The organism is Bradyrhizobium sp. HKCCYLRH3099 (genome assembly GCF_051167855.1).
Lineage (GTDB): Bacteria > Pseudomonadota > Alphaproteobacteria > Rhizobiales > Xanthobacteraceae > Bradyrhizobium.
Genome location: NZ_JBNPTW010000001.1, coordinates 224675 through 280988, shown reverse-complemented (window position 1 = coordinate 280988; position 56314 = coordinate 224675). Strand labels below are relative to the sequence as shown.

The 56314-nt window shown below is 65.6% G+C and carries 54 protein-coding genes (2 of these 54 cut by a window edge); 28 read left to right on the top strand and 26 right to left on the bottom strand.

The genetic code is table 11. The annotated features are described in order from the left end of the window. From ACQR1Y_RS01330 to ACQR1Y_RS01255, 16 genes are all read right to left on the bottom strand, one after another. Positions 1-405, bottom strand: the 5' portion of a protein-coding gene (locus tag ACQR1Y_RS01330; protein ID WP_434878186.1) for a c-type cytochrome. 30 nt of this gene lie to the left of the window's left edge; the window shows 405 of its 435 coding nt (coding positions 1-405); its start codon is at positions 403-405; its stop codon lies off the left edge, out of view. Further along, positions 402-836, bottom strand: a complete 435-nt coding sequence (locus ACQR1Y_RS01325) for a c-type cytochrome (protein ID WP_434878187.1) — start codon at positions 834-836, stop codon at positions 402-404. Before ACQR1Y_RS01325 ends, ACQR1Y_RS01330 begins: the two co-directional genes overlap by 4 nt. Then, positions 833-1378, bottom strand: a complete 546-nt coding sequence (locus ACQR1Y_RS01320; protein ID WP_434878188.1) for a methylamine dehydrogenase light chain — start codon at positions 1376-1378, stop codon at positions 833-835. Before ACQR1Y_RS01320 ends, ACQR1Y_RS01325 begins: the two co-directional genes overlap by 4 nt. 24 nt (positions 1379-1402) lie before the next feature. Next, the gene (gene mauD, locus ACQR1Y_RS01315) at positions 1403-1999 is read right to left on the bottom strand and encodes a methylamine dehydrogenase accessory protein MauD (RefSeq protein WP_434878189.1); all 597 of its coding nucleotides are present in this window, start codon (positions 1997-1999) and stop codon (positions 1403-1405) included. A 7-nt stretch (positions 2000-2006) separates the two neighbouring features. Further along, positions 2007-2555, bottom strand: coding sequence for a MauE/DoxX family redox-associated membrane protein (locus ACQR1Y_RS01310; protein ID WP_434878190.1), 549 nt, complete (start codon positions 2553-2555; stop codon positions 2007-2009). Beyond that, positions 2552-3691: an amine dehydrogenase large subunit gene (locus ACQR1Y_RS01305; protein WP_434878191.1), complete on the bottom strand. Its 1140-nt coding sequence runs from the start codon at positions 3689-3691 to the stop codon at positions 2552-2554. Before ACQR1Y_RS01305 ends, ACQR1Y_RS01310 begins: the two co-directional genes overlap by 4 nt. Before the next feature lie 130 nt (positions 3692-3821). Continuing rightward, on the bottom strand, positions 3822-6134 hold the full coding sequence (locus ACQR1Y_RS01300; protein WP_434878192.1) for a N,N-dimethylformamidase beta subunit family domain-containing protein: 2313 nt from the start codon (positions 6132-6134) through the stop codon (positions 3822-3824). A 10-nt stretch (positions 6135-6144) separates the two neighbouring features. Further along, positions 6145-7680 carry a branched-chain amino acid ABC transporter permease gene (locus ACQR1Y_RS01295; protein WP_434878193.1) on the bottom strand — a complete coding sequence of 512 codons (1536 nt, stop codon included), beginning with the start codon at positions 7678-7680 and terminating at the stop codon, positions 6145-6147. Then, positions 7677-8600, bottom strand: a complete 924-nt coding sequence (locus tag ACQR1Y_RS01290; protein WP_434878194.1) for a branched-chain amino acid ABC transporter permease — start codon at positions 8598-8600, stop codon at positions 7677-7679. Before ACQR1Y_RS01290 ends, ACQR1Y_RS01295 begins: the two co-directional genes overlap by 4 nt. Continuing rightward, complete coding sequence (locus ACQR1Y_RS01285; RefSeq protein WP_434878195.1) at positions 8600-9301, bottom strand: ABC transporter ATP-binding protein; 702 nt, start codon at positions 9299-9301, stop codon at positions 8600-8602. Before ACQR1Y_RS01285 ends, ACQR1Y_RS01290 begins: the two co-directional genes overlap by 1 nt. After that, positions 9298-9948 (bottom strand): ABC transporter ATP-binding protein, encoded by a 651-nt coding sequence (locus tag ACQR1Y_RS01280; protein WP_315726134.1) that lies wholly within the window; start codon positions 9946-9948, stop codon positions 9298-9300. Before ACQR1Y_RS01280 ends, ACQR1Y_RS01285 begins: the two co-directional genes overlap by 4 nt. Positions 9949-10048: 100 nt before the next feature. After that, the gene (locus ACQR1Y_RS01275; protein WP_434878196.1) at positions 10049-11269 is read right to left on the bottom strand and encodes an ABC transporter substrate-binding protein; all 1221 of its coding nucleotides are present in this window, start codon (positions 11267-11269) and stop codon (positions 10049-10051) included. Positions 11270-11415: 146 nt separating this feature from the next. After that, complete coding sequence (locus ACQR1Y_RS01270) at positions 11416-12378, bottom strand: response regulator transcription factor (RefSeq protein WP_434878197.1); 963 nt, start codon at positions 12376-12378, stop codon at positions 11416-11418. Positions 12379-12933: 555 nt separating this feature from the next. Continuing rightward, positions 12934-14013: a YeeE/YedE family protein gene (locus ACQR1Y_RS01265; RefSeq protein WP_434878198.1), complete on the bottom strand. Its 1080-nt coding sequence runs from the start codon at positions 14011-14013 to the stop codon at positions 12934-12936. Positions 14014-14152: 139 nt separating this feature from the next. Continuing rightward, positions 14153-14503 carry an ArsR/SmtB family transcription factor gene (locus ACQR1Y_RS01260; protein ID WP_008960790.1) on the bottom strand — a complete coding sequence of 117 codons (351 nt, stop codon included), beginning with the start codon at positions 14501-14503 and terminating at the stop codon, positions 14153-14155. A 24-nt stretch (positions 14504-14527) separates the two neighbouring features. Next, entirely contained in the window at positions 14528-14917 is a 390-nt protein-coding gene (locus ACQR1Y_RS01255; protein ID WP_434878199.1) for a thioredoxin, read from the bottom strand. A gap of 120 nt (positions 14918-15037) precedes the next feature. On the opposite strand from ACQR1Y_RS01255, the gene ACQR1Y_RS01250 reads away from it, so the two are divergent. Beyond that, positions 15038-15772, top strand: a complete 735-nt coding sequence (locus ACQR1Y_RS01250; RefSeq protein ID WP_434878200.1) for a cytochrome c biogenesis CcdA family protein — start codon at positions 15038-15040, stop codon at positions 15770-15772. Here the strand turns inward: ACQR1Y_RS01250 and ACQR1Y_RS01245 are convergent, their stop codons facing one another. Continuing rightward, entirely contained in the window at positions 15773-16489 is a 717-nt protein-coding gene (locus ACQR1Y_RS01245) for a hypothetical protein (protein ID WP_434878201.1), read from the bottom strand. A gap of 120 nt (positions 16490-16609) precedes the next feature. Here ACQR1Y_RS01245 and ACQR1Y_RS01240 point away from each other — a divergent pair, with 120 nt between their 5' ends. From ACQR1Y_RS01240 to ACQR1Y_RS01165, 16 genes are all read left to right on the top strand, one after another. Then, positions 16610-17158: a SoxW family protein gene (locus ACQR1Y_RS01240; protein ID WP_434878244.1), complete on the top strand. Its 549-nt coding sequence runs from the start codon at positions 16610-16612 to the stop codon at positions 17156-17158. 125 nt (positions 17159-17283) lie between these two features. Further along, positions 17284-17727 carry a sulfur oxidation c-type cytochrome SoxX gene (gene soxX, locus ACQR1Y_RS01235; protein ID WP_434878202.1) on the top strand — a complete coding sequence of 148 codons (444 nt, stop codon included), beginning with the start codon at positions 17284-17286 and terminating at the stop codon, positions 17725-17727. A 20-nt stretch (positions 17728-17747) separates the two neighbouring features. Next, positions 17748-18200, top strand: coding sequence for a thiosulfate oxidation carrier protein SoxY (gene soxY / locus ACQR1Y_RS01230; RefSeq protein WP_434878203.1), 453 nt, complete (start codon positions 17748-17750; stop codon positions 18198-18200). 17 nt (positions 18201-18217) lie between these two features. Then, positions 18218-18544 (top strand): thiosulfate oxidation carrier complex protein SoxZ, encoded by a 327-nt coding sequence (gene soxZ / locus ACQR1Y_RS01225; protein WP_434878204.1) that lies wholly within the window; start codon positions 18218-18220, stop codon positions 18542-18544. A 33-nt stretch (positions 18545-18577) separates the two neighbouring features. Continuing rightward, the gene (gene soxA, locus ACQR1Y_RS01220) at positions 18578-19402 is read left to right on the top strand and encodes a sulfur oxidation c-type cytochrome SoxA (protein WP_434878205.1); all 825 of its coding nucleotides are present in this window, start codon (positions 18578-18580) and stop codon (positions 19400-19402) included. A 21-nt stretch (positions 19403-19423) separates the two neighbouring features. After that, positions 19424-21103, top strand: a complete 1680-nt coding sequence (gene soxB, locus ACQR1Y_RS01215; RefSeq protein WP_434878206.1) for a thiosulfohydrolase SoxB — start codon at positions 19424-19426, stop codon at positions 21101-21103. Positions 21104-21108: 5 nt separating this feature from the next. Further along, positions 21109-22392 carry a sulfite dehydrogenase gene (gene soxC, locus ACQR1Y_RS01210; protein ID WP_434878207.1) on the top strand — a complete coding sequence of 428 codons (1284 nt, stop codon included), beginning with the start codon at positions 21109-21111 and terminating at the stop codon, positions 22390-22392. After that, the gene (locus ACQR1Y_RS01205) at positions 22331-23134 is read left to right on the top strand and encodes a c-type cytochrome (RefSeq protein WP_434878208.1); all 804 of its coding nucleotides are present in this window, start codon (positions 22331-22333) and stop codon (positions 23132-23134) included. Before soxC ends, ACQR1Y_RS01205 begins: the two co-directional genes overlap by 62 nt. A gap of 26 nt (positions 23135-23160) precedes the next feature. Then, positions 23161-23595, top strand: coding sequence for a hypothetical protein (locus tag ACQR1Y_RS01200; RefSeq protein WP_434878245.1), 435 nt, complete (start codon positions 23161-23163; stop codon positions 23593-23595). A gap of 11 nt (positions 23596-23606) precedes the next feature. Continuing rightward, positions 23607-24509 carry an alpha/beta hydrolase gene (locus ACQR1Y_RS01195; protein WP_434878209.1) on the top strand — a complete coding sequence of 301 codons (903 nt, stop codon included), beginning with the start codon at positions 23607-23609 and terminating at the stop codon, positions 24507-24509. Between the two features lie 9 nt (positions 24510-24518). Beyond that, complete coding sequence (locus ACQR1Y_RS01190) at positions 24519-24959, top strand: DsrE family protein (protein WP_434878210.1); 441 nt, start codon at positions 24519-24521, stop codon at positions 24957-24959. 66 nt (positions 24960-25025) lie between these two features. After that, positions 25026-26126 (top strand): YeeE/YedE family protein, encoded by a 1101-nt coding sequence (locus ACQR1Y_RS01185; RefSeq protein WP_434878211.1) that lies wholly within the window; start codon positions 25026-25028, stop codon positions 26124-26126. Between the two features lie 87 nt (positions 26127-26213). Continuing rightward, positions 26214-26750 carry a YeeE/YedE thiosulfate transporter family protein gene (locus ACQR1Y_RS01180; RefSeq protein ID WP_434878246.1) on the top strand — a complete coding sequence of 179 codons (537 nt, stop codon included), beginning with the start codon at positions 26214-26216 and terminating at the stop codon, positions 26748-26750. 14 nt (positions 26751-26764) lie between these two features. Then, positions 26765-27322: a YeeE/YedE thiosulfate transporter family protein gene (locus tag ACQR1Y_RS01175; RefSeq protein ID WP_434878212.1), complete on the top strand. Its 558-nt coding sequence runs from the start codon at positions 26765-26767 to the stop codon at positions 27320-27322. 48 nt (positions 27323-27370) lie between these two features. Continuing rightward, the gene (locus ACQR1Y_RS01170) at positions 27371-27712 is read left to right on the top strand and encodes a rhodanese-like domain-containing protein (RefSeq protein ID WP_434878213.1); all 342 of its coding nucleotides are present in this window, start codon (positions 27371-27373) and stop codon (positions 27710-27712) included. 232 nt (positions 27713-27944) lie between these two features. Beyond that, positions 27945-29912: a methyl-accepting chemotaxis protein gene (locus ACQR1Y_RS01165; protein WP_434878214.1), complete on the top strand. Its 1968-nt coding sequence runs from the start codon at positions 27945-27947 to the stop codon at positions 29910-29912. Positions 29913-29927: 15 nt separating this feature from the next. Here the strand turns inward: ACQR1Y_RS01165 and ACQR1Y_RS01160 are convergent, their stop codons facing one another. From ACQR1Y_RS01160 to ACQR1Y_RS01120, 9 genes are all read right to left on the bottom strand, one after another. Then, entirely contained in the window at positions 29928-30572 is a 645-nt protein-coding gene (locus ACQR1Y_RS01160; RefSeq protein WP_434878247.1) for a DsbA family protein, read from the bottom strand. Beyond that, positions 30572-32674, bottom strand: a complete 2103-nt coding sequence (locus ACQR1Y_RS01155; RefSeq protein WP_434878215.1) for a protein-disulfide reductase DsbD family protein — start codon at positions 32672-32674, stop codon at positions 30572-30574. The genes ACQR1Y_RS01160 and ACQR1Y_RS01155 overlap by 1 nt, the downstream gene beginning before the upstream one ends. 166 nt (positions 32675-32840) lie before the next feature. Continuing rightward, the gene (locus ACQR1Y_RS01150; protein ID WP_434878216.1) at positions 32841-33218 is read right to left on the bottom strand and encodes a hypothetical protein; all 378 of its coding nucleotides are present in this window, start codon (positions 33216-33218) and stop codon (positions 32841-32843) included. A gap of 109 nt (positions 33219-33327) precedes the next feature. After that, the gene (locus ACQR1Y_RS01145; RefSeq protein WP_434878217.1) at positions 33328-34215 is read right to left on the bottom strand and encodes an MBL fold metallo-hydrolase; all 888 of its coding nucleotides are present in this window, start codon (positions 34213-34215) and stop codon (positions 33328-33330) included. A 69-nt stretch (positions 34216-34284) separates the two neighbouring features. Then, positions 34285-34488 carry a YgaP family membrane protein gene (locus ACQR1Y_RS01140; RefSeq protein ID WP_434878218.1) on the bottom strand — a complete coding sequence of 68 codons (204 nt, stop codon included), beginning with the start codon at positions 34486-34488 and terminating at the stop codon, positions 34285-34287. 90 nt (positions 34489-34578) lie between these two features. Continuing rightward, a complete protein-coding gene (locus tag ACQR1Y_RS01135; RefSeq protein WP_434878219.1) occupies positions 34579-35247 on the bottom strand; it encodes a Crp/Fnr family transcriptional regulator in 669 nt (222 codons plus the stop codon). Positions 35248-36427: 1180 nt separating this feature from the next. Next, positions 36428-37117: a DUF4399 domain-containing protein gene (locus tag ACQR1Y_RS01130; RefSeq protein ID WP_434862237.1), complete on the bottom strand. Its 690-nt coding sequence runs from the start codon at positions 37115-37117 to the stop codon at positions 36428-36430. Between the two features lie 173 nt (positions 37118-37290). Next, a complete protein-coding gene (locus ACQR1Y_RS01125; protein WP_434878220.1) occupies positions 37291-38757 on the bottom strand; it encodes an SUMF1/EgtB/PvdO family nonheme iron enzyme in 1467 nt (488 codons plus the stop codon). A gap of 34 nt (positions 38758-38791) precedes the next feature. Then, positions 38792-43666 carry a helicase gene (locus ACQR1Y_RS01120; RefSeq protein WP_434878221.1) on the bottom strand — a complete coding sequence of 1625 codons (4875 nt, stop codon included), beginning with the start codon at positions 43664-43666 and terminating at the stop codon, positions 38792-38794. Positions 43667-44658: 992 nt separating this feature from the next. Here ACQR1Y_RS01120 and ACQR1Y_RS01115 point away from each other — a divergent pair. The 11 genes from ACQR1Y_RS01115 to ACQR1Y_RS01065 form a co-directional block, all read left to right on the top strand. Continuing rightward, positions 44659-46374: a hypothetical protein gene (locus ACQR1Y_RS01115; RefSeq protein WP_434878222.1), complete on the top strand. Its 1716-nt coding sequence runs from the start codon at positions 44659-44661 to the stop codon at positions 46372-46374. 134 nt (positions 46375-46508) lie between these two features. Beyond that, on the top strand, positions 46509-48809 hold the full coding sequence (gene gspD / locus ACQR1Y_RS01110) for a type II secretion system secretin GspD (RefSeq protein ID WP_434878223.1): 2301 nt from the start codon (positions 46509-46511) through the stop codon (positions 48807-48809). Positions 48810-48973: 164 nt separating this feature from the next. Continuing rightward, the gene (locus ACQR1Y_RS01105; RefSeq protein WP_434878224.1) at positions 48974-49372 is read left to right on the top strand and encodes a tetratricopeptide repeat protein; all 399 of its coding nucleotides are present in this window, start codon (positions 48974-48976) and stop codon (positions 49370-49372) included. Positions 49373-49455: 83 nt separating this feature from the next. Next, positions 49456-51132 (top strand): GspE/PulE family protein, encoded by a 1677-nt coding sequence (locus ACQR1Y_RS01100; RefSeq protein ID WP_434878225.1) that lies wholly within the window; start codon positions 49456-49458, stop codon positions 51130-51132. A 4-nt stretch (positions 51133-51136) separates the two neighbouring features. Continuing rightward, a complete protein-coding gene (locus ACQR1Y_RS01095) occupies positions 51137-52351 on the top strand; it encodes a type II secretion system F family protein (RefSeq protein WP_434878226.1) in 1215 nt (404 codons plus the stop codon). 13 nt (positions 52352-52364) lie between these two features. After that, the gene (gene gspG / locus ACQR1Y_RS01090; RefSeq protein WP_434878227.1) at positions 52365-52841 is read left to right on the top strand and encodes a type II secretion system major pseudopilin GspG; all 477 of its coding nucleotides are present in this window, start codon (positions 52365-52367) and stop codon (positions 52839-52841) included. A gap of 2 nt (positions 52842-52843) precedes the next feature. After that, positions 52844-53317 (top strand): pilus assembly FimT family protein, encoded by a 474-nt coding sequence (locus tag ACQR1Y_RS01085; RefSeq protein WP_434878228.1) that lies wholly within the window; start codon positions 52844-52846, stop codon positions 53315-53317. Beyond that, positions 53295-53684 (top strand): PulJ/GspJ family protein, encoded by a 390-nt coding sequence (locus tag ACQR1Y_RS01080; RefSeq protein WP_434862227.1) that lies wholly within the window; start codon positions 53295-53297, stop codon positions 53682-53684. Before ACQR1Y_RS01085 ends, ACQR1Y_RS01080 begins: the two co-directional genes overlap by 23 nt. Beyond that, positions 53684-54382, top strand: coding sequence for a PulJ/GspJ family protein (locus tag ACQR1Y_RS01075; RefSeq protein ID WP_434878229.1), 699 nt, complete (start codon positions 53684-53686; stop codon positions 54380-54382). The genes ACQR1Y_RS01080 and ACQR1Y_RS01075 overlap by 1 nt, the downstream gene beginning before the upstream one ends. Continuing rightward, a complete protein-coding gene (locus tag ACQR1Y_RS01070) occupies positions 54379-55323 on the top strand; it encodes a general secretion pathway protein GspK (protein ID WP_434878230.1) in 945 nt (314 codons plus the stop codon). Before ACQR1Y_RS01075 ends, ACQR1Y_RS01070 begins: the two co-directional genes overlap by 4 nt. Next, on the top strand, positions 55323-56314 hold the 5' portion of the coding sequence (locus ACQR1Y_RS01065) for a PilN domain-containing protein (RefSeq protein WP_434878231.1). It continues 94 nt past the right edge of the window; only the first 992 of its 1086 coding nucleotides appear in the window; the start codon lies at positions 55323-55325; its stop codon lies beyond the right edge, outside the window. The genes ACQR1Y_RS01070 and ACQR1Y_RS01065 overlap by 1 nt, the downstream gene beginning before the upstream one ends.

Sequence of the window (56314 nt, the reverse complement as noted above, 5' to 3'; positions counted from 1 at the left end):
GAGCTCGACAGTGAGAGCCTGTCTGAGCGCCGTGATGTCGTCCACCGGCCTGGCTCGCAGGCGACGGACTTCTTCCGCCGTGAACGGCTTGCCGCGATCGCGCGTGGGCGTGCCCCAGACGCGAAGGACGTAGTTCAGGAGATCCGCGGTCTCGCCATCAGGAAGGGCAGCATTCACAACGCCGGGTACGTTCGCAAGATAGAGGCGGCCCTGTTCACTGCCGGCGAAATGTCCGACGATGCCGGGAAAGGGCGGGATGCGTCCGACGGACGACCCTTCGCCATCGAGACCGTGGCAACCGGAGCAGTGCAGTCGATAGAGATATTCAGTGCTCTCTGCTGCCCGTACGCGTTCGATGGCGCCGATCGTGGTTGCTGCGATCAGGACAAGGGTCAGACATCTCATGGCATCAGACCGGAACGGATCTGCTTGATTTCGTCATTGCCGACCGGATGGTTGCGGGTGCGAGCGACGTCGGCGGATTTGAGCTGGACCTTGGCACGATTCAAGCGGAACACGTAATTGACCACGGCGGCGGTCGCTTCGTCGTTCAAACCCGGTTGGGACGGCATCGCGCTGGTGATGGTCTCACCCCCTTCGAGCGGAAGCGTACCGGAAAGCCCGTTGATTACGACCATTGCGGGATAGTCAGGCCGCTTGGTCGCCGCGTTGGAGAGCACAGGCGAGACCAATGGCGGGGCCAGCCCGGGCGAGCCGACGCCGCCGACTTGATGGCAGGCCTGACAGGTCTGGGCGTAGATCTTGGCGCCGTCGGCAGCGAGCGCGACGCCGGGCCATGTCAATGCGGCGCAAGCGGCGAAGATTGCGGATTTCATTTCTTGTCAGCCACGCCGACCAGCACCGAGACCGTGCAGTGATACATGCTCTGGGTGTTGGCCATGCACCAGTTGATGTCGTTGTGAACGCCCATGCGGTAGCCTGGGCGCTCGCCGACATTGCCGTTGCAGAGGCAGCGACCGCATGTGGTCTTGCCGCAGCAATCATTGTAGGAGACGAGATAGTCCTTGCCATCTGTCGGATTGTGGCAGGTGCCGACCCAGGTGACCTTCGACGGCTCGGCGCCGGGCGGGCAGGACGAGACGCTGCCGCCGCAGCACGAACACAGGAAGCCATCGAGCGCGCAATAGCGCCAGTAGTCGCAATTGGCTTCGTTCGAATTCGGCTTCGATGCGCCTTCTGCATGAGCCTGCCCCGATCGGTCGAAGGGGAGCACCGGCAGCAAGGCACCGCCCACTAGCAGTTTGCCAATTCCGCTCAGCGCCGACCGTCGGCCGATGCTCTGCGCCGAGCGCCGGAAGGCTCGTTCCGCGGCCCGGTCGAAGGCCGCCATCAGCCTGTCGATGATGATGTCCGACATCAGCTTCTCCGCATGGGGCCGTGGCTAGTGGGCGGGGTGGGGCGCATCGAGATAGGACTGGATCGAAGCGACGCCGAGATCGCGGGCATTGAACAGGCTCTCGAGCTGCTCGCGGTTGTTGATCAATCCCTTGGCGCGCACCAGCCCGTTGCCGTCGATCAGTGCGGCGTAGGGCAGCCGGCTGACGCGGAACGCCATGCCGAGCTCGCGGGAGAGCACGAAGGGAAACCTTTCCAGCCGCCGCTGCGCGACGAAGGTTCGGTGCGCGGCCACGTCGCCGTCGCCGGCGAGGACCAGGTCCAGCCACGAGCTTTCGGCTGCCGCGACGGAGGAGAGGATCGGCAGCAGTTTCTTGCAGACCGGGCAGGTCGGCGACAGGAAGAATACCAGCTGCGAACGGGGACCAGCGGCACCGACCGCGACGGCGCGACCGTCGAGCGCAGTGAGGTCGAAGCGCTGCACCTTTTCGCCAACCGCGGGGCCGGAGTCGGTCATGAGGGCCCCCATCGGAGAGATCCGTTCGTACAGAATGCCGACCTGGCGCGCCAGCGCGAACACCGCGATGGCCAGTCCGAGCACCAGGATACAGAGCAGGATGAATGCGACGACGAGACCGTCCATGGTCACCTCAGTTGAACGAGCCGGAGTCGAGCCGGCGAATGACCGCCCATGTTCCGATGGTTTTTTCGGCCGTTGCGAGTAGCAGCAGCAGTACGAACACGGCCATTGGCCCGATCAGCATGTCGGACCAGCCCATTGGACGTGGCGACGTCTGCAGCATGATGGCGGCACTGACCGCGACCAGCACCGCATTTCTGGCAACGAGCGTCCAGCTGACGAACTGGCCCTCGCCGCCGCAGCCGCATTCGATCTCGCTGCGACCTGCAATCAGGACTGCAGCCATGGCGAAGGCGTAGAGGCAGAGCAGCAGGGAGGCGAGGATGGCTCCGATCTGGCTTGCGGCAGGATACATCAGGCACCCAATCGCCGCGATTTCCGCCGCCAGCAGCAACGGCGCGGCGAGGGGAGCCAACGCCTCAGGCAGCAGACGATAGTCGCGCAGGTTCGCCACGAAGAGAGCGTAGCCTTGAACCTTCTCCAGCACCGCGCGTGCCAGCACGACGATGATGAAGCCGCTTGCCACCAGATGCAGAAGGGGATCGAGCTGCCAATTCATCGGGGAGCCTCGACCAAAGCGGCGGTCTCGCCGAGCTTGATGTCCGCGGAGCGCGAGACCTTTCCAGTCGCGTCGATCGTGAGGCGCTCGATCTTCTGGTCGACCGGATTGATCGCGAACAGCACTGTCGGATCAACGGCCGACAATGTCAGCGATGTCAGGTTGGGAGCGGGCGAGCGCGCCAGAAGACGCTTGTTGCCGATGTCATAGGACCAGATCTCCGCGCTCGGATTCTTGTGTGCTCCGTCCTTGTCGTCCGAATGCATCAAGATGTAAGCAATCCGCGCTTTGGCGTCGACCGCAAAAGGCTGATAGCCGCCCGGCGCCCAGCCGGTCGCATCGGGCGGAATGACATCGAGCGTCTCGATGGCTGTAGCGCGCTCGCCCTCCAGCGAGACACGCAGCAGCTTGCCCTTGAAGCTCAGGAAAATGTAGCTGTCCTGGTCGTGCTCGGCGTGGATGAAAAGGGGATCGGCGCTGGCATCGAACAGCTTGCTGCTTGCCTTCCGGTCCGCATTGCGCAGATTTGCCGTGATCGTGTAGGTGCCCACCGTTCCGTCACCGCACAGGGTCGAAAAGCGCAGCGGCGTGGACAGTGCTGGATAAATTCCGAAACATCCCGGAGCCGGAGCCTCGAGCTGACGCTTGCTGTCGGGATCGACGATGCTGACGGAGGTGGCCGGGGTGGCGTTCTGAATGAACAGCAATTTGCCGTCGCTGGAGCGTTGGAACAGGCTGCGGTAGCCGAGCGCCTGGGCACGTCGCGTGAGGATCGGAATTTCGTCGATCACCTTCAGCGTCTGGTCGTCGAACACCTGGATGACGTCGGTTCGTTTGCCGCGGGTGAGCCGCTCGTAGAAGGTCGTCGCCACATAGACGCGGTGCTTGTCGGGCGCTGCGACCATCATGCCGGCGAAGCCGGCCTCCAGCATGCCCTTGAGGCTGAGGTCGGCGGCATCGAGCACGTAGACGCGACCATCGACCATGTGGGGAAGCGCGGGGTCGGCCACGTAGACGCGGTTCATGGTCGCCGGAATCGTGCTGCTCGACGTTGCCTCCGGCTTGAACTCGGCCGCGGCGCCCGGGCGAAGCATCAGCGCGAGTGCGAGCAGGGGTATGAACGAAGACGACCTCATCTCAATCTCTCCGCCGCCAGCCCTGTACGCCCAGCCCATCGCCTTTGCAGCGGCCAAGGCCGCGACCTGCTCCGGGAGCAAAGCATACGACGCGACGCTGCGGTTCGGTAATGATGCAGATGCATCACGATCAGCGCCAGAGCTTTTCTTCGCCGACGAATTCGCTGCCGGGCAGGGGGCCCGGACGCAGGAAGGCCGTCAGCACGTTGCGCATGACGGTCGCGACGTTGTTGTCGCCCCCGCTGACCGGCAGCGCCTGGCTCCAGGCGATGGAGCCGATCGATAGGCAGGCGCCGTGGGCTGCTGTCGTGAAATAGGTCATGTCGGCCCGGACCAGGGGATCCTGGGTGCCGCCGCGGCCGGGGAACGCATAGGTGATCTCCTCGGACACCAGCGGGTAATTGTCGGAATGCCCGTGCGACGAGGCGACCAGCAGTGTGTGCGGTGGCGTGCCCAGCGCCAGATCATAGCGGTCGATTTCGATTCCCGCCGCCCCGCCGAGCCCCAGCCCGAAATTGCCGATCTCTTCCCGGTCGCCGATGCCTTCGAACATCCAGGCTATCAGGCGGTGAAAGGAATCCGGCATGCGCTCGAACGGCTGGCTTTCGTCCATGCCCTCGGAGGTGAAGCCGACACCGACCAGCTTTTGCGGAGCCCGGCCGCGGGAGCGCCACAGCCCCGACCGCTCGCCGGTGCTGACGAGATAGGCTTCTCCAGGATCGGCCTGCCAAGCCCGCGAGCCGTTGTCGAGCTTGCGCACTTCCATGCAATGCGGCTCGTCCTCGCGCAAGCCCGACACCCAGTAGTAGCCGTTGCCGCCGGCATAGATCAGCCGGCCGCCCGCGCGCAGATAATCCTCGGTGCCGTCCATCATCCGCTCGGAATAATATTCGGGATGGGTGCAGTTGATGACGGCGCGATAGGGGCGCAGCGCGGCGGCCCCTTCTGCATGCAGATCGTGGTCGGTGAGGATCTCGAAATCGTAGCCGGCCTGTTGCAGCCACCACAAGAGCGACAGATCGGCCGGCAGGCCCCAGGTGACACCGGTTGCTGCGTTGCGATGCCGCGGCCGCATGTTGATGATCGGTCGTCGCCAGGACGAATAGCAGCACCCCGAACCGTCGGAATGGTGATCGTAGGTCGACAATCCGAATTCCTGGAGCTTGTAGAAGTCGATATCGGCCTCGCTGAAGATCGGCGTGTGGGCGGTGATCGCCTGGGCGATCGGCGCATCGAAGCCGAGGCGCTCGTTGGCATAGGCGAGATAGGTGAATGTCGACATCAGGACCGCCAGCGGCGCGCGCGGCGTCGCCGCCCGGACGAAGAACGGAATATGGTCTTCACTTTCGCCGGCCCGCAGTCGCAGCGCGTAGACGCCACTCTTGAGATCATTCGGAATCCGCAGCGTCACGGTCGGCGACCAGCGGCAGTCGGTCAGCGCATCATCGCGGAAAGCGATGCCACCGTATTGTCTGGGGTCGAGGCGAAAGCTGTCCTCTCGTCCAGCCCAGTTCCACCCCGTCATGCCGCGCACCGGCCGGTTGACGCCGAGCGCATCAAGACCATGTGGTCCAACATCGGTGATGACATCGCCGATGCCCCTGTCGGTGTACCCGGCGCTGGTGTCCCAATGAGCGATGATCGCGTCGGCGGGCGGCAGCTCGCCTTGCGCCAGGGCGGCGATCGCCTCCGGTGGCAAGGCCTTGTTGAGGATCCCGGGGCGGTCAATCTTGCCAGAATAGAGCATCCCAACGAAGCGGCCGCGGCGATCGTTCTCCTCGCTCGCGCCCGCCCATAGAAACGGGACCGACTCGTCAGGCGCCTGGGGCATCACGCGGAAGGTCTCGGCGACGCGGGAATCGTAGTCGATCGGCACCACGAGGCCGAGCAGGGAGTTGTAGCGGTTGACGGCGCCGATCTGGTAGAGCCGGGCCTCCCGAGTGGCGGCATTGAACGTCGCCGCCACGAAGTACCAGGCACGGGGACGCAGCGGCACCTCTGCGGCCACATGGTCGATCACTTCGCCATTGCCGACCCAGAACTCGAGCCGGCCCTCGGTGTTGATGCCGATGCCGTACCCCTTGCCGGACATGATGTCCCACTTCGACAGGATGGCCTGGCGGCTGCCGCCCGGCCGAGTCGGAAACACGAAGCCATAGACGGTGAAATCACCAGCAGGAACGAGGCGCCGAGAGACGTCCTCGACGACGGCGTGGGCGCCGATCTGGGTGAACTGGCGCTGTACGTTCAGGGTGGCCGGAATATCGCAATCGACCTCCTCTTCGAGGAAGCCGGGGCCGTCCGGGTGTTCGTCGCCGTGAACGAGACGAACCAGGCGGGCGTCAACGGTGTCGGTCCCTTCGGCCGAGATCATGAAGGACAGGGTCTCGCCCTGCTTGACTGTCCAGGGGTCGCAATAGCCGTAGAGCTTCTTCTCTGCCATGGCGTCGGTCTCAGCTCGCAAGCAGGTCGTTGATGCGGAGCAGGAACACCGCGTGATAGGCCTCGTCGAGGGTCGGATAGAGCTTGTCGTCGACGAGGCGGGGCGGATGGCCGGCGCGCCCGGACAAGGCCATCACGCGATAGCTGCAGGAACGCAGCGGGCCGACCCTGAGGATGGCGTATTTGTCCGGCATCTCCTCGCGGCGGAAATAGTTCAGCAGACGATCGAGCGCGTCGGAGTGCTGGCCGAGCGGTTTGGCGCGGTGTTCCGCGATCAGGTCCGGCGTGATCGACGACTTCAGCGCATCGCGCAGGCGCTTGTCGAACAGGCGCCGGTAGATCAACTGCTTGTCGGCAATCTCGGTGGCTTCCTCGGGCATGACCTCGCCCCCTTTCTCCGTCCGCGCGGCGCGCCGCTCGCTCTTCTTGCGATTCCTGAAGGCCTGGAATTGGGCCTTGATGCCGGTCAGTCCCTCGCGCGCCGTCAGCGCGACGATGATCATGACGGCGGTGACGATGATAATGCGCAGGGGCCCGAGGCCGATCAGGCCCTTGTCGATCAGCACCACGATCGCGGTGCCGAGCACGGCGCCCTCGGAGCGGCCGAGGCCGCCGATCACGATCATCGCGAACAGCAGCAGGAGCTGATCGAGCGAGAACACCGCCAGCGAGATCGAGCGGTAAAACATCGCATAGAAGGCACCGATGGCGCCAAGCGCGCTCGAGGCGAGCACGAAGACGAGCCAGCGCGCGCGGCGGTAGTCGATACCGACGGCCTCGGCGAAGGCTTCGTCCTCGCGCGCGGTCTGCAGCAGCAGGCCAAGCCGCTCGGTGTTGACAAGGCGAAACACCAGGAGCGCACAGAGCAGAAGGACGAACGCGCCGGCGAAGCCCAGGAGTAATCCGGGTCGCTGCAGATGCCAGGCAGAGGGAATGAAGGAGTCGACCCCGTTGATGCTGCTGTTCGACGGTGCAAGGGCTTTGATCTGCGAAATCGAGACCCGGCAGATCTCGGCGATCCCGAGCGTCAGCAGCGCGTAATAGAGGCCGTCGAGCCGCGTCGAGGGTAGGGCGAGCAGCAGCCCGAAGATCAAGCCCACGGCAGCTCCGATCGGCATCATCAACGGCCAGGGCAGGCCGAGATAGACGTTGGCCGCGGCGGCGGCATAGGCGCTCAGGCCGACGACCGCCATGGTCGCGAGCGAGAAGATGCCGGCCGCCCCCACGATCAACGTCCAGATCACGTTGATGGCGGCGAAGATGCAGAAGATCGCAGCGATGTTGACGAACTGATCGGATAGGAAAGGAACGGCGATCAGCAGGCCGCCGAGCCCCAACGTCCACCACAGCGGCCGTTTGTCGACGAGCCGCCGCTCGCGGCGCAGCGATCTCGGATTGTAGCGTCCGCGCCAAGCCAGCCAGTGCCGCCGGCTGAACGGCGGCCGCCAGCGATGCCATAGCTGGTCGCCATCCGGCTTCAGCGTGACCTCGTCCGGCCTGCGGCCGACCTTGACGTACGAGGCTGCAGGTTTGTCCGTCTTCATCATTCCCGCGTCTCGTCCAGCAGGCCGCCGAGACCCCGGGGGCGAATGAGAAGAACCAGAACGATGAAGGCGAACTGCACCACCAGAACGTAGCGCTGGCCGAGAAAGGGAATGATCCCGGTGATGGCCTCGAGAAAGCCGACCAGGATCGCGCCGAGCACGGCGCCGGGGACCGAGCCGAGACCGCCGAGGAGGGCAATGGTCAGCCCCTTGATCAGCGGCGTCGTGCCGGCACTCGGGTTCACGAAGATGCTCTGCGACAGCAGCACGGCGGCAAGGCCCGCGAGCGATCCGGTCAACATCATGACCGGAAGCGCCGTCCAGCGGGTGGATATGCCGCACAAGGCCGCGCCCTCGGAGTTCTGCATCACGGCACGAATTTCCAGGCCCCTGCGGCTGATCCGCAGCCACAACAGCACCAGGGCGAGGAGCACGATCGTCGTCACGATGGTGATGGCCTGATCCAGGCGCATCGACGTGCCGAGCAGGTTGAAGCGGCCGACGCCGAAGATGCGCGGCAGCGCCTTCTGCTGCGGCCCGAACGCGAACAACAAGGCCTGAACGGCCGCAAGATTGATGGCCAGCGTGACGATGAGGCTGCGAACCGCGAAGTTCGGCTTGTCGTGAATCGGCAGGAAGGCCACGAGATAGACGAAGATGCCGAACAGCGCGCCTGCGATCATCCCCGCCATCACGGTGAGGACCGCAAGCAGAACCATTCCGTCAACGCCCGTGCTCCAGCTTCGAATGGCCGGTGCGATCGCGTCGGCCGCGAAATAGGCGGCGTAGCCGGCCACTGCGAAGGTCGCGCCATAGGCCATGTTGACCATGCCGATGCTCGACCAGACCAGCGAGATGCCGATCGCCATCAGCGCATAGATTGCGGCGAGATAGAGCGCATAAATGACGAGGGTGGCGTCCATCACGCGAGCCCCACATGTCCGACCTCGCCGCGCAGGCGGCCGGCGTGCATTCCCATCATGCGGCTCACGGCGCCGGAGAGCAGCGCGACGTTCTGCTCGGTGATGACCATGGCCTTGCCCTCGAGCGGGATGTTCACGAGCGCCTCGATCACCCGCTTGGAGACCTTCGGTGCAAGGCCGAGGGTCGGCTCGTCGATCAGGTAGAGCTTGGCGTCGGACATCAGCGCACGTCCGATCGAGACCATCCGGCGTTCGCCGCCGGAGAGCTTGCCGACCAGGGCACCTTGCAACTCATCCAATTGTGGAAACAACTGATAGACGCGTTGCCGGCGGCGGGCGCGATCTCGCCAGGCCGTCTTGGCGTGAGCCCCGCAATCCAGATGCTCCCGCACCGTCAGCCCCGGAAAGATCGCATCGCCCTGCGGCGTCATCGCAATGCCGAGCCTGACGATCCCTGGCGTAAAGCGGCCCTCACCGAGCGAGCGGGTGCCACCGATCTCCTTGCCGTCGAACAGGATCGATCCGCGCTGCCAGCCGACGAGTTGCATGATGGCGCGGAACAGCGTGGTCTTGCCATGGCCATTCAGGCCGACGATCGCGAGCCGCTCGCCCGGCGCAATCGCGAAATCGATGTCGTGAAGCACGCGCAGCGGCCCGTAGCCGGCGGACAGGCCGCGAACGGTGAGGAGCGCACTGCTCATGCGGCGCCTCCGAAATACGCCGCCTGGACCCGATCGTCGCGAAAGACGTCTTCGGGCGCGCCCTCCGCGATCATGGCGCCAAGATCCAGCACGTAGACCCGGTCGGCGATGGCTCCGAGCAATTCGAGCCGATGCTCGATGAGGATGATGGCGAGATGATATTCGTCGGCGAACTTGCGCAGCAGCAGATCGAGCTCGGCGATCTCGGTGTTGATCAGCCCGGAGGCCGGCTCGTCCATCAACAACACACGTGGCCGGCGCATCATGAGGCAGGCCAGCAGGAGCTTGCGCCGATCGAACGTATCGAGCGAGCCGGCCGGCCGGTCCCAGCTGGCTTCCAGCCGCACGAGGCGCGCGGCCCATTCGGCGTCATGCGCCGACATCATCGGCGCATAGGCCTTGCGAGCGGCGCGCAAGGTCTGGCCGATGGTCAGTGCATTGGGAACGACGGGGCTCTGATAGGTGCGGGCGACGCCGAGCCGGGCCCGGCGAAAGATGTCGAGGCGATCGAGCCGCAGCTCGTCGAGAAAGACCGATCCGTGTTGCGGATGGTAGCGCCCGGACAGGACCTCGAACAGGGATGTCTTGCCCGCGCCGTTCGGGCCGATCAGGCCGAGCACCTCGCCGCGCTTTACGTGGAGGGACACGTCGCTCAAGATCCGCCGGCCTCCCAGCGACAGCATGACGCCCTCGCATCCGAAGCACGCGCCAGCTGGCAGCATGGTCGGTGATCCGCGTGCGTTGCGTTCAGAACCAGGGAGCAGGCTTGATCTTGACCTCCGCCAGTTCGGCCGGCGCGATGATCTTATGCTGACCGTCCTGCACCTGCAGCAGCAGATGGCTGATACCCGCCTTCACATCCTCTGTCTGCCAGGGATGACAGGGCGGCGCCTGTTCAGCGTTGTCGAACGTATAGGTGCCGCAGACGCCCTCGTAACGGAGCTTGCGGATCGCCGAGCCGACCGTGTCGAAATTCGACGGATCGGTCTTCTCCCACACGGTCGCGAGCAATTTGACGGTGTCGTAGCCGCTGCCCGTATAGACGATGCCCATATTGTCGCCGTAGCGCTTGATGTACTTGCTGCGGAAATCCTTGCCCTTGCCGTCGGCATGGGTGCCGATCACGGTCCCCCAGATCATGCCTTCGGCGCTGCCGGCGGCGAGCTTGAGAAACTCCGGCTGGCTCGGGCCGTATTGCAGATAGACCAGCGAGCCCTTCACCGGATCGGCCGCGAACTGCTGGGCGAAGGCTGCGAGCTCCGCCGCGACCCAATGGTCGATGAACATGACGCCCGCATCGGAATCGTGCAGCGCACGTAGGACCGGCGACCAGTCCTGAACCGGGAACTGGATGTCGGTGACGGGACCCAGCACCCATTCGCCGCCGGATTCGGCGATGGCTTTTTGCACCGACTTGGAGATCACCTGGGTGTAGGAGATCTGCTCCTGCACGATATGGATCTTGTTGTTCTTCGGCTTCCATCCAGCGGCCGTGAGCTGTTTCAGATAGCGCACGAAGCCGTAGCCGTACCAGGTCTCGGCGGGATCGATCTGGAAGATATTCTTGTATTTAGCGGGATTTGACTTCACGAGCTCGAGCGAGGCGATCGAGGTGTTGCCGTGCAGATAGGGGGTCCCAGACGCCGCGGCGGCATCCATCGCTGGCTGCGGAATGAGCACGAAGGCGGAGGCGATGGCGTGGACGCGCTTGCCCGTCAGGGTCTGCATCGCCGACACCGTGCCTTCCGGTGTCATGATGTCGATGTCGGTGACTTCCGCGCGCAGCTTGCGCCCGGCGACACCGCCGGCTGCATTGATCTCATCGATCGCCAGCGTGACCCCGTTGAGCCAGTCCTTTTGGTCGCCGACCCCGACGGGGGATGATTGGGCGGTAGGCACCCCGATCAAAATATCATCCGCGGCCGCGGCACGGCCGGCCAGCGATCCGGTCAGAGCGGATGCTGCCATTCCTCCAAGCAGTGTTCTGCGTGCGATCTGCATGTGCGGTGTCCTGTCCTGACCTGCGTTCGATCATCAGCGATCGTCACGGTACGGCGACGGAAGGGACCCCGGTATGATGCAGATGCATTAGGGCAGGGCGAATGGCTCGCGGTTCAGCCGGCGGCCGCGGAATGGATCAGTTTGAGCAGCGCGGCCTTGTTGCGGGCGCCGAGCTTGGTCAGCACCGCCTGGGTATGATTGCGCACCGTTGCCGGCGAGATGCCGAGATGTCGGGCGATTTCCTTATGCGTCAGGCCATCGGCGATATGGGCGACGATCTGCCGCTCGCGCAATGTGAGATTGTCACAAGGGTCCTTGCCGAGCAGGCGGACATAATAGAGGTGCGGGTCCGCCAGCTGAGATGCGAGCTGGATTTCGAAGCGGACTTTCTCGATCGACACGATCTGCCGCGACGAATGCCGCGGCGGCCGGGCCGGCAGACGGTCTCCCTTCCAGCCAGGCCAGACATCGCGCAGGGCGCGAAGCGTTTCCGGTGAAGCGGCCAGCACACGGCCGCTCTCATTGACCAGAAGATGCTTCCCGTCTGGCCCACCCAGCGCCTTGCGCTCGACGGCCAATTCCACATGGTCCAGTGCCGCGCGCAAAAATCTGAGTTCGTCCTCGGCGAGTGGCCGTGCTGAGCGGCCGCTCCGGTAGCAGGACATAAACAGCATCACGGGCAGTCGCTTGTTGTCGACCACGATGGTCGAAAACTTGTCGATGTTGTACCGGTCGGACAGCGCCACCATTCCTGGGGTATGCCGCGTCCCCTGGCGGCTGTAGGTCGGGTATGCGCAACCGGTCTCGATGAAGTCACGGGCAAGCAGATCTTCGTGCTTGATGTCGGACCAGAATTTCACGAAGTCGGGCGGCAGGTTGCGCGAGACCGAGCCGCAGATCTCGATGGCGTCGTAACTGAGGTCGGCCCAGCCCCCCCAATTGGCGTCGCACGCCGTTGTGGCACCGAGGCTGTCGATGCTCCAATGCAGGAGATCGACGGGATCAAGCACCTGACTGCGCTCGTACAGCTCGAGAACGAACGCGCTGAATGTCCTAAGATCGGCTCGAGCTTCCATATCGGGGTCTCAGACCGGACGGGTGATCTCGCGAGGATCATGCAAATGCCATGCAAATTGAACCAGCCTTTTTGCGGGCTGCCAAGGCCTCTGATGCGGGCCGGCGCTAAAAACCGATGCTGCATGAGCTAACACTAGGCAGTGTGATGTCAGAGCAGCTCAAGAGCACACCGGATGAACCGTTACGCCCAGGAAATCGCCAGATCTATCTCGCGCAGCTTTCAAGCTGGACTTATTTGCTTTGGGAAAGACCGGTCATGGCCCAATGACCGTCGGCATCGGGGCTGCCGCTCGGCCTCGTGGCCTTAAGCTGCTCTGCACTTACTGGCGCTACTCTACGGCCGGATGAAGATCGAAGCCGACGTGTCGGCAGTGACGGCAAACATGGCAGGCCCTGCTTCAAAGCCCGCGCGGCCGCCTCGTGTCCACGGCGAAAGGCAGTCATCTTCGAAAGCCCTGAGGCTCTGGGCGCTCGATCAGCGCGCAAAGACTCTCTTCCCGGACGGTTGAGGGCGAATTGGTCCACGGCGCATAACAAATACCGGTTGTCACCAATTAGATCCGCAGCAGGCTGCGCAGCGCCGGTCGCCATTCGCCGGTCATCGTGTATTCTAGGCCAAGCCGCGCGCCGCAGCTGATCGCGAGCATCGTCAGTGGTGCGGACAGCGCCAACGTCGAGAATGCGGAGAGGCCCTGGCCGATGGTGCAGCCCATCGACATGATGCCGCCGGTGCCCATCAGGAGCGCGCCGGTCATGTGGCGCTTCAGCTCGCGGGCGTCGTCGCAGGCTTCCCAGCGGAAGACGCGCGAGAACATGGCCGCCACGAACGATCCCAGAATGACGCCGGCGACCGAGCCGATCGCGAAGTCGGCGTGGCTGCCCGAGAGCGTGGCGATGTAGAGCACGGTGTTGCCGAGCGGAGCGACGAAAGTGAGCGAGGCCACCCGCTCGGGGTCGAAATCATCATGGCCGAGCCAGCCGGTTGCAAACCAGCCGAAGGCGACCGCGCCGCCAACGGCGAGGCCCGACAACAGCAGGCGGGGCGACCTGACCAGCTGGCCATCAGCCAGCGCCCAGGCCGCGAGCGCCACGGCAGCGACCGAGACAATGACAGGCCGCGCGTATGAGCCGATGGCCGCGGATAGCAGCGTGTCCATGCCCTGGTTCATCGTCTCCGGCAGATGCACCGACAGCGGCTCGATCAAACCGACGCGCACGAATCCGGTGAGACCACGCATCGCCGCCAGCGCCGAGACGCCGAGCACGAGAAAGACGACGATCGCGCGCAGATCACCGCCGCCGATGCGCACCAGAGTCCCGAAGCCGCAGGTGCCGACCAGCGCCATGCCGATCCCGAACAGCAAACCGCCGAGAATGGCACCGCCGAGCGGAATCGAGGCGGTCAGATAGATCGAACGGGAGAGATCGACGAGGCCGAAGCTGGCAAGCAGCTGGGTCGCAACCAGTGCCGAGGCCGCTGCCAGGGCGAAGGATTTGAGCCGCCGCGTATCGGCGCCGAAGAATGCGTCCTCGAGCATCGCGAGGGTACAAAAACGACCCGCACGGCCGGCGACTCCGAGCACGGCGCCCGCCAGCAGCCCGCATAGGAACGTCATTGCTGACGGACTGAGCATTCCTCCCGATGTCCTTGTTCGCGTCCGGGCGATTGTGCGCCAGGATTGTTGGCAAAGCCAGAACTCTTCCGCAGTCCGATACCAGCGCTTGCGGCCGCCTGCTTCTGATGCGGCCGACGATCTCGCAGCGCAGAGACGGTCAGCGGCGGCGCTTGCGGACCGGCTCGCAGAAGACGTCATAGATCGCGGTCAGGATCTTGCGCACGTCCTCGCTGGCGAGACTGTAATAGATCGTCTTGCCGTCGCGCCGCGTTGTCACCAGCCGGTCGAGCCTGAGACGGGCGAGCTGCTGCGAGACGGTCGACTGCCGCTCGCCGAGAAACTGCTCGAGCTCGGTGACGGATTTTTCGCCCTCGGAGAGAATGCACAGCAGCAGCAGCCGGGACTCGTGGGACAGCGCCTTCAGCATCTCGCTGGCCTCGCGCGCCTTCTCGATCATCTGCTCGAGCTCGGCGGAGGTTTCGATGTCCTTCAACTTCGGCAGCGGCATGAATTTGGGATCCTCGATTGTCGGTCAGGAGCGGGGCGGCGTCCCGCTTGTAGCATTCATCAGGCGGCCGAGCAGCCCAAAGAAGAATGCCTCGCCCGGATAGCCGCGGATCCGGCCGATCTCGCGGCCGTGGTCGAGCACCACGAAGGTCGGCGTGAAGGCGCCGGGGTCGATGCCGGCGAGATCCGCCGGCAGCGGCCGGGTGAGGTCGACCCGCCGCAGCGGAAGGGCGCGGCCTTCGTCGGTCTTGGCATAGATCGGCGCAATCTCGGCATTGAACCGGGCGCACCAGCCGCAGCCGGGGCGCTCGAACATCACGAGCTCGGAGGCGAGGAGCGGGGCCGACAGGCACAGCAAAGCGACCGCGGCAGATGCCAGCGTTGCGAGCCTGCGAATGGTGATTTGACCCGACATGCCGCCATCCTCTCTGGACTTGCCCGCCAATCTATCATTAAATTCGAATATGTACCAGTGTGTGAATTCCGAAGCCTGCCATGCAGATGGGGCCGCAGCACTGGTCGCGGGGGAGGTGAGATGGATCTCGACGTCACGCTCGGCGCTGCGCTTGCCGCCGGCCTCCTGTCGTTCCTGTCACCCTGCATTCTGCCGCTCGTCCCGCCGTTCCTGTGCTACATGGCCGGCGTCTCGGCGGCCGATACGATCACCGAGAGCGGCATGGTCCAGCGGCGGCGGACGGTGCTGACGGCGCTGTGCTTCGTCGCCGGCTTCTCGCTGGTGTTCATCGGCCTGGGGGCGACAGCCTCCGTCTTCGGGCGCTTCATCGCCGGCCATCTCAGCCAGCTCGGCATCGTCGCCGGGCTCGTCATCATTGCGATGGGGTTGCATTTTCTCGGGGTGCTCAGGATTCCCTTGCTGTACCGCAGCGCGACGATCGACGTCGGCCGCAAGCCGGCCGGCCTGCTCGGCGCGTTCGTCATGGGGCTGGCCTTCGCCTTCGGCTGGACGCCGTGCGCTGGGCCGGTGCTCGCCGCCGTGCTGATGATGGCCGGCGCGGAGGCGACCGTGGGGAAGGGCGCGCTGCTGCTCGCGGCCTATTCGGTCGGCACGGGAATCCCGTTCCTGATCGCGGCCGCCTTCACCGGACAGTTCATGACGATGCTGAAGGGGATCAAGCCGCATCTGCCCTTGGTCGAGAAGACGATGGGCGGATTTCTCGTCCTTACCGGCGCAGCCTTTCTCGCCGGCGTCATCCCGCGGATGTCGGAATGGATCTTCGAGCGCTTTCCATCGCTCGCCACCATCGGCTGATCAGCCATAGCGGAAGTCGAGCAGGTTGACGAAGGACTGCAGCTCGATCTCGTAGCGATGCACGAGACCGGCATCGCCCTCGCGCGCGGCGCGCCCGATCTCCTGGGCACTCAAGCTGGCGCCGTCGATCAGGCGGCGGAATTCGGCCTGGCTTGCAACGTCCGGCGTGGCGAGGCCGTTGCAGCGCTGCAACTGCGCGCGCAGGGCGGCGCCGGCCTCGACGACCTCGCCAGGTCCTGCCTTGGTCGTGGAGAACCGTGCCGCGGCGTCGCGCAAGATATTCATGACGGGAACGAGCTCGAACACGCAGTCGCTGAGCTCGATGACGCCCGCATCGCGCCTCAGGGCGTGGATCGACTGGCGCAGCGCGGCGATGTCCGCCGCGGCGCGGGCGCCATCACCTGAGGCCAGCGCCGCGTCAGCCTTGCTCAGGCGATCGCTTCCGCCCGTGATCAGCTCCGAAAGCGACGGGTTGGAATCGGGGGCCGCCGCGCGCGCGGTCAGTCCGCCGAGCTTTGCCCAGGCCCGACGGGCATCGTCGAGCTCGATCTGCGCAAGGCCGATGTTGCCGGTCCGCGCATAGCTCGCAGCCGCGCGCAGGCTGGCCATCGCCGCCGGCATCATCGCCGCGATGTCCGCTTTCTCGGCGGCCTGCAGATCGACGCTTGGGGCGAGACACGACAGCGCGAGGGACAGGATGATGGCGCGGCGCAGCATCGAATGTCCTTTTCACATTCTATTATTCGAATATGGTGTATCGAACTTCGAGAGATTTGGCAAAGCGCGGGCAGGCTCATGACTTCGAACCCGATGATGTCGCGGCGCGAACTGGTTGCCATGGTACCTGCCGCTGCTGTCCTCGGTGCCATGCCGACGCTGGCGCGCGCCGATGCCGTGCTCGGCGACGACGGGCTCTATCATCAGTCGTGGTTCCTCAACAGCTTCCTCGATCTCCGCGAAGATCTCGACAGCGCTGCATCGGAAGGCAAGCGGCTCGCGATCATGTGGGAGCTGCGCGGCTGTCCGTATTGCCGCGAGACGCATCTGGTGAATTTCGCTGATCCCCTCATCACCGACTACATCCGCGCGAATTTCGAGGTGCTGCAGCTCAATCTGCTCGGCTCACGCAAGGTCACCGACTTCGACGGCAAGGAGCTCACCGAGAAGGAACTGGCCGAGCGCTACGCCATCAGGTTCACGCCGACTTTCCAGTTCTTTCCGCCGTCTGCGGACGGCGTCGCCGCCAAGGAGCCGCTCGCGCGCGAGGTGGCTCGCGCGCCGGGCTATCTCAAGCCGCCGCATTTCCTGGCGATGTTCCGTTTCGTGCGCGACAAGGCCTATGAGCGCGGCACGTTTCGCGACTATCTCGCCGCCTCCAGAGGTTGAGTGCACTGCGACATCGATTTCCGTTGACTTCAATCACATTATCAAATCATAATTCGTGAATATGACGGGCCGTAAGTCCGTTGCATCAGCAGGCGAGGGGAAGCCTCGTCGGTCAGGGTGGAAGCATGCGCCGTTTGATTCCGGCCGCCTTGTTCTGCGCGTTGCTCTCGGCAACCGCGCGAGGTGACGAGCCGATCAGGCTCGATGTCGTCGACTACGCCATTCCGAAATCATTGACGGGAACGCCCGGCAATGCCGGTGCCGGCAAGAAAGTGTTTTTGACTCGAACGCTGGGCAATTGCCTCGCCTGCCATCAGGTGTCTTCTCTGAAGTCCGAGGAGTTTCACGGCGAGTTCGGTCCATCGCTCGACGGCGTCGCGACCCGCTACAACACGGCGCAGCTGCGCCTCATCGTTGCCGATCCCAAGCGGATCTTCACCGATACGGTGATGCCCGCCTTCCACAAGAACGACGGCCTCAATCGCGTGCGTCCCGAGTTTGTCGGCAAGCCGGTTCTCACCGCCGCGCAGGTCGAGGACGTCGTGGCCTATCTCGAAACATTGAAATAACCGCCTCTGGAGGATGATGCATGGGCGCAATCAACAGACGACAGGCATTCCTTCTCGGCGGCGGCTTCGTCGCCTTGACGGTGCTGCCGATGGCCGCCAACGCCGAGCCGAGCAATGACGCGGCCGAGATGATCAAGAAGTTCACCGGCGGCAAGGAAGCCACGAAGGGCAAGATCGCGCTCGATCTGCCTGAGATCGCCGAGAACGGCAACACCGTGCCGCTCGCGCTCTCAATCGAGAGCCCGATGACGGCTGACAACTACGTCAAGGAAGTGCTGTTCGTGGCCGACGGCAATCCGAACGCTGGCGTCGCGACGCTGATGTTCACGCCGATGTCCGGCAAGGCCGAGGCCTCGATCCGGATCCGCCTGGCGCAGACCCAGAACGTGATCGCGGTCGCCAAGATGAGCGACGGCTCGCTGTTCACCGAGCGCAAGACCGTCAAGGTCACCATCGGCGGCTGCGGCGGCTGAGACAGGGGAGAGAAGACATGGCAGACAAGCCGCGGATCAAGCTTCCGAAGGAAGCCAAGAAGGGCGAGATCATCCAGATCAAAACGCTGGTCTCGCATCTGATGGAATCGGGCCAGCGCAAGGATGCGCAGGGCAAGCCGATCCCACGTAAGATCATCAACAAGTTCGCGTGCGAGTTCAACGGCAAGCCGGTGTTCTCCTGCGTGCTGGAGCCGGCGATCTCCGCCAATCCGTATATTCAGTTCGACGCCCGGATCGACGAGGAAGGCACCTTCAAGTTCGCCTGGACGGATGATGACGGCTCGGTGGTGACGGCCGAGGAAAAGATCGCGTTGAAAGCCTGACCGGCCGCGTGCGATCGCTACGGGGAGTGACGAATGTCCATTCGCTACGGTTCTCTCGCTGTCCTGGCCACGGCCGCGCTGACACTCTCGGCCATTGCGGTGTTCGGCCAGGAGGCGGAACGGAAGGGCATTCCGGCGCCTCCCGGCCACGTCTTCAAGACCATCATCTCGGGCTATCAGTTCCGTACCAAGGAAACGCGCGCTCTCCAGGATGATGACCTGGAGAACCCGGGCTTCCTCGCGGTGGAGCGGGCTGCGGACATGTGGAAGGCGGTCGACGGCAGCGAAGGCAAATCGTGCATGAGTTGCCACGGCGAGGCCGAGACAGCCATGAAGGGCGTCGGCGCCGCGATGCCGAAATGGAGCGAGAAGCTCAACAAGCCGGTCAATCTCGAGCAGCAGATCAACATCTGTCGCAGCGAACACATGAAGGCGCAGCCTTGGGGCTTCAAGTCCAAGGAGCTGACGGACATGACGACCTTCGTCCGCTTCCAGTCGCGCGGCATGCCGGTGGCGGTGAAGACCGATGGTCCGATGTCGCCCTGGTTCGAGAAGGGCAAGGAGATCTACTACACGCGGGTCGGACAGCTCGATCTCGCCTGCGCTTCCTGCCATGAGAAGAACAACGGCAAGTTCATGCGCGCCGACTTCCTCAGCCAGGGCCAGACCAACGGCTTTCCGACCTACCGGCTGCGCGATCAGCGCCTGATCCCGCTGCACGAGCGCTTCGAGGGCTGCATGTTCGACGTGCGCGGCGTGCCCTACAAGCCGCTGTCGGACGAGTTCCTCGCGCTCGAGCTCTACGTCGCCTGGCGCGGCATCGGCCTGCCCGTCGAGACACCGTCGGTCCGCAACTAGCGGACACAAGGAAGACACATCATGATATCGCGTCGCGAATTCGTTCAGGTCGCATTGGCGGCGGCTGCCTTGACGGGCGGCACGTCCCGGGCCTTTGCGCAGCAGAAGCTGACCGAGAAGGAGCTGCTGGCGTTCGAGCCGGTCGGCAACGTCACGCTGGTGCATGTCACCGACATTCACGGCCAGCTGATGCCGCTGTATTTCCGCGAGCCATCGACCAATCTCGGTGTCGGCGACGCCAAGGGCCAGCCGCCGCATGTCACCGGCAAGGAGTTCCTCACCCGCTTCGGCATCGCGCCGGGCTCGTCGTCGGCCTATGCGCTGACCTCGGAGGATTTCGAGGCGCTCGCCAAGACCTATGGGCGGATCGGCGGGCTCGACCGCGCGGCCACCGTCATCAAGGCCATCCGCGCCGAGCGCGGCGACAAGGTTGTGCTGCTCGACGGCGGTGACACCTGGCAGGGATCGTGGTCGTCGCTGAAGACCCGCGGCCAGGACATGATCGACTGCATGGCGCTCTTGAGGCCCGATGCGATGACCGGGCATTGGGAGTTCACCTACGGCACCGAGCGCGTCAAGCAGGCGGTGGACGCACTCGGCTTTCCGTTCCTCGGCCTCAACATCCGCGACACCGAGTGGAACGAGCCGGCGTTCGAGGCCTCGACGATGATCGAGCGTGGCGGCGTCAAGATCGCGGTGCTCGGCCAGGCCTTCCCGTATACGCCAGTCGCGAATCCGCGCTGGATGATTCCGAACTGGTCGTTCGGCGTTCGCGAGGAGGACGTGCAGACGCAGGTCGACAAGGCTCGCAAGGATGGCGCCGGCCTCGTGGTGCTGCTGTCGCACAACGGGTTCGACGTCGACCGTAAGCTGGCGAGCCGCGTCAAGGGCCTCGACGTCATCCTCACCGGTCACACCCATGATGCGTTGCCTGAAGCGGTCAAGGTCGGCAAGACCTTGCTGATCGCGTCGGGCTCCTCGGGTAAGTTCGTATCACGGCTCGATCTCGACGTCAGAGATGGCGAGGTCAAGGGCTATCGGTACAAGCTGATCCCGCTGTTTTCCGACGTGATCACGCCTGATCCAGCGATGGCGGCCAAGATTGCCGAGGTGCGCAAGCCGTTTGCTGCCGATCTCGGCCGCTCACTGGGACGGACCGAAACGCTGCTGTACCGCCGCGGCAATTTCAACGGCACGTTCGACGACCTCATCTGCCAGGCGCTGCTGCAGGAGCGTGATGCGGAGATCGCGCTGTCGCCGGGCTTCCGCTGGGGCACCAGCGTGATGCCGGGCCAGGACATCACCTTCGAAGACGTCACCAACGCCACCGCGATCACCTATCCCGCGGTCTACCGCATGGGCATGACCGGCACGCGCCTCAAGGAGATCATCGAGGACGTCGCCGACAATCTGTTCAACGTTGATCCGTACTACCAGCAGGGCGGCGACATGGTCCGCATCGGCGGCATGTCCTACGCCATCGACGTCAACAAGCCGCAGGGACAGCGCATCTCCGACATGCGCCTGATCAAGACCGGCGCGGCGATCGACCCGGCGCGCGAGTATCAGGTCGCGGGCTGGGCGAGCGTCAATGAAGGCACGCAGGGCCCGCCGATCTGGGAGGTCGTGTCGAGCTATCTGCAGCGCCAGAAAACCGTGCGTCTCGAGCCCAACCGGGCCGTCAAAGTCTCCGGAGTGTGACGACGATGTCCAAGGACAAATCACTTTCCTCAGTATCTCGCGCGTCGCGCCGTGGCTTCCTGACCGCAGCAGGCGGCTTCGCTGCCACCGCGCTGGCGTCGCAGGCGCGTGCGGGCGCCGGCAATCCCGCCAACCAGCCGCCGAACGTGCCGGAATGGACCCGTACGCTCGGGGAGGGCGTCGCCGTGCGTCCCTACGGCAAGCCGTCGAAATTCGAGAAGGACGTCATCCGCCGCGACGTCGAATGGCTGACAGCCTCGCGCGAATCCTCGGTCAGCTTCACGCCGTTGCATGAGCTGGAAGGCATCATCACGCCGAACGGGCTGTGCTTCGAGCGCCATCACGGTGGCGTCGCCGAGGTCGATCCGGCCGACCACCGGCTGATGATCCATGGCCTGGTGGAGCGGCCGCTGCTGCTGTCGCTCGACGAGCTCAAGCGCTACCCGCGCGTCAACCGCATCCACTTCATGGAATGCGCGGCGAATTCCGGCATGGAGTGGCGCGGCGCTCAGCTCAACGGCTGCCAGTTCACCCATGGCATGATCCACTGCGTGCAGTACACGGGCGTCTTGCTGCGCACGCTTCTGGAAGAGACCGGCGTCAAGCCCAGCGGCAAATGGCTGCTGGTCGAGGGCGCCGATTCTGCGTCGATGGATCGCAGCCTGCCGATCGAGAAGGCGCTCGACGACTGCATCATCGCCTACAAGATGAACGGCGAGGCGCTGTATCCCGAGCAGGGCTATCCGATGCGCCTCGTCGTGCCGGGATGGCAGGGCAATCTCTGGGTCAAGTGGCTGCGCCGCATCGAGGTCGGCGATCAGCCCTGGCACACCCGCGAGGAGACATCGAAGTACACGGACCTGCTGCCGAACGGCAAGGCGCGCCGTTTCACCTGGTCGATGGACGCAAAGTCCGTGATCACGAGCCCGAGCCCGCAGGCGCCGATCAAGCACGGCAAGGGCTTTACGATCGTCTCGGGCCTGGCGTGGTCCGGCATCGGCAAGGTCAAGCGCGTGGATGTGTCGCTCGACGGCGGCCGCAACTGGTGGCCGGCGCGGATCGATGGCCCTGTGCTCGATAAGGCGCTGACGCGCTTCTACTACGAGTTCGACTGGAACGGCGAGCCGCTGCTGCTGCAGTCGCGCGTGCAGGACGAGACGGGCTACGTCCAGCCGTCCAAGGCCGAGCTGCGCAAGGTGCGCGGCTACAACTCCATCTATCACAACAATGGCATACAGACCTGGCATGTGCAGGCAAACGGTGAGGTCGAGAATGTCGAGGTCGCCTAAGCTGATCATTGCAGTCGCGTTCGCCACCCTTGCGTGCTCGGTCGCGCTCGCCGGTAGCTCGGGGGAGAAGATCGCGGCCAAGACTGAGGCAAAGACTGAGGCAAAGTCCGAGCCGAAGTCCGAGGCGAAGACGGAAGCCAATGCGCCGCAGCGCTTCAACATCGGCCGCGCGCCGACGGTCGAGGAGATCCGCGGCTGGGATATCGACGTGCGGCCGGACGGGCAGGGCCTGCCGGTCGGCAAGGGCACCGTCGCCCAGGGCGAGAAGCTGTTCATGGACAATTGCGCCAGTTGTCATGGCGAGTTCGGCGAGGGTGCCGGCCGCTGGCCGGTGCTCGCCGGCGGCAAGGGCTCGCTCACCTCGGACAACCCGGTCAAGACGGTCGGCTCGTACTGGCCCTACGCCTCGACCCTGTTCGACTACGTCCGCCATGCGATGCCGTTCGGCAGTCCGCAGTCGCTGAAGGTCGACGAGTACTACGCGCTGGTCGCCTATGTGCTCTATCTGAACGATGTCATCACCGATCAGAACTTCGAGCTCACCGAAAAGAACCTCGCCACGATCAAGATGCCGAACGAGGCCGGCTTCATCATGGACGACCGGGCAACCAGTGAGAAGGCCTTCTGGCAGAAGGACCCGTGCATGAAGAACTGCATCGCGCCGGTCAAGATCACCGGACGTGCGACTGCCGTCGACGTCACGCCCGAGGACAAGGACGGCAAGCCGCGGGGCGTCGAATGACGATGGCCGGATGCAGCCGCCGCCAAATGCTGCTGGTGGCCGCATCCGTCGCACTCGGCGCAATCGGGACTGCTTCGATTGCCACCGCAGCGGAGCCGCATCGGCTCGCGCTGCAGATCAGCGATGAGGATCCGGCCAAGATGCGTGCGGTGCTCGACGTCGCTGCCAACGTCTCTCGTCACTATTCGGGTGAGGGCGACGAGGTCGAGATCGTGGTGGTCGCGTTCAATGGCGGGCTCGACATGCTGCTGGCCGACCGCTCGCCGGTGAAGGAGCGCGTGCTCGGCTTCGCCAAGTCGATGCCCAATGTGAGCTTCATCGCCTGCGGCAACACCTTGGAGACGCTCGCGAGCAAGGAGGGCCGGCAGCCGCCGCTGCTCGCCGGCGTCACTGTCGTCAAGACCGGGGTCGCGACCCTGCTGGAGTTGTCGGAGAAGAACTGGACGATCGTGCGTCCGTGAAGGAGTTTGCGATGCGGTGGTGGCTCGCTCTCGTCGTCTGTCTCGTGGCCTCGGTCGCGCTCGCTGCGGAGGAGCGACGCGAGCTCGTCATCGCTGGCCGTACGGCGCTCGCCACGCTCCGGCTGCCGGCGCAGTCGGGTCCGGATGTCCCGTTGGTGCTGATGACGCACGGCACGCTCGCGCACAAGGATATGGAGACGATCCAGGGCCTGTCGAAGGCGCTGGCCGAGCGCGGCATCGCCTCGCTGGCGCACAACCTCGTGCTCGGGCTCGATCGCCGCACCGGCATGTACGATTGCGCCAAGCCGCATGACTACGCGCCGGATGATGCGATCGAAGAGATTGCCGCCTGGCTCGCCGAGGCGAGCAAGACCTCGTCGCGGATTTTCGTACTTGGGCATTCGCGGGGCGCCAATCAACTCGCGCGCTATCTGGTCGCCAACCCGAAAGCGGCCATCGAGGGCGCGATCCTGCTGGCGCCGGCGACGGGAGGTATCGAGACCAGCCTCAAGGCAGCCTATGCGGAGAGTTACGGACAGCCCTTGGCGCCGCTGCTCGACAAGGCCGAAGCCGCGGTGTCCGCGGGCCGCGGCGGTGACTGGATGTCCGTGCCGGGCTTCATCTATTGCCGCGATGCCAAGGTGACCGCGCGCGCCTTCGCCGCCTTCTATCGCGCCGACCGGCGCCAGGACACGGCGGCGCTGATCGCTGACCTCGATCTCCCGGTGCTGGTGCTGGCGGCCGCGCAAGATAAGACCGTGCCGGACGTGGTCGCATCGTTCGCGCCGCTCGCCACTCGCGCCGGCAGCCGTGTCCGGCTGGAGACGATCGACGACGCCGATCATTTCTTTCACGATCTTGCCGCCGAGGATGCCGCAGATCGCATCGCAGGATTCATTGCAGCCGCGCGTTAGGAGTAACTCATGGAACGACGATCTCTAATGCAAGCCGGGCTTGCCGGCCTGTTCGGAATGTTGGGTGTCAGTAGCGCCCGGGCCGCGACGGAGTCTCCGCGCCAGCGCGTCGCCTATCATCTGGCCGACCAGGATCGCGCGCTGTTCGTGCTCGGCAACATCCAGAACCACGTCGATGGCATCGGTGGACCGGGGCGCGCGGACATTCGGCTGGTGATCCACGGTCCCGGCTTGCGCGCCTTCCACGCGATCTCGGCCGACCAGACCATCGCGGCGCTGGCGGAGCGGCTGATGAAAGCCAGCGTCGGTTTCGAAGCCTGCGCCAACACCATGAAGGCGCAGGGCGTGAAGCTCGACGATCTCCTGCCCGGCTTCGCGGTGGCGGAGAAGGGCGGGGTGGTGCGCCTCACCGAGCTGCAACAGAGCGGATATGCCTATCTGCGCCCGTGACGGCGCGTATGTCGCAGCCGATGCCGCCCGGCGCGTGGAGCGGCAGACAGAACGACGAGAGCGCCCGTGCTCACCGCATTGATCGACCTGTTGGGTGAGGAGCTGGTGTCGCTGCTGTGCGGGCTTGCGGTCGGCGGCGCGTTCGGCTTCTTCGCCCAGCGCAGCCGCTTTTGCCTGCGGGCGGCGACGATCGAGTTCGCCCGCGGACAGGGCGGCCCGCGTCTGGCGGTGTGGCTCCTCACCTTCGCCTCGGCGCTGCTCGGCACCCAGGCGCTGGTGGCGATGGGCCTCCTCGATGTGTCCGAAGCGCGGCAACTGGCGCAGCAGGGGAGTATCTCTGGCGCGATGATCGGCGGCGCCCTGTTCGGCTGCGGCATGATCCTGGCCCGCGGCTGTGCCAGCCGGCTCCTGGTGCTCTCCGCCAACGGCAATCTGCGGGCACTGCTGTCGGGCCTGATCTTTGCGGTGACCGCGCAATCCGCCTATCATGGCCTGCTCGCGCCGGCGCGCGAGTGGCTCACCAAGCTCTGGCTCGTCGACGGCGGGCCGTCGCGCGACATCATGAGCCTGTTCGGCGGCGGCACGCCCGAGAAGCTCGGCTTCGGCATGTTGTGGTTCGTGGCCGGGCTCGCCGCCGTGTCGAAGTTTCAGGTCGGCGCGAAGGTCATGGGCTCGGCCGTGGCCGCCGGCGCGGCGGTCGCCGCCGGCTGGCTGCTGACGTATCAGCTCGGCCAGGCCTCGTTCGCGCCGGTGCCGCTGAAGAGCCTGACCTTCAGCGGCCCGTCCGCCGAGCTCCTCATGCAGGTGCTGGCCAGCCAGCAGCTGAAGCCCGGCTTCGATCTCGGCATCATCCCGGGCGTCTTCATAGGCTCATTCGTCGCCGCGGCGCTGGCCCGCGAGCTCAATCTCGAAGGCTTCTCAGATGGGCGCGGCATGCGGCGCTATCTGATCGGCGCCGTCCTCATGGGGTTTGGCGCGATGCTGGCCGGAGGCTGCGCCGTCGGCGCCGGCGTGACCGGAGCGTCGGTGTTCGCGCTGACCGCCTGGATCGTGCTCGGCGGCATGTGGCTCGGCGCGGCCGTGACCGATTTCGTCCTCGACCGCTGGCTGCTCGGAGCCAAACAGGTGCAAGGCGAGATGCTGCCGAGCGCGGTGACGCCATCATAAGTTATATTCACAAGTGCGAATGTACGGATATAATGCGTGGTAGCAGCGCGCCGCGCGCCAGCAGGGAGGACAGGTGTCATGACGATCATGACCGACGTCGTCGTCGGAGATGCGAGAAAGTCCATCGATTGGTCGCCTTATCTGGTCGGGGCCGGTATCGGCATCTTGAGCTGGGTGGCCTTTGCCGGGTTCGGCGATCCGCTTGGCGTGACGACGGCGTTTTCCCGCGTCGCCTCGCTGTTTGCTGCGCCGGTGGTCGGATCCGACGTCGTCGCCGCCAACAGCTATTGGAAGTCGATGCCGCTGAAATGGGACTATGGCGTGTGGTTCCTTGTCGGCATTCCACTCGGCGCGTTCCTGTCGGCGATCATCTCGGGAACGTGGCGCCTCGAGCTGGTGCCGGAGGTCTGGAAGCAGCGCTTCGGTCCGTCGGTGCTCAAACGCTTCGTCGCCGCGTTCCTCGGCGGCATCGTCATCATGTACGGCGCGCGGCTGGCCGGCGGCTGCACCAGCGGACATGGCATATCCGGCGGGCTGCAACTGGCGCTGTCGAGCTGGCTGTTCCTGACGGTGATGTTTGCGACCGGCCTGGTCGTGTCGCGCCTGATGTTCCGCAAAGCCTGAGACGGAGAGAGGTCATGACATCTTTGATGAGCATCGCAGGCCCGATCATGATGGGCGCCGTGTTCGGCTATCTGCTGCAGCAAGGCAAGGTCACGAGCTGCAACGTGATCGAGAACCAGTTCCGGTTGCGCGACTTCACCGTCCTGAAGGTGATGGGCACCGCGATCGTGGTCGGCGGCATCGGCGTGCTGCTGCTGGTCGACACCGGCAACACCAAATACTACGTCAAGGACGCCAACATGCTGGCGGTCGCGCTCGGCGCGGCCTTGTTCGGCATCGGCATGGTGGTCTACGGCTACTGCCCGGGCACCGCGCTTGGTGCCATCGCCAGTGGCAGCGTGCATGCGGCGGTCGGAGCCTTCGGAATGATCGTCGGCGCCATCCTCTATGCGCTCAGCTTTGACTGGGTGAAGGTTCACATCCTGAATGTCTGGGCGCTCGGCAAGTTGCGGCTGCCGGACATCACCGGCGTGCCGGATGGTGTCTGGTTCGCCGCGCTCGCGATCGGCGCTGGCGCGTTCTTCTTCTGGGTTGAGGCTTCGGAGGCCAAGGCGAGGCGCGCGCAAGGTTAGGCCGCTTCGCCCGATCTGCCCATCATCGATAGTCGAGAGGTTCATCCAATGCTGGCAGGATTGTTCAACAAGCTGACGGGATCGACCAGCGTGCCAGCCATCCAGCATGACGAGTTGGTCAAGGCGCATCAGCAGCGCAGCTGCATCATCGTCGACGTCCGCGAGCCCCACGAGTTCAAGGGCGGCCATATCCCGGGCGCTATCAACCATCCGCTGTCGCGTTTCGATCCGGACAGCCTCGTGCACGACAAGCCGGTCGTCCTGATCTGCCAGGCCGGCGGCCGCTCGGCCACCGCGTTGCGCCGGGCGCTGTCCTCGGGCCGGCAGGACATTCGCCACTATGCCGGCGGCATGAACGGCTGGCGCGCACGCGGTGGTCCTGTCGCCTAGGCGCTACCGATGACCGGTCGGGATGTTCTGATCTGTTGTGTTGCTCCGGCCTGGTTGAGGCGTGCTGGACGGCCAGCCTATCTGTCTCCCAACGAGAGTGTCGTAGGTTATTCGCAATTGACGTCTCGCCGCCAGTTTGTTGCTGATCAGTCCGCGTCATTAGCTTATTTGTTCAGGAATAATTAGTTCCGCCGCTGCAATACTCGAGCACCAGTCAACCGTCGAGGATTGCATGCTGAAGCTTGGTGGCTTGAGGGCCCGGATCACTCTGTCCCTGGTGATCGGTGCGGCTGCGACGGCTCTGTTCGTGCTGATGGTCGCGATGTGGATCATTGGCGGCATCATCGACCGCGCCAATGAACGCGAACTCCACGCCAAATATGACGCCTTCAATTCGCGCCTGCAACTGGAGTCGACCCGCGCGGAGGCGATGAGCGCGGTCGTCGCCAAGATTCCCGCGGTCCAGGAGGCCATGGCGCAGAACGACCGGGACGCCTTGATGCGGTTGTTCGGCGCGGGCATGGCGAGCCTGAAGTCCGATTACGGCGTTGATCAGTTTCAGTTCCACACGGCCCCGGCGATTTCCTTTCTGCGCGTGCATCAGCCGGCCAAGTTTGGCGACGATCTATCGAGCTTCCGCAAGACCGTCGTGGCCGCCAACACCGATCGCAAGCCGGTCGTCGGGCTGGAGGGCGGCGTCGCCGGCCTCGGCCTCCGCGGCGTGGTACCGATCGTCTCCGCGGGCAAGCATCTGGGCTCGGTCGAGTTCGGGCTGACCTTCGGCCAGGGCTTCTTCGACGAATTCAAGCGCAGCCGCAATGTCGATGTCGCGTTTCGCCTGGCTGGCGACGCGGCCTTCAAGCTGTTTGCGACGACGATTGGCGAGACGTCGTTCTTTGCAGGCGGCGAGTATAGGGGGGCATCCGCCGGCGGCTTCCTGTCGCGCCAGGGGCAGCTCAAGGGCGTGCCGGTCGTTGCCCTGCTGGGCCCAATCAAGGATTTCTCCGGCAAGCCGATCGGCGCGGTCGAGATCGTCATGGACAACAGCGAGTTCATCCAGGCCCGCAATCGCGCCGGCGCCATTGCGATCGGAACAACGCTGGCCGGTCTCGCGCTGATCGCATTCGCCGGCCTGTTGATCGCCCGCGGCATCTCCCGTCCCATCGTCCAGATGACGAGCGCCATGCGCGAGCTTGCCGATGGCAACCTGGATGTCCGCGTTCCCGCCGCCCAGCGCAAGGACGAGGTCGGACAGATGGCGCGTGCCGTCTCGGTGTTCAGGGACAACGCCATCCGGATGCGGGATCTGCAGGCGGATCAAGAGAAGGCGCAGGCCCGCGCCGAGGAGGATCGCCGCCGCATGCTGATGGAGTTGGCCGATGGTTTCGAGGCCAGCGTGCGAGGCGTGGTCGATGCCGTCTCGGCCGCAGCGATCGAGATGGAAGCCACAGCCCGGTCGATGTCGGCGACGATCGACCAGTCGAGGCAGCAGGCCTTGACCGTGTCGCAGGCGTGCGGCTCCGCATCCGACAACGTCAACACCGTCGCCTCGGCGGCCGAGGAACTGTCATCGTCGATGAACGAGATCAGCAAGACGCTCGAGCGTGCGTCGTTGGTCGTCCGCAAGGCGGCGGACGAGGGACAGCAGTCGAACGACAAGGTGCAACGGCTCAATATCGCCGCCAGCAAGATCAGCGAGGTCGTCGCGCTGATCAACCAGATCGCCAGCCAGACCAATCTGCTGGCGCTGAATGCGACCATCGAGGCCGCGCGGGCCGGCGAGTCGGGCAGGGGATTTGCCGTCGTCGCCAGCGAGGTGAAGACGCTGGCGACCCAGACCGCCAAGGCGACCGAGGAGATCGGCGCCCAGATCGCCGCGGTTCAGACCGAGACCGCGGCCGCCGTCCAGAGCATCGGCCTGATCTGCGCCACGATCCGGGAGGTCGACGAGATCTCGACCATCATCGCCTCGTCGGTCGCGCAGCAGGACGCGGCCACCCGCGAGATTGCCGGCAACGTGAACCTCGTCGCCGGCAAGACCCAGGACGTCACGCGCAACATCGCAGGCGTCACAAGCGGTGTGGTGCAGACCGGTCATGCTGCCAACGAGGTGCTGTCGGCGGCCGGTGAGCTCGCCCAGCAGTCGACACGGCTGCGCAGCGAGGTCGACCAGTTCCTCGCTCACATCAGGGCGGCGTGAGGCCGGCGAGCCGGCTCATTTCGTGGACGCCGCCGCAGCCTTCCGCGCATCCGCGATCGCCTGCTTGAAGGCCTGGGCGTTGGGCGCTCCGGGCACGCGGAAGCGGCCGATGATGAAGGCCGGGGTGCCCTGGAAGCCCAGGCCCATGGCCTGCTCGTGGTTGTGGGCGAGGACGGCATCGATCTCGCTGCCTTTGGCGGCCAGATCGGCCTTGGCGCGCGCGAGGTCGATCCCGGCGGCCGAAAGCGCGGCGTCGGCGTTCGCCTCCGAGAGCTTGTCCTTGAGCGAGATCAGCGCCTCGTGGGCTTCGGCGAACTTGTCCTGGTACTTCGCCGCCAGCGTCATGCGGGCCGCGTAGATCGACGGCCCGCCGAAGATCGGCCAGTCCTTGAAGATCAAACGGATGTGACCATCATCGCGCACCACCTTGGCGAGGTCCGGGCTGATCTTGCGGCAATACGGACATTGATAGTCGAAATACTCGACGATCGTGATGTCGCCATCGGCGTTGCCGATGACCGGAATGGCGGGATCACGCAGAATGCGCGCCTCGCTTAGAATGTCGCCGTCGTCATCCTCGGCGCGGGCCTGGAGCGGCAGCATGGCAGACGTGAGCAGCAGCAGCGTCGCGAGCGAAGCTGAAAAGGTCTTCCTGGTCATCATGTCTTGGGGGTCTCCTTTTGTGAGCTGGTCGATGCAGTGTCGATGGCGTCGAGCACGATTTGCGGTGTGAGCAATTCGGGCAGCACGATGCCGGCGGGGGCGCCGGGGCCGAACACGACGTTGAAGGGCAGGCCGTAGCGGCCGAAGGATTGCAGGTACGCTGCGATCGTATTGTCGTGCGAGGTCCAGTCGGCCCTGACGGCCACGACATCAGACGTGAGACGGTTGCGCACGGCGGTGCTGTCGATCACGAGCGTCTCATTGACCTTGCAGGTCACGCACCAGCTGGCGCCGATGTCGACGAACACGATACGGCCAGCGCGGACCTGGGCGGCGATGTCCGTCGGCACCAGCGGCTGCCACGCGATCCCGTCCGACCGTCCTGGGCTGTCCGGCGGACTGATCACGGTGGCGGCGGTCAGCACCAGACCGATCACGACGATCGCACCCGCGCCGGCAACCGTTCGCCGCGCCGGAAAGCGCAGCATCGTCAGGATCAGCGCGGGCATCAGCAGGACGGCGGCGAGCACGGCCGCGGTCGCAACGCCGCTGATGTCCGTGAGCACGCGTAGCAGCCACGATGCCGTTGCGATCATCGCGAGCGCCGCAATGGCGCGCAGCGTCAGCATCCAGCGGCCCGGCCGAGGAAACAGCGCGGCCAGGCGCGGCGCTGCTGCGAGGCCCAGATAGGGCGCGGCCATGCCGAGCCCGAGGGCGGTGAACACCAGCAGGATCTGCGGCGCCGCCCGCGACAGCGCGAACGCGACGGCGGTGCCGACGAACGGCGCCGAGCAGGGCGTCGCGAGCAGCGTCATGACGAAGCCGTTGACGGCGTGACCCGCCATCGTGTTGCGGCCGGCGGCGCCGCCGAGACGGCCGGCGATCCACCAGGGCAGGCGGATCTCGAACAGCCCGAGCAAATTGGCGCCGAACGCGGCGAGTACGACGATCATTGCGATGAGGAAAGCCGGCTGCTGAAACTGCAGCCCCCAGCCGACTTCCGCGCCCGCGGCCTTGAGACCGGAGAGGATGAGGGCGAGAGTCACGAATGACGCGATGATGCCGGCGGCCGTCGCCAGGAAGGCCGGGCGCGGTGATGGCGCGAGGGCCGGATCGTGGTCGACCAAAGAGACGAGCTTCAGCGACAGCACCGGAAACACGCAGGGCATGAAGTTGAGGATGAAGCCGCCGAGCAGCGCCACGCCGAGGATGCTCCAAATCGATGCCGCGGCGGCCTGCGGCCTTGCCGTTGCCGACTTGGCGGCGACAGCATCAGCGTCCACGGGGAGCGTGGCTTCGATCGCGCGGTCGCCATCGACCAGCGTAACCCGCAACCTTTGTCCAGCGGCGGCCTGATCGAGGCCGTGCAACGGCACATGGATCGTGACGGCGCCATCCGAGCCGTTGCTGACTTGAGCGCGACCGCCGGACACCGCGTCGTCGCCGTCGACGAAGACGTCGGGCGCGCGTAGCGGTGGCGTCGCCCGGACCTCGAGACGCAACTGCGGTTTGGGCTGGCGCTCGATGTGTAGCGCGGTGACGGAGACGCCGGGCGCGGACTCGCGCGGCACGCGCTGCCGCCATTCCTCGATCAGCGCCTGATCGTTCGGCTGATGCGACGTCGCCGGGATGTCGGCTTCGAGCTGCGTCTCCTGCTGGGTGCAGATGATCGAGCAGACGAACAGGACCGCCTTCAGCTTGAGATGCGCGGGCGCTGCTCCATCCTTCAGCCGCACCCGCAACGGAAGCAGCACGTGCTCGTCATAGCCGAACGTGTCGATGTCCTGCTCGCTGAAGCGGCGTGGCGCCGGCCATTCGACCGTGACATCGGCGACATTGGCGGAGCCGCTCCAGTCGAACTCCGGTGGCGCGCCGGCGTCGCCGGCCGAGCGCCAATAGGTATGCCAGCCGGCGTCGAGCCTGACGTCGAGGCCGGCCCAGGCCGTCGTCACACCGCTGTCGGCGCGTGCGACGTCGCCGACCCCCAGGCGCGTGGCGAGGTTCGGTTGAGGCCGCGACGCGCCAGCGCTCGCACCCGTCGTCGCAACGAGAAGCGCGCCCAGCAGCAGGCCGAGCCAGCCAGGATGGCGGATGGACATGATGATCTCCCTGCGCGGTCAGCGCATGTCTCAAGCGGTCGTACCGCGCGGTTCGACGCAAGGCGGCCTGAGGACGAGGCCGCGCTACGCGATCCGCTCGATGCGCGATCGATGATGGAATTTCGCTCGCTCCAGCCGCAGCGTTACGCCGCGCGCGAAACGGTGATCAGGAGCGGCGACAGGGAGGACGGTAGGGCGAGGACGCGTGGCATTGCGTCGTCAGCGCGTCATGCCGGGGATGCCACGACAGCGTCCGGGATTGGGCCATCGGCTGCGCCGTTGCGCTGTCATCCGCGGGGAGGGCGGTGAGGCTCGCCGCGGCGAAGGGACAGATGTTGACGGTGCCGGGGAGCACGGCCTTCCGGCACGGCTTCGGCGCAGGTGTCGTCGTCGACGACCATTGCTGCGTAGGGATGCCATCGGCCGCTGCCGCCGTTGCCGCTTCGAGCGTGCCGAGCAGCGGAACCAGGCTCATGGCGACCACGACCAGCGCCGCCACGAGGCGGCGGGTCAGCGCGGGCACCTTGAAACCAGATCGCCTCATCTCGAACTACTTCTCCAGCGCAGACACGTCGCGCGGACCGCTCGTGCTTGGCAACTGACATCTTCGTGACGCCGCGATCGCGCAACAGACGATGAGACCGTCCGCGAGATCACAGCGCGTTGATCGGCACTTTCAAAAAGATCTTTCCGCTGTGGTCGGCGGGTGGAAGATGTCCGGCGCGGATATTCACTTGCAGCGAGGGGATGATCAGCCGCGGCATGCCCAGCGCCTTGTCGCGGGCCTCGCGCAGGGCGACGAACGCGCCCTCCGTCATGCCGTCGCGGGCGTGAATGTTGTGGAGGCGCTCGTCGCCGACGGTCGTCTCCCAGCGCACCTCACGCCCGTCAGGGCCGTAGTCGTGGCACATGAACAACCGGGTCTTGCGCGGCAGCGTCTCGAGGATCCTGCGGATCGATCGAAAAAGCGTCCGCGCGTTGCCGCCGGGGAAATCCGCGCGCGCCGTGCCGCCGTCGGGCATGAACAGCGTGTCGCCGACGAACGCCGCGTCGCCCATCACATGCGTCGCGCAGGCCGGCGTGTGGCCGGGCGTGTGCATCACGAAGGCGGTCATCTGCCCGACCTGATAGGTGTCGCCGTCCTTGAACAGCCGGTCGAACTGGCTGCCGTCGCGGCGAAACTCGGTGCCTTCGTTGAAGACTTTGCCGAACGTCTCCTGCACGATGCGGATGTGCTCGCCGATGCCGATCTTGCCGCCGAGCTTGTCCTGGATATAGGGCGCGGCCGAGAGATGATCGGCATGGGCATGCGTCTCGATCAGCCATTCCGGCCGCAGATCGTTCATCCTGATGTAGTCGATCAGCGTGTCCGCCGAGCGCGTGCCGAGGCGACCGGCCGCATAGTCGATGTCGAGGACGGGATCGATGATCGCACAGGACGGCGATGACGGATCCTTCACCACATAGCTGATCGTGCTGGTGTCCGGATCGAAGAAGCCGGCCACCTTGGGCCGCACACGGAGATCGATCGGATAGGACATGGCTGCTGCTCCACGATGAAGCTCCGGGGCGGCATCGCCGCCCCCGTGCCCGCTGTCATTCTGCCGGGTCTAAGACGTCGGGCCCGACTTCGTTCCGCAGGTGTTGATGCCGAGCAAAGCGTAGGGCGGACACCAGCCGACCAGCGCGGTGCCGAGCGGGATCAGGCCGAGCAGGCCCCACATCGTCTGCGGCCCGACGAACACGAGACTGAGAACCGCCAGTCCGACGATAATCCTGAGCAGTCGGTCGATCTTGCCAACATTCCGTGTCATGTGACACTCCCCTCTGGCGTTGCGATGGAGCAAACGTAAGCGGCAGGGGGACGAGCGGTCTGTAACTAAGTCACCGAGACAGTTGGCTTTCTAGCCATGCTGGGCCAGCCGCGCGAGCGCCGGCCTGTCGGTGATCTCGACGGTACCGCGAGCCACTCGCAACCAGTGGCGCCTGGCGAATTCGTTGAGCTGGCGGCTGATCACCTCGCGGGCGCTGCCGAGCTCGTTGGCAAGATCCTGGTGGGTGGCCACAACCTGCTGTTTCGCGCCGGCAAGCTCCAGCAGCTTCTGCGCCAGCCGGACGTCGATCCGTTCGAACGCCACCTCCTCGATGACGCGAAACAGGTTCGTGACCCGGCGGCTGAAGGCGGTGAACACGAACTGGCGAAAGTCGCGCGAGGTGGCGATCAGCCGGTCGAAAAGCGCACGCGGAATAGCCACTGCACGGATCGGCGTCTCGGCGATGCCCTCGGCCTGGTATTCCTCATAGCCCATCAGGCAGGCGGTGGTGAGCGCGCAACTCTCCCCAGCCTGGACGCGGTACAGCACGATCTCGCGGCCGGACTCCGACGTCTGCTGCACGCGAATGGTGCCGTCCAGCAGCAGTAGGAACGATTCCGGCGCCTGGCCGGGCCCGAAGATACGACTGCCTTCGGGAAGCTCGACAATGAGGCTCGCCTCACGCAACTGAGAAAAAATCTCCGCCGGCAGCTGCCGCAGGGGAGGGAAAGCGTCCGTCCAATCTCGATTCGACGACATCAAGACACCCGACGTGGCAGACCGGCCCATCCGCTCTGCCACAAGATTGCGAGCGGGTCGAGGGACGCGCCCAAGCAAGCTGAATTTTGATGGCTTCGCGCTTGGTCGCAGCCGATAAGGCAACGCCACGCAAGATCTGGCGCAGATCCTGTCACCATGAGAATCGAAGCGACGCGTCCGTGATCCCGCCTGCCGTTTCGCAGCCCTAGATGTCGACGCTTGCTTGGTGTAGCAGCAGGACCAGTTCTCCGCTGAAAGGCACTCGACGGCCGTGCAAAGCGCCTCAAAATGGATTCCACTCGATCAGCCTGCTGATCACAGGCAAGTTTTCTCCGCCCTCCGAGCGCACCATCCCTCTCTCCTTAAAAATCCCATTCTGTTTCCGGTTCGTTCCGGCGTGACACCTGTCGCGCAAGGCGCGGGACTTCGTCTCGCGGCGCAAGAGCGTCCGAGTTGTGCCGGTCGTTCCGCCCTCGCAAGACGAGAAGGCGCGGGGAATGCCGGGCGCTGGCCGCACCCATGGCCCGCCTGCAGCAAAAAAAGCAGGCGGCAGTCACCACAGGTTCAGCCGAGGACACCCGGCATTCCCCGCGCGATGGTTTTCACGCTTATGGCGCGATCTCCTCGGGGACCGGCTTCTTGACCCCGTCGCCGGCGGATCATCCCCACCAGCTTGGCCTCAGCACCGGGAGGCCAGAACCACGCGCTTTCACGTCCGCAACGCGCTGTTCGTCGGCAGGCATCACACCCGCTGCAGCACGCTTACGGCCACCGCATCTCCGGCCCCACGTCTCGTGACGATCGCGAAGCGCCCCTCTCGCGGGCCGGGATGGAGACAGAAAACCATGAATTCTGAAAAATAGCAAGTAGATTATTCTTAAGCGAAGAAGGCGGGCGGGCTTGGGCTGATCGCGCTGGAGAATTGCAGACAGCGAACGATGGCTGGGCCAGCTCTACTCACCTCAAGCCGCGGCCCTCACGCTGCTTGCCTGCTCACTCCGTGACGGCTTCCTTTGCGGCTTGCCGAACAGGACAAAATGCCGCCGCCAGCTCACGAAGCCCCGTCGAATTCGCCAGCTCCCATCATGCTGTCGATTGTGGACTCGCGACTTCGTAGTATTCCGAACTGGCGGGGCGATCAGCGACAATTTGCTTTGGTAGCAGGCCCCTCGCGCATGTCTCAACGCGGTGACTTCGTGCCGGCGTCACTCGTGCCCGACAGCAGCCCTTTGAGGAAGTCGAGCGCTCCGGCCGACTTCGACGGATCGTCCGGCGGCGCTTCTGCCGTCGAGGTTTCGGCGGAGCGTGCCGCGCGGATGGGCTTCTTGTGGTGGTGCGTCTCCGCGGCGCTACGGTTTCGGCGATTTGACCCGCCCTCGACGGTGATCGTGATCTTCTTCGACATCAGCGGCGGATCGAAGTTGAAGTGCATGCCATCGCCCATCACCAGCTGAAGCGTGTGCTTGCCCGGAGGCAGCTCGATCAGGGCCTCGGTCTCGCCGCCGCCATAGTGAAGATGGTGTCTGTCCTGCGGGATGGGTTCGCCAGGGCTGATCTGTTCGTTGTTGTCGATCAGCAGATGATGGTGGCCGGTATTGGAGAAGCTGTCACCGGCATGGGTCACGCCCATGTTGCGCAGCCCGAAGCGACACCAGAACGGGCTTTTCACGGTGTCTCCATCCGTTGGCGAGATGAAGTAGACGTAGGCGTCCTTGGGCGCGCTCCTGCTCTGCGCCCACGAGGAATGCGGGGCGAGCGTCAGCGACGCAGCGAAAGCGACGCAGGCAAGGGAGAGCGGCGCAATGGAAAAATCTCGGCGGGTCATCAATCCGGATTGCGCCGCCGACCGCACGGATGTCTTGTTACTCACAACGCTCTGCTCACAAATCTGGAAAACAACGGACCCGAACGGGCAGACTATCAATCGAACCAAGCGCGGCGGAATTGAGGTTCCCCTCAGCCTCGCGAGGCGATTTCGATCAGAATTCCTATAAAATGCTGCATCGAATGAGCGCCGTGCCGGCGACCTCGATGCAGCTCATCTCAGAGCGAGAGCGCCACGCGGAAGCCGTGGGTCGGGTAGCGTATCCGTCCATCATAACGATCGCGGCTTCCGCTCCGCGCATAGCTCGCGTCCTTTTTCCAGGAGCCGGAACGAATGACGCGGATGAAGCTCTGCTCGTCGATCCATGCCGAACCATCGGACGGCGCGCCCTGATAGGTCTTGTGCCAGCTGTCGGCGACCCATTGGTCGACGCTGCCGCCCATGTCGAACAGGCCGAACGGATTGGCGGGAAAATGTCCGACCTTCATCAGCTGCGGCGGCGCGCCCGCCTCGTTGCAGCCATGGCAGTTGACCATTCCGGCGCGCATCTGATCGCCCCACCAGTATTTGGTGTTCGCTCCCGCGCGCGCCGCATATTCCCATTCCGCTTCGGTCGGCAGCCGGAATGGCTTGCCGACGGTCCGGGAGAGCCAGGCCAGGTAGTCCTTCGCATCATCGTAGCTGACGTTGGAGACGGGATTGTCGTCCGGTCCGCTGGTGACATCCGCGCATGCCTTGTCGGCGACGCATTCCCGCCACTCGCCGATCGTGACCGGATATTTGCCGAGCGCAAACGGCTTGACGGTGACACGATGGAGCGGAAGCTCGGCGGCTTCCGTGCCGCCCATCGCAAAGCTTCCACCGGGGATCATGACGACGTCAGGCAGGCGGGTTCGCGGTGCTTCCGGATCTTGTGTCGGCGGCGTCGGGGGCGTGGCCTCCGCGGCGGCGACAGCGCCCGGGAGTTTTGCGGTTGGCGCCTCGTCGGCCGCGGTGGTGGCGGCGACATCCTGCAGCGGCGCCGTCGCGCTGGCGACCGCCTGCACCATGGCGGCGCGCTGCGGAGCTTCTGCGCTGGCGAGGTCTGGCGCAGCGACTGGCGCGTCGGCGGTTTGCGGCGGTGCTGGCGGGGACGCGGTGGGCTGGCGCGTGAGCAGGAGCCAGCTGCCTGCCATCGCGAACAACAGGAGCGCAAGGCCGGCGGCCATGCCGGTTCGGAGCAGGGGACGGCGTTCGGCGCTGGCCGCGGCGTCGCGCAGCCGCGCCGCCAGCTTGGTCTGTCCGTGCGCCTTCCACATCAGTGCAAGGCTGCGCGCCTCCTGAGGCGTATGCTGAGCGATGGAAATGCCGGGGATGTTGCAGACCACGCGGCCGGCTTCGCCGCGAACAGGCGCGGTGGCCTCGACCTCGGCCCGGTCGCAGCGCTCGGCAAGCGATTGCTTCAGAGCGCCGCACATCATCATGAGCAGCCCACCGCGCTTGCTGCGGCGGGCCTGGATGTCGGGGCATGCAAGCTGCTCGGCGAGGTCTTGAAAGCTCGGGGCGCGCAGCGCGCTCAGCGCCACATTCACCACGCGGCCGCATTGGTCGCAAGGCACCGGATAGCTCACGGCTTCAAGCGACCGCTCGGGCCCGCCGGGGACAGGGGCGAGCGACGGCCTGAGGACGTTGATCCCGCCGCTCACGCGCGAACCGCCATGCCCCGGCACGGCGTCCCGTTCATTGTCCCCAGGCGCTGAATGCGTCCTTGAAAGCGCGATCACCGTCTGCTCCCTTTTCGATCGCAAGAACGGCGCGGCTGCCGCCGTTATAGACGATCGGAATATCGATCCATTCCTTGCCCTTCAGCAGCAGGACGTTCCGCTTGGCGTCCACCTCGCCGGCCGAGAGCGCGATCATGAAGAATTCCGGCGTCACCTTGGCCGTGAGCGTCGCCAGGGCGGCGCCGCGGCCCGCCTCCTTCATCTTCATGCTGACACCCTTCAGCGTGTCGACGCCCGCATGAGCCGGGTCGTCCGGCCAGTTGAACTTCAACTCCATGATATGGCTGGCCGGCATGTCGTTCTCGGTATTCGGCCGCAGCGAAAGCGTCGCCTTCATCCGCTTGTCGATCTCGATGTCGCCCTTGATGGAGGTGGGCACGCTGCCGGCGGCCGGCTCGACGCGCCAGGTCACCTTGCCGAGATAGCGCTTGCCGAGCGGATCCTGCGAATCCTCCTGATACAGCACGGCGTGCGACGGAAGGTTGTCCGGCAAGCCCGCAGTCTCGCGGCCCGCCATGCTCGCGGCGCCCGTCGTCATCCGCTCCGCGGTGACCTTGCGCGGCTCGGTGCTCGCCGGCGCCGCTGTCGTCGACGATGTTGCCGTCCAGGACGCCAACTGGCTCGAGACGGAGCCCCACGAGCTTGCGATGCGGCTGGATGCCGGCTGCCAGTAGATCGAACCGCCGGCCAGCGCCACCGCGATGACCGCGGCCGCGGCAATGGCGCGGCTGCGGTAGGGGCGCCGCATCGGCGCGCCGGCATCGAGCGGCCGCCGTCGCTGCGCCGAGGCGATGATCGCATGGAGATGCGCCGGATCGGCATTGACGGGCGTCGTCGCTTCCGATGCCGGCGTCGCACGGGCGATCGGAGTTGTTGCGACATCGGCGAAAGCCGGCGCCGTCTCCACGACTCGATCATCGATCGCGTGCGGTCCGTGCGATGCATGGATGTCGCGATCGATCTTGGCCGCATCTGCCCGGCTGCGCAGCCACGGCGGCGGCGACGCCTCTGCCGGCAAGGGCGGTTCGGCGTGCCGCTCCTGACGCGCGAGCGACAGGCTTTCGGCGACGCTGGCGATCTCATCCTCCAGCGCTGCCGAGAGTTGATCTTCCGACGCGTCTGCGGAGACTGCCGCAACATCCGACATGGTCGGCGGAGCCTGCGGCGGCGCGAATGGCTGCGACGGGCCCGCCATCGACATCGCGAGCGGATCGATCCGGCGGGCGTGCTCGCGCAGCCGGATCACGCGGTTCGGAAACAGCCGTTCGAGCAGATCGCACAGCTTTGCGTTTGCCGGCATCAGCTGGCGCAGCGAGAGCGGCAGGCCGCCGAGACCGGCGGGAGCGATGCCTCCGACGTCGACGCGAGCCGGAGCGTCGGTCTCCTCTCTCTCAAGCTCATCTGCGACGGCGAGAACCTTCCGGCCTCTGAGCAGGACGGTGAGGTCGCGCAAGTCCGATTGCGATGCGTCGTCGACCACGACGAGGTCGAACGCGCCGAGACGCGCGGGCAATTGCTCGGCGACGCGCCAGGCGGGCAGCAGATGACAGGGAATGCCGTCATGGCAGGTTTCGAGTGCCTCGCGCGCGACCTGACGCATCCGGCCGGCATTGGGACCGGAACAGCTCGTCCCCAGTTTGCGCAGGGTGGTCAGGAACACATCGAAGCTCTGGCGGACAGCGCCGCCGGTGTTCTGCGCGAGGTGCAACTGCATCCGTGCAACGACCACCTGCTCGAACAGCTCGCGCAGCCGCGTTTCCAAGAGCGCGCGCTGGCCTGACAGATCATGCAGCCGCTGATGCTGGCCGACACCTTCGGTCTGCCGCATCAGCACGGCCCAGTTCCAGGCCATCGTCCAGTCCGCGACCAGCACCGGATCGCTGTGATCCCGGCGCGCCGGCTCGGTTCGGATCCGCCGGGCGAGCGCGCCTGCACCGGCCTCGGTCACGGACTCACAGACTTCGCGAATGAGTTCGAGGTCCTGGCGCCGATCGTGCAGCCTCTGCAGCCTTGCACGAATCGCGGTCCATCGCGTCTCCATGTCGCGCAGCTCGATGTCGGCGCGGCCAAGCTGCGACAGGATGTCGGCCTGGACTTGCGCGTTGATCGACCCGCCGCCATCAAACAGCTCGGTCAGCCTCGCGAGCTCGTGGCGCTGCTGCGCGGCGCGCGCCACGGCGCTCCTGATCGCGGCTGCCAGCGCGGTCAGCCGCGAGGCGTCGGCGAGCAGGCCGGCGATCGCATCGTCAGGCATGGACAGCTTTGCAGCGGCGGTGCGGACGTTGCGCTTTGCCAGCTCCGCCATCACGATCGCGACTTCGACCTGCCTGACGACGCGCTCGTGGACGTGAAGCGTGTTGGACCCGTCCTGCTCCGGCGTGGGCGCGCCGATCTCGTCCGCCAGCGACCGCCATCGCACGTCGAGCGAGTGCAGGTGACGCCGCCAGAGGAGATAGTCGCGAATATGGGCCCAATCGGCCGCACTCTTGGGCCGGAAGCCCGACACCTTGATGTCGTCCAGCGTCCGCTTCAGCGCGCGCCCGGACAGCGAGAATGTCGCGACCGCGCTTTGACCGGACGCGAGCCGTTCGATGACCGCCAGCAAGGGGTCGCTGGCAAACGCGTCGGTGGGCGTCTCCACCGGCCGCACCAGGAAGCTGCTCCGCCGCGTCAACAGCGATGACGCGTCGCGGGCAAAATCCACCAGGATCGCGCTGGTTGGAGGGATATCGGGCTGCGCGCCGAGCGGCGACAAGGCGGCGAGCCAGGGTTCGCCGGCGACCACCCGGTGCGCCCCCGCGAGCGCATCGAGATCATCGGCGAACCTCTCCGCGCCGTCCGGCTCCAGGGCATTGACGACGCGCCGCGCCAGCTCGTCCTTGTCGCCGTCGACTGGCATCGATGCAGCGACCGGCTGCAGACCCCGATGCAGACGCACCAGCGTCGCGGTGTCCGGCAGGGCTGAGACATCCGGCAGCGGATCGTCGACGAAGGCGAGGTCGTCGCCAAGCCGCAGCCGCGCCGCCCGAGCCTGTTCGACGGCCGCCACGAGCAGGTCGCTCTCGCCGAGATAGCCGAGAGGCCGATCCGTGAACCATGCATAGGCGTCGCGGTCGGACACCAGCGTGGCCAGGTCCTCGAATGACGGGGCGTTCGTCCCGGAGCGCAGGAGCGTGCGGCTTGCAATGTCGGCGATCTCGTCGTCGAGACGGCTGATCGCGTGACTGGTCGAGATGATGCTCTGCTCGAGCTGATTGACCTGTTCGGCCTGATCGCGCAGGCCCGTCACGTCGATGATCGACTGCAGCCGGCTGATCACGCCCTCGGCGCGCTTCAACACATCGGCGTCGGAGCCGGTCAGATCGAGCGTCAGATCGCGGATCGGCCGGGGCAGCGTGGTCGCGAGCAGCGACAGCGCCATGTCATGCCGTGAAACGATCAGGACGCGCAGGCCGAGCGCGAGATGATGACAGACCACATTGGCGATCGCGGACCTCCGGTCTGGCCCGCTTGCGCCCCTGACGATGACCCCGTCCGAGCGGCGAAGCTGGCGTACGATCTCCATCTCGTCGGAGTTGGTGGGAAGCGGAAAGAACAGGTCCCCCCGATCGGTGGCGACCTGCGTCTCCGGCGCGATATCGATCCGCTCGCCGATCACACCGGACAGCCGAAGCCGCGGGCCGTCATGGCCGTCGTGATCGGGGCCGCCGAGCAGGAGCTGCGCCATGCGGCCGAGGCAGCACTCGGCGCCGGGCGTGTAGTCGATCGCGCGTCTCAGGCGTTCGATGTCGCGCAGCAGCAGCAGGTCCGAGCGCGGCCGCGCAAACAGCACCCATCGGTCGGAGACGACCAGCTGCTCGCTTTCCTCGGGGAGCACGAGCGCTGAATCCGGCAGCGTCGGACAATAGATCCCTTGCGGGTCCAGCTGCGAGCCGATGGCGCTGAGGATCGGCTCGAAGGTGGCGGGCTGGAAGGGCGAAAGCTCCGCGCCGCGCTCGAGCATCTGCTCGGCCGCATGCGCCGCGAGCTTGGTGGCCGGCGAGAGCGCCTCGAATGGTTTCAGATGTGCCGTCGCGGCCGCCAGCCGCGGCCTGATCCTGATTTCAGCGTCGGCGCGGTCCAGAACCTCGATCGTGACCAGCCGCTCGAGCAACGGAAGCTCCAGCTCATGCCCATGGCGGCGCCACCGCGTGACGCCGATGCCCCACACGATCTCGCAACCACGCTGCTGGCCCGCGGCACCGTCCGCGCGCGCCAGCTCCCGCAGGGTCTGATAGATCGCGATGGTGCGGCGGCGCGGCCGCTCGGCGCCTGCCCAGGCTGCCCACGGGCCGCCGAGATAGTGCTCCAGGCGCTGCACGAGGTCGGCGCGCTGCTCGAGGCACAGCCGCACGCTCCAGAGTCCCACGCCATCCTCGTGGCCGGCCGCAGGCGTGCAGTGCTCGGCGCGGGCATCGCCGTCCGCGATCAGCCGCTCCTTTTCCGCGGCTTGCACCGTGATCGTCACGCGCTGCCGGACCAACGGGCGCCGCTCCGGATCGGACGACACGTCGATCCACCGGACGAGATCGTCCGCGACGACCGGCGGCTCGGTTGCGGCGAGGCATTCGATCGACAGCCACACCGGGCCGTCCGCATCGAACGTGTTGAAAGTGACGCCGGGCAGTCCTTCAAGCTCGTGCTGATGAATGATTTGGCGCCGTCCAGCCGTGAGCGAACGATCCGGCAGGCGTTCGATCGTCGGCGCATCGTGCGCGACCGTCTCGGCGAGATGGCCGAGCAGCGTCTGCAACGGTTCGGTCATCATCTCCATCCGATGGATTGCGTTCATGACGCGCCTCCAATCCTGGTCGCCCTGGAGCGAAGCAATCGGTTCATTGACAAGCCTATTTTCGAACTCGTGTTGCCTTGCAGTAATTGCAGTCGCGATCATCGGCCGCGATCATCAGACATGGATAGCGACGGCCTGCCATCTGCACGAATACTGTAACGAGCAAGTCAGGCCGTACTAACTGATGAGCAATAGGGGAAGGCAATGCGGCGTAATGATGGGAGGATCATCGCGTGATGGCCTGATGAGTTGGCCGAACCAACTGATTTGTAATCATTCCAAGGAATCGGGCGAACGCCGGACGATGGCGTTTTAGAATTTCTTTAAACAGTCCGTCGCCGCGTGTCATGAGCTGCCTTGATCGTCGGCGGCAGGTATTTGCTTCCGCGTTTGCAACGCTCATTGAACTCATCATGCGTCATCTCGCCGCAATCTCACTCCTGCCGGCAGCCCGCTTTTGTCTTTTGATTTCAAGATCCATCTCCGATCTGCGCCATCGCCCGACCGCAATGTCTATCGAAGTACGGCCGCGCCGGAAAAACTGTGGCGCCGGCCGCTGCGTGGCTGCGCGACGATGCAAATACAACCGCTGAGGACCAGCTGTTGGTTGTTCGCGTGCGGCGCATGGAGCTCGGAACAATCAATAGGCCGTTGAGCGACTTAGCATCGTCCTGACGCACGACGGAGTCATCGGTCGACCGCAGCCTGCCATGCTCCCAGGGACCCGTCCTGCTGATGGCGTCAAACTGCTGACACGCGAGCATCGCCGGCGAGCCCAAGTATCGACATCGCACGCTTCTAGCGCGAATGGGTCGCGGTTGCGCACGAGCGGTTCTGTGGCGCGGGCAGGGGAAAATCGCCCGCGCTTCAATCATGGGGAGGTCCGACGAATGGTCTTGATAAGCTGCAATGCCCAGCGCACTGGCGCCCCGGTGTCTCCAAGCGGGGCTCTGAGGAATTGTCGCGGTGCTCGTGCAGCGCGCAGCCGCGGGATGATCGTCTCATCGTTGCTCGCGGCGGCATCGACATTGGCGCTCGGCGCGGTCGCGGCGAGAGCCGCCGACGATTCCCATGCGCGCCCCGCCGAGGGAGCGGCGGTCAAGGCGCTCATGGCGAAGCTCGACGCGATGGAACAGCGCATCAATACGCTCCAGGTTGAGCTCAAGGATGCCAAGGCGAAGAAGACGAGTGTCGGGCAGTCCGCCTCGCTTGCGTCGCGGCGTCCCTCCGACTCGGTGGCACTGACCGGCGCGAAGGACACGCACGGGAAGGCGTGGGATATGGCCCAGCCTGCCGCGAAGCCGGGTGTCACCGCGGTGCCGTTCGCGGGCCCGAAGGACGGCAAGACGGCCTCTGCGTCAGCCGAGGAGACGGCGTCGCCTTCTCCGGTCTCGCGCATGGCGGCAGCGTTCGCCGACTCCGACCCGAAGCCGAAGTTCTTGCCGGCGTCAGATCTCAAGGCGCCACCGCCAACGCCCGGCAGGGATCTGTTCGGTGCCGCGCCGTCACCCGTGCCGGGCATGCGCATCGGCATGTATGGGGAAATCAAGCTCGGCTCGATGCAGAACCCGGCCGCGAACGGTCAGTGGCAGAACGGCTTCGACATGGCCCGCCTCGTGCTGCTGCCGACCTATCAGGTCAATGACTACATTACTTTCAATGCCGAGCTGGAATGGGAGCATGGCGGCACGGCGTTCGACAACGATGACAAGCTGCATGGCGCGATCGAGGTCGAGCAGGCCTTCTTCGACATCAAGTTCAACGACCACTTCACCCTGCGGTCGCCGGGTATCGATCTGATCCCGATCTCCTTCATCAATCTGTATCATGAGCCGACCCTGTTCTACAGTGTGCGCCGTCCCGAGCTCGCCAACGGCCTGATCCCGACGACCTGGTACGCGCCGTCGGCCGGATTCTACGGCAAGATCGTCGACGGCCTGAACTACCAGTTCCAGGTCAGCCAGAGCGCCGAGGATTTCGGCGACGATTTCGCCCATCGTGGCGACAACGGCCATATCGTTTCGGGTGGCTACGAGGCGGGCATCAGCGGCTCGGAGGCGCTCGCGCTGTCCAAGGCACCGATCGGCGATTACCGCCAGCTGAGCAACCAGCTCGCCTATACGTTCCGCCTCAGCTATGCGCCGTCCTTCCTTCCCGGGTTCGCCGGCAGCTCGGCGATCTACTATTCGCCGAACGTGACGCCGCGCGGCGCCTATGCGACGGAGGCGGACGGCACCGAGACGCTGCTCGGCAAGAATGCGATGACGATCTTCAATACCGAAGCCCGCTATCGCGTTCCGAACACCGGTCTGGAGTTCCGCGGCGAATATGCCTATGTGCATTTCTCCAATCCGGAGAACCTGCGCGCCAACAACGATCTCGACGACACGAACAATGTCGGCAAGACCATGTGGGGCTATTCGGGCGAGATCGCCTATCATTTCCGCGCGCCCAACGACTACGACATCGTGCCGTTCTATCGCTATACGCGGCAGAACTTCCAGACTTCCGGCATGCTCGGCGCCGATCTAAGAAACGGCCTGAACAACGTCACGGGCAGCGGCGACATGACGTTCCACGACGTCGGCGTCGCCATCTTCCCAAATCCGAGCCTGGTCTACAAGCTCAACTACACCAAGGTCATCGACCACAGCGCGGCCGGTGCGATGTCCGACCGGGTGCTCGCCGGCGTCGGCTGGCTCTGGTAGGGCGCGGACGATTTCCCCAGGGCGGCGTGGAGGTCACGCCGTCCGGGGACAAACCGACGGAAGACTCGGCACATCAGGTGGGCGGGTGAGTGTTGAATATCGTTGATTCTGGACGCGATCGATTGCGGGTCCGCATGCTCGTGATGCCGGCCGTCATGTCGCTCGGCTTGTCATTGGTCTTGGCGGGCTGCAATCCCGCAACGCTCGGCAGTGACAACCGCGACGACGTCATGGACAAGGTGGGACGGCTCGATCTTTCACCGCGCTATCCGAGGCAGGTGATGCCCGAGCAGTCTCCGGCCGCCCGCCGTGCGCGCGCCGAGATCTACGGCGGCAACGACGATATCAGGGGCGCACGCGACGCGCGCGCGGAAGCGCCGGCCACGAATGCGATTCCGGTCGAGCAGGTCGCCGCTCACTCGCAGGCGGTCGGCAACGGGTTCGAGTTGAACTTCGAGAACACGCCGATCGCGACGGTCGCGAAGGTGATGCTGGGCGATATTCTCGGCGTCGGCTACACGATCGATCCGCGAATTCAGGGGACGGTCAGCCTGTCGTCGGTGCGCCCGGTCGCGAAGACCGATGTTGCGTATGTGCTCGAAAACGCGCTCCGCCTCTCCGGCACGGCGCTCGTGCGCGACGGCTCGGGCTATCGGTTGATACCGCTCGGCGAGGCGATGGGGGCCGGCACCGTCGATGCCTCCGGCGCCTCGGCGGAAGCCGGCTACGGCATCACGGCGCTGCCTCTGCAATATGTCTCGGCGCCGACGCTTCTGAAGCTGCTCGACAGCTTCGCGCTCAAGCCGGGCATGGTGCGCGCCGATCCCGGCCGCAACGTGCTGCTGATTCAGGGAACGGGCGTGGAGCGCCGCACCGCGGCCGAGGCCGCGCTGAGCTTTGATGCGGACTGGATGCGCGGCCAGTCGGTCGGAATCTTCCCGATCGCCAACGGCAATCCGGAGCCGATCGTCGCCGAGCTCGAGAAGATCATGGATACCGGCGACAGCGGGCTCGGCCAGAACATGGTCAAGTTCCAGACCGTCAGCCGGATGAATGCGATCATGGTGATCAGCCGCAAGCCGGCCTTGTTGAAGACCGCCGAGACCTGGATCAAGCGGCTGGACGCGGGCAACACGCTTCGCAACAGCGTGCATGTCTACCGCGTGAAATACGGTGAAGCGCGGCAGATGGCGCGCGTGCTGAACGACATGTTCATCGGGAGCGCGGGCAGCGCGGCGGACGCGTCGTCGACGGACATCGCTCCGGGATCGGGTACCACGACCAGCTCAAGCGGCGAGCGGCTGTCGGCCGCGGGGACTACGGCGCAATCGGGTTTTTCGAGCCAGCAGCAGGGCGGCAACGGATTGGTGGCCACGCGCGGCTTCGGCGGGACGCCGCCGCCTGCGCCGGCTGATGCGCCCGCGGAGCCGCGCATGTCCTCCGGGAGCGGCAAGCCGCTGATGGACGGCGTGCGGATCACGCCCGATGTCGTCAACAACACGCTGCTGATCTACGCCGACCGTGAGAATTACCGGATCATCGAAGCCACGCTGCGGCAATGCGATCGACCGCAGCTGCAGGTCGCGATCGACGCGACCATCGCCGAGGTCACCCTCAACGATAATCTGAACTACGGCGTGCAGGCCTTCCTCACCAGCAAGAATCTCGGCCTGCGCCCCGATCAGGGGTCACTGCTGAACACCACCTCGACCTCAGCGCCGGCGACGGTCGCGTCGGCCGCCGGCACGATCACCAACGCCTTCCTCAATCGCGCATTCCCGGGCTTCAACTTCCTGATCGGCTCGGAATCGCAGCCGAGCGCGATCCTGAGCGCCCTGCATACGGTGACCGACGTCAAGGTGCTGTCGAACCCCTCGCTGGTCGTGATCGACAATCAGGCAGCGACGTTGCAGGTGGGTGACCAGGTGCCGGTCTCGACCGGCAGCGCCACCGTGCTGACCACCAACAACACGGTCGTGAACACGATCGATTATCGCAACACCGGAATCATCCTGCGCGTCGCGCCGCGGGTCAACGAGAACGGCAATGTGCGGCTGGAGATCGAGCAGGAAATCAGCAACGTCGCGCCGCAGACCGCCAACAGCCTCACGCCCACGGTAGCGCAGCGCAAGGTGAAGAGCTCGGTTGCGGTGGCGAGCGGCCAGACGGTGCTGCTCGCCGGCCTCATCAGCGAGACCCGCCAGGGCAGCCGGAGCGGCGTTCCGGGCATCGATCAGATCCCGGGTCTCGGAGAGCTGTTCAGCAACACCGACCGCACGCGGGGCCGCACCGAGCTGATCATCTTCATTCGCCCGCAGATCATCCGCGACGGCACCGATGCCCACTATGTCGCCGAGGAGCTCCGTTCGAAACTGCGCGGCACCATCAGGCCGGTCTCGACCAGCGCCCTCCAGACGTCGCGGACGACGCGATGAGGTGGCGCTCGGTCATCATAGCCGGCGTCCTGGCGTTGTCGCTCGGCCTTGTCGGCGCCGAAGCCCGGCCCCGCGGTGACGGCTGGGCAGCGTTCGCGCGAGGTGATTATGTCCGCGCGGCCGCCTTGTTGGCGCCCCTCGCACAGCGGGGACATCCGCGCGCGATGACCACGCTCGGCTATATGTACGACAACGGCTTTGGCGTTCCGCAGTCCTACGATGCCGCGGTCGAGCTCTACATCGAAGCCGCCGAGCGGGGCGAGCCCGCGGCGCAGCATCTGCTCGGGCTGAGCTACGACAAGGGCCATGGCGTCGATCAGGATCTGGTGCTGGCCTACAAATGGCTGAACCTCGCGGCGGCCGCGGCGCCGCTGCGCCTGCGCGAGCCTTACCTGCGCATTCGCAATGCCGTCGCCTCGAAGATGTCGCAGGCACAGATCGTGGAAGGCCAGAATCTGTCGCTGAATTGGCAGCGCGCTCATCTCGGCCCCCCATCGTGTCGTCGCAGCAGAACCAGGTTTGTAGTTGTTCTAAGTCATTCATCTCATAAGCGTCATCTTTGAAATCGAAAACGTAAGGTCTCGGACGACGGCTCTCCATCTCGGCCTCGGCATGAGGTGATCGGCCGCGATCCTCGGAAAGCGCCATGGTTTCGACGTTTCTTCATCACGCGGTCGATCGTCCCACGGGCTCTCAGTTGGCTCCGAATGGAGCTGCGCTGGGGGGCGCGACTCTGCGGACGCCGGCCGAGGGTGCAGCAGAGTCGCTGGATCCGGCGTCTCCCGAATTCGCCGACGCGATTGCGCACCAGCTCGGATTGCCGCGGATCGCGTTGGCCGATCTGCTCGCGGCCCGGCCGCTTGCTGAGCATTTTTCCCGCCGTTTCCTGCGCGAGACGGTCATCTTCCCGTTTCAATCGTCGCATCACCCGAATTGCCTGGCGGTCGCCGACCCCCGCGATACGGCGGCGGTGCGCGCGGCTGAGTTGGTATTTGGTGGTCCGGTCGAACTGGTGGTGGCGTCGTCTGACGACATCGTCACCGCGCTCGGCCGGCTGGCGGGCGAGGACGAGAGTTCGGTTCGATCCGAGCCGACGCAGCCGCAGCCGCAGCTGCGCGAGGACGACATCGACAGCCTGCGCGACCTCGCCACCGGTGCGCCGGTGGTACGCGCCGTCAATGACCTGTTCGAGCAGGCGGTCGAACTCCGTGCGAGCGACATCCATGTCGAGGCGATGCGGAACGGTCTGTCGATCCGGATGCGGGTCGATGGTCTGTTGAAGCCGCTGCCGGCGCCCGGCGGCGTGCTGCCACAGGCCGTGATCTCGCGGATCAAGATCGTCGCCGGGCTCAACATTGCGGAGCGGCGCCTGCCGCAGGATGGTGCCGCGCGGCTTCACATCGGCCGCTTCGAGCTGGACGTCCGCGTCGCGGTGATGCCGACGCAGCATGGCGAATCCGCTGTGATCCGGCTGCTGCCGAGGGATCGCGGACTGCTGTCGATCGAGAAGCTCGGCTTCGCCGGCCATGACGATCGAGCGCTGCGCCGGCTGCTCGCGCTGCCCCACGGCATGATCGTGATCTGTGGGCCCACCGGCAGCGGCAAGACCACGACGCTCGCGACGGCACTGTCGATCCTCAACGAACCGACGCGGAAGATCCTCACCATCGAGGATCCGGTGGAGTACGAGATCCCGGGGATCAACCAGTCGCAGGTCAAGCCGGCCGTCGGTCTGACCTTCGCGAGCGCGTTGCGATCGTTCGTGCGGCAGGATCCCGACGTGATCATGGTCGGCGAGGTCCGTGACGGCGAGACCGCCCATGTTGCCGTTCACGCGGCGCTCACCGGCCATCTGGTGCTGACGACCTTGCACACCGAGAACGCTGCGGCCGCCGTGCCGCGGCTGCTCGACCTCGGCGTCGAGGACTTTCTGCTTCGCTCCACCTTGCGCGCCGTGATCGCGCAGCGGCTCGTCCGCAGGCTGTGTGACCATTGCAGGTCGCGGCGCAGGCTGAGCGCCGACGATCTCCATGCCGATCCGCGCTTTCAGGCGGTCGGTCTCAATGCCGGGGAGACCGTCTATGAGCCGGCCGGCTGCGAGCGTTGCGGCGGCGCCGGCTATCGCGGCCGCCTCGGGATCTTCGAGATCCTCGAACTTGATCCCGAGATCCGGTCGATGGTTCACGGCAAGACCGATGCGGGCGTGATCGATCGCGCTGCGATGCGCAGCGGCATGACCACGATGCTCGACGATGGCCTCACCAAGTGCCGGGCGGGCGTGACGTCGGTCGCTGAAATCCTGCGCGTGGCGACACTGAGGTGAACAGGTGAGCACCTTCCGCTATCGCGCATTGACCGAGAAGGGTGACGTCGTGCACGGCACGATCTCGGCCGCGACGGCCAAGGATGTCATCGACCGGATCGAATATCTGCGGCTGATGCCGATCGAGACCTTCGAGGAAAGTCCTGCGGGGTCTGCCGCGCGGGACACGCTGGCCTGGTTCGGTGGTCCTTCGCCGGCCGACGTCACGACCTTCACGCGCGATCTGGCTCTGCTGTTGAAGGCGGGAGCGCGGCTCGAGGAGTCGCTCGAACTGCTGGCAGGCGACGCCGATATCGGCCGGTTGCGTCCGGTCGTCGGCCGGCTACGATCGAGTGTCCTGGCCGGCGAAAGTCTGGCGGAGGCGCTGGCGCAGCATCCCCAGCAGTTTCCTGCAATGTATCTGGCGCTGGTGCGGGTCGGGGAAGCGTCGGGGACGCTCGACCACGTGCTCGAACTGCTCGGCGCCGAGCGGGCGCGCGCCGAGGCGATGCGCCGCAAGCTGAGCGACGCGATGCAGTATCCGCTGTTCGTCCTGGTCGCCGCCAGCCTTGTGATGCTGTTCTTTTTCGTGGTCGTGCTGCCGCAGTTCTCGGCCGTGCTGCGCGATTTCGGCGCCGATCGCGACGCGGCCATCACGACGTTCCTGGACATCTCGGATTTCGTGCGCGGCAACGCTCTCGCGCTAGCGTCATCAGCGAGTGCGCTGATGATTGCAGTTGTCGTCCTGCTCGGTCGCGCCCGTGTGCGCATCGCGCTGATCGCGCGGCTGTCGCGGCTGCCGGGTCTCGCTGCGGTGTTCCAGTCGTACCGCACCAGCCTGTTCTGCCGCAACCTTGCGATCCTGCTCGGCAGCGGGCTGACGTTGACGGCGAGCCTGCGCATTCTCCTCGACATCATGTCGGTGACCGGCAGCGGGGCGGCGTGGAATGCTGCGGCTGATCGTGTGCGTCACGGCGGCAAGCTGTCGGATGCGCTGTCTGCGGGGGACGTTCTGCCGTCGATGGCGACGCGGATGATCCGGATCGGCGAGGAGAGCGGACAGCTGCCGGTGCTCGCCGGGCGAATCGCCGAGTTCTACGAGGCGAAGCTGCAGCGGAGCCTCGATCGCATCGTCGGCATCGTCGGTCCCGCGGCCATCATTCTCATCAGCGCCGTCGTCGGCGGCCTCATCGTGTCGGTGATGAGCGCGCTGCTGTCGGTGACGCAACTCGTCGGGTAGAGGAGATCAGCAGATGACACAGCCAGCGACCAGCGCCGCCATGCGGCGTCTGCGCAGCCGATGCGGTGACGAGAGCGGCTTCACGCTGGTCGAGATGCTGGTCGTCATCGCCATCATCGGGATGATCATGGGCCTGATCGGGCCGCGCGTGCTGTCGTCGTTGAACGAGTCCCGCGTGAAGACGGCGCGCATTCAGATCCAGAGCTTTTCGAGCGCGCTCGATCTGTTCTACCTCGACACCGGCCGTTATCCGACGACGTCGGAAGGCTTGACTGCCCTGGTGCGGCCAGCATCGACGATTGCGGGCTGGGCCGGACCCTACCTGAAGGGAGGGAGCGTTCCGAGCGATCCGTGGAGCCATGCCTATGTCTACCGGTCTCCCGGGCAGCACGTCCCCTACGAAATCCTCTCCTACGGATCTGATGGCCAGGAGGGCGGCACGGATCTCGCGGCCGACATCTCCTCATCGGTCACCGTCGGGGTGCGCTAGCGATGAATGATCCGGACGGCAGCATGGCCGGGTTCACGCTGCTCGAAGTCGTCTGCGGGCTTGCGGTCGTGGCGTTGATGGCGGCCGTGTTGTTGCCGGCGATGTCCAGGCAGACTTCGCGGCCGCGACTTGAAGCCTATGCGCTCGAAGCGGCCGCGTTGCTCAAGGCCGATCGCAACGCCGCGATCCGACACGGGCGCGCGGTCGACACGCGCATTGATGCGAAGGCACGGACGATCCGCTCGGGGACGAGCGGGCAGGTGGTCCGTTTGCCTGAGGACGTACGGCTCGAGACGGTGCTGCCGCGCAAGTGCGTCGATCGGCCGGCGTTCGACACGATCAGCTTTTTCGGCTCCGGCATGTCGTGCGGCGGCATCGTCGCGCTCGCGCATGGCGAAGCCGGCTACGAAATCCGGGTCAACTGGTTGACGGGAAGGATCGAAGTGGCGTCGAATGCCGGCCTCACCAGACCATAACGCGACCGCGGGTTTCACCCTGATCGAGACGCTGATCGCGCTCGCGATCGTGGCGGTGTCGCTCGTCGCGATTGCGGCGCTGACCGGCTCGTCGTCGCGTGGAAGCCGCAAGCTGGAGCAGCATGTGGCGCTGGTGCAGGCGGCCCATAATGCGCTGTGGCTGGCATTCCCGTCACGCTTGCCGGCGTCGGGAATGCAGTCCGGGGAAACGGTGGCGCATACCTGGCGCGCACAGGCTCAGCCGCTCGCGGCCGAGCCCGGTGCATCTGCCTGGACGCCGCAGAAGATCGTGCTCCAGGTGCGGTCGCCATCGGGCGCCACGATGGAGCTCGAGACCATCCGTCTGTTCCGAAGGCAGGCCGAGTGATGGCGCGCCGATGTAAAGATCCACAAGCCGGTTTCACGCTGATCGAGGCGCTGGTCGCGATGGCGCTGATGGGACTGCTGGTCTCGGCTCTTGCGGCGATCACCGCGCAATGGATGCCGAACTGGAATCGCGGGCTGCTTCGCATCCAGCGCAATGAGTCCCTGAGCGTCGCGCTCGACCGCATCAGCGCCGACATCGCGGCGGCGGAATTCATCCGGCCCGACGGCCAGACCAAATCCGTGCTGTTCGACGGATCGGAGACCTCGGTCAGCTTCGTCCGGGTGGCGCTCGGTCTACGGAGCGGCCGCGGGCTCGAGCTGGTTCGGATCGCCGAGGCGGGGGAGGGCGATGGCGCGGTGCTGAGCCGAAGACGCGCTGCGTTCGCGCCGGGCAGCGCTCGCGCGCTGGCCGAGCCGGTCGTGCTGCTGCAGGCGCCGTATCATGTCTCGTTTGCTTATGCGGGTGCCGACCGCAACTGGATGCCGTCGTGGCGCGCATCCGAGACGCTGCCGGCCGCAGTCCGGGTGACCGTCCGCAACGCGAGCGATGTGAGCGCGCCATCGATCTCGCGCATCGCGGTCATCCATGTCTCGGCTCCAGCTGACAGCGTCTGCAGCGCGGCGGACCGGACCTGCGACACGCCGTTGCTGCCGGCGAGCGCCACCGTCGGGCGTGCCGCGGCGCGATCGGAGCCATGATCATGCGCGCCGCAACGGATGCCTTGGATCACCTCCATCACGACCGCGAGGGCGGATTCGTGCTCGTTGCAGCGTTGTGGATCCTGATCGCGCTGGGCGGATTGGCCGGAGCGCTGTCGGTCTACCTCGTCAGCACGGCGCAACGTTTGTCGCTCGATGACGCCCGGCTGCGGTCTGCCGCGCTGGTCTCGGCCGGTCTCGAACTCGCAGCCTACAAACTATCTGCCGTGCCCAGGCCGCAGCGCGCGCCCGCGGGGGCTTTCTCCTTCAGGCTCGACCATGCGCAGGTGTCGGTCGCGTTCCGGTCGGAAGCAGCCCGCATTGATCTCAACCATGCCTCCAGGCCGATGCTCGCCAATCTGTTCGTGGCGCTGGGAGCGCGCCCGGAGAAGGCCGTCGACTATGCGCAGCGAATCATCGGCTGGCGCACCGCGCCGGGCGACAATGCTCCGGACGCCGAGCGCGAACTCTACCGGACGGCCGGCGTGGACTACGTCCCGCGGGGCGGCCACTTTGCAAACTCCGAGGAGCTTCAGCTGGTGCTGAACATCCCGCCGGCTCTCGTCGACCAGGCGATGCCTTTCGTGACGGTCTTCAGCGGGCGTAGCGAGGTCGATGCGCTCGAAGCGCCACCCGAGGTCGTCGCTGCGCTGCCCGGGATGACCCAGGATCTCCTCAAGGCCTTCCTGGCGCAGCGCGCCGCGCTGCGTCGGGACGCCAGGTCGCTATCGTCCGTGCTCGGACCAGCGCGAGCCGGCGCGACGCTGGACGTCGGTGATGCGTTTCGGGTGCGGATCACGATCGACTTCGATGCCGGCCGGCGGGCCGCGGCCGAGGCCGTCATCCTGCTGGGCGACGGCGACGATCCCTATCGCATCCTGTCATGGCGGGACGATGTGAGCAGCCCCACGATGCTCAGGGAGAAAGGAAGGGCGCTGTGATGACCATCCTGATGCGCGCACGCCGCGAGTTCACGACATGGATCGGGTCGGTCGCCGAAGCCATCGTCGATGCGATCGGCCGGCTCAATTTCAGACCGTCGGTGGAGCTGGTGGAGACCGAGCGCGATATGTTCATCATCAGCGCGAGCGGGCGATCGGTGCCGCAGGACGTTACGATACGGTTGGTGCATGGAGTTGCCGCCGAGCTTCCTTCGAATTGGAAGGACGTGCTGCGCAGCAGCCGGATCAAGATCACCCTGCGGCCCGACCGCTTCCTGTGGCGTCCGCTGGATCTCCCCAAGCGTGCGGTCGAGTTTCTCGACTCGATGGTCCGCTCGCAGCTCGATCGTCTGACGCCGTGGACGGTGCAGGAGGCGGTGTTCGGCAGCACGGCTCCGACCGAGATCCCAGGGGACCGCATTCGGACGACGGTCGTCGCCGCGCCGAGATCTAGCATCGATCCGCTCGTCCGGCTGGCGGAGTCCTGGCGTGCCGCGTCGGTCAGTTTGTTTGCTGCCGAGGCCCCTGCGGGATCGAACGCCGGCCAGGCCGTCACGGCAACGGCCACGCGGCTGATCGAACAGCAGCTGCGCGGATCGCTGGATGTTGGCCGCGTCGGTCGCATGCTGACGGCCGTTCTGATCGTCGCGACAGTCGCGGCGACGCTGTCGCTGGCGATCACGGGCTTTCTCGGCGAGCGCTTCGAGGACCAGCAACGCATGCTGTCGCAGAAGATTGCAGAGCGGCGTGCAAAATTGCGCCTGGGCTCGCAGGGGGGTGACAATGCGGCGCTGAGCAGTCTGTTGCGACGCAAGCAGGACACGGCGGCCGACGTGATGCTGCTCGAAGCGCTATCGCGGGTTCTTCCGGACGACACCTATGTGACCGAGCTGCGGATCGACAAGGGCCGGCTGCAGATCGCAGGCGTCAGTCAAGATGCGCCCGCGCTGATCGGACTGATCGAGCAATCGCCGCACTTCACGCGCGCGAC

Coding starts and splice junctions, on each gene's coding strand:
- ACQR1Y_RS01325 (WP_434878187.1), bottom strand. CDS start 836: ATGAAATCCGCAATCTTCGCCGCTTGCGCCGCATTGACATGGCCCGGC.
- ACQR1Y_RS01320 (WP_434878188.1), bottom strand. CDS start 1,378: ATGTCGGACATCATCATCGACAGGCTGATGGCGGCCTTCGACCGGGCC.
- mauD (WP_434878189.1), bottom strand. CDS start 1,999: ATGGACGGTCTCGTCGTCGCATTCATCCTGCTCTGTATCCTGGTGCTC.
- ACQR1Y_RS01310 (WP_434878190.1), bottom strand. CDS start 2,555: ATGAATTGGCAGCTCGATCCCCTTCTGCATCTGGTGGCAAGCGGCTTC.
- ACQR1Y_RS01305 (WP_434878191.1), bottom strand. CDS start 3,691: ATGAGGTCGTCTTCGTTCATACCCCTGCTCGCACTCGCGCTGATGCTT.
- ACQR1Y_RS01300 (WP_434878192.1), bottom strand. CDS start 6,134: ATGGCAGAGAAGAAGCTCTACGGCTATTGCGACCCCTGGACAGTCAAG.
- ACQR1Y_RS01295 (WP_434878193.1), bottom strand. CDS start 7,680: ATGATGAAGACGGACAAACCTGCAGCCTCGTACGTCAAGGTCGGCCGC.
- ACQR1Y_RS01290 (WP_434878194.1), bottom strand. CDS start 8,600: ATGGACGCCACCCTCGTCATTTATGCGCTCTATCTCGCCGCAATCTAT.
- ACQR1Y_RS01285 (WP_434878195.1), bottom strand. CDS start 9,301: ATGAGCAGTGCGCTCCTCACCGTTCGCGGCCTGTCCGCCGGCTACGGG.
- ACQR1Y_RS01275 (WP_434878196.1), bottom strand. CDS start 11,269: ATGGCAGCATCCGCTCTGACCGGATCGCTGGCCGGCCGTGCCGCGGCC.
- ACQR1Y_RS01270 (WP_434878197.1), bottom strand. CDS start 12,378: ATGGAAGCTCGAGCCGATCTTAGGACATTCAGCGCGTTCGTTCTCGAG.
- ACQR1Y_RS01265 (WP_434878198.1), bottom strand. CDS start 14,013: ATGCTCAGTCCGTCAGCAATGACGTTCCTATGCGGGCTGCTGGCGGGC.
- ACQR1Y_RS01260 (WP_008960790.1), bottom strand. CDS start 14,503: ATGCCGCTGCCGAAGTTGAAGGACATCGAAACCTCCGCCGAGCTCGAG.
- ACQR1Y_RS01255 (WP_434878199.1), bottom strand. CDS start 14,917: ATGTCGGGTCAAATCACCATTCGCAGGCTCGCAACGCTGGCATCTGCC.
- ACQR1Y_RS01250 (WP_434878200.1), top strand. CDS start 15,038: ATGGATCTCGACGTCACGCTCGGCGCTGCGCTTGCCGCCGGCCTCCTG.
- ACQR1Y_RS01245 (WP_434878201.1), bottom strand. CDS start 16,489: ATGCTGCGCCGCGCCATCATCCTGTCCCTCGCGCTGTCGTGTCTCGCC.
- ACQR1Y_RS01240 (WP_434878244.1), top strand. CDS start 16,610: ATGGTACCTGCCGCTGCTGTCCTCGGTGCCATGCCGACGCTGGCGCGC.
- soxX (WP_434878202.1), top strand. CDS start 17,284: ATGCGCCGTTTGATTCCGGCCGCCTTGTTCTGCGCGTTGCTCTCGGCA.
- soxY (WP_434878203.1), top strand. CDS start 17,748: ATGGGCGCAATCAACAGACGACAGGCATTCCTTCTCGGCGGCGGCTTC.
- soxZ (WP_434878204.1), top strand. CDS start 18,218: ATGGCAGACAAGCCGCGGATCAAGCTTCCGAAGGAAGCCAAGAAGGGC.
- soxA (WP_434878205.1), top strand. CDS start 18,578: ATGTCCATTCGCTACGGTTCTCTCGCTGTCCTGGCCACGGCCGCGCTG.
- soxB (WP_434878206.1), top strand. CDS start 19,424: ATGATATCGCGTCGCGAATTCGTTCAGGTCGCATTGGCGGCGGCTGCC.
- soxC (WP_434878207.1), top strand. CDS start 21,109: ATGTCCAAGGACAAATCACTTTCCTCAGTATCTCGCGCGTCGCGCCGT.
- ACQR1Y_RS01205 (WP_434878208.1), top strand. CDS start 22,331: ATGGCATACAGACCTGGCATGTGCAGGCAAACGGTGAGGTCGAGAATG.
- ACQR1Y_RS01200 (WP_434878245.1), top strand. CDS start 23,161: ATGCTGCTGGTGGCCGCATCCGTCGCACTCGGCGCAATCGGGACTGCT.
- ACQR1Y_RS01195 (WP_434878209.1), top strand. CDS start 23,607: ATGCGGTGGTGGCTCGCTCTCGTCGTCTGTCTCGTGGCCTCGGTCGCG.
- ACQR1Y_RS01190 (WP_434878210.1), top strand. CDS start 24,519: ATGGAACGACGATCTCTAATGCAAGCCGGGCTTGCCGGCCTGTTCGGA.
- ACQR1Y_RS01180 (WP_434878246.1), top strand. CDS start 26,214: ATGACCGACGTCGTCGTCGGAGATGCGAGAAAGTCCATCGATTGGTCG.
- ACQR1Y_RS01175 (WP_434878212.1), top strand. CDS start 26,765: ATGACATCTTTGATGAGCATCGCAGGCCCGATCATGATGGGCGCCGTG.
- ACQR1Y_RS01170 (WP_434878213.1), top strand. CDS start 27,371: ATGCTGGCAGGATTGTTCAACAAGCTGACGGGATCGACCAGCGTGCCA.
- ACQR1Y_RS01165 (WP_434878214.1), top strand. CDS start 27,945: ATGCTGAAGCTTGGTGGCTTGAGGGCCCGGATCACTCTGTCCCTGGTG.
- ACQR1Y_RS01160 (WP_434878247.1), bottom strand. CDS start 30,572: ATGACCAGGAAGACCTTTTCAGCTTCGCTCGCGACGCTGCTGCTGCTC.
- ACQR1Y_RS01155 (WP_434878215.1), bottom strand. CDS start 32,674: ATGTCCATCCGCCATCCTGGCTGGCTCGGCCTGCTGCTGGGCGCGCTT.
- ACQR1Y_RS01150 (WP_434878216.1), bottom strand. CDS start 33,218: ATGAGGCGATCTGGTTTCAAGGTGCCCGCGCTGACCCGCCGCCTCGTG.
- ACQR1Y_RS01145 (WP_434878217.1), bottom strand. CDS start 34,215: ATGTCCTATCCGATCGATCTCCGTGTGCGGCCCAAGGTGGCCGGCTTC.
- ACQR1Y_RS01140 (WP_434878218.1), bottom strand. CDS start 34,488: ATGACACGGAATGTTGGCAAGATCGACCGACTGCTCAGGATTATCGTC.
- ACQR1Y_RS01135 (WP_434878219.1), bottom strand. CDS start 35,247: ATGTCGTCGAATCGAGATTGGACGGACGCTTTCCCTCCCCTGCGGCAG.
- ACQR1Y_RS01120 (WP_434878221.1), bottom strand. CDS start 43,666: ATGAACGCAATCCATCGGATGGAGATGATGACCGAACCGTTGCAGACG.
- ACQR1Y_RS01115 (WP_434878222.1), top strand. CDS start 44,659: ATGATCGTCTCATCGTTGCTCGCGGCGGCATCGACATTGGCGCTCGGC.
- gspD (WP_434878223.1), top strand. CDS start 46,509: ATGCTCGTGATGCCGGCCGTCATGTCGCTCGGCTTGTCATTGGTCTTG.
- ACQR1Y_RS01105 (WP_434878224.1), top strand. CDS start 48,974: ATGACCACGCTCGGCTATATGTACGACAACGGCTTTGGCGTTCCGCAG.
- ACQR1Y_RS01100 (WP_434878225.1), top strand. CDS start 49,456: ATGGTTTCGACGTTTCTTCATCACGCGGTCGATCGTCCCACGGGCTCT.
- gspG (WP_434878227.1), top strand. CDS start 52,365: ATGACACAGCCAGCGACCAGCGCCGCCATGCGGCGTCTGCGCAGCCGA.
- ACQR1Y_RS01085 (WP_434878228.1), top strand. CDS start 52,844: ATGAATGATCCGGACGGCAGCATGGCCGGGTTCACGCTGCTCGAAGTC.
- ACQR1Y_RS01080 (WP_434862227.1), top strand. CDS start 53,295: ATGCCGGCCTCACCAGACCATAACGCGACCGCGGGTTTCACCCTGATC.
- ACQR1Y_RS01075 (WP_434878229.1), top strand. CDS start 53,684: ATGGCGCGCCGATGTAAAGATCCACAAGCCGGTTTCACGCTGATCGAG.
- ACQR1Y_RS01070 (WP_434878230.1), top strand. CDS start 54,379: ATGATCATGCGCGCCGCAACGGATGCCTTGGATCACCTCCATCACGAC.